This is a genomic window from Paludisphaera borealis (assembly GCF_001956985.1).
Taxonomy (GTDB): Bacteria; Planctomycetota; Planctomycetia; order Isosphaerales; family Isosphaeraceae; genus Paludisphaera; species Paludisphaera borealis.
In genome coordinates this window covers 6853588-6911258 of sequence record NZ_CP019082.1, presented here as the reverse complement: position 1 = coordinate 6911258, position 57671 = coordinate 6853588, and the positions used below count along the sequence as shown (strand labels likewise).

The 57671-nt window shown below is 66.7% G+C and carries 47 protein-coding genes and 1 tRNA gene (2 of these 48 only partly in view); 18 read left to right on the top strand and 30 right to left on the bottom strand.

All coding sequences use genetic code 11. The features are described from left to right. Window positions 1-1295, bottom strand: partial view of a beta strand repeat-containing protein gene (locus tag BSF38_RS26730; RefSeq protein WP_076350093.1) — the start only. The gene continues 2791 nt to the left of window position 1, outside the view; the window shows 1295 of its 4086 coding nt (coding positions 1-1295); its start codon is at window positions 1293-1295; its stop codon lies off the left edge, out of view. A 596-nt stretch (window positions 1296-1891) separates the two neighbouring features. Between BSF38_RS26730 and BSF38_RS26725 the strand changes: the two genes are divergently transcribed. Continuing rightward, entirely contained in the window at window positions 1892-3418 is a 1527-nt protein-coding gene (locus tag BSF38_RS26725) for a N,N-dimethylformamidase beta subunit family domain-containing protein (protein ID WP_076350092.1), read from the top strand. Between the two features lie 30 nt (window positions 3419-3448). On the opposite strand, the gene BSF38_RS26720 is transcribed toward BSF38_RS26725, so the two are convergent. Then, window positions 3449-6757, bottom strand: coding sequence for an Ig-like domain repeat protein (locus BSF38_RS26720; protein WP_083713572.1), 3309 nt, complete (start codon window positions 6755-6757; stop codon window positions 3449-3451). Window positions 6758-7048: 291 nt separating this feature from the next. Further along, entirely contained in the window at window positions 7049-9793 is a 2745-nt protein-coding gene (locus tag BSF38_RS26715; protein WP_076350090.1) for an Ig-like domain repeat protein, read from the bottom strand. Between the two features lie 428 nt (window positions 9794-10221). On the opposite strand from BSF38_RS26715, the gene BSF38_RS26710 reads away from it, so the two are divergent. Continuing rightward, window positions 10222-10309: transfer RNA gene (locus BSF38_RS26710), tRNA-Ser, on the top strand. Between the two features lie 620 nt (window positions 10310-10929). After that, complete coding sequence (locus BSF38_RS26705; RefSeq protein ID WP_076350089.1) at window positions 10930-12450, top strand: hypothetical protein; 1521 nt, start codon at window positions 10930-10932, stop codon at window positions 12448-12450. An 89-nt stretch (window positions 12451-12539) separates the two neighbouring features. Here BSF38_RS26705 and BSF38_RS30980 read toward each other — a convergent pair whose 3' ends face one another. From BSF38_RS30980 to BSF38_RS30975, 4 genes are all read right to left on the bottom strand, one after another. After that, window positions 12540-13592 carry a hypothetical protein gene (locus BSF38_RS30980; protein WP_145952343.1) on the bottom strand — a complete coding sequence of 351 codons (1053 nt, stop codon included), beginning with the start codon at window positions 13590-13592 and terminating at the stop codon, window positions 12540-12542. Between the two features lie 230 nt (window positions 13593-13822). After that, the gene (locus BSF38_RS26695; RefSeq protein ID WP_076350087.1) at window positions 13823-15004 is read right to left on the bottom strand and encodes a M12 family metallopeptidase; all 1182 of its coding nucleotides are present in this window, start codon (window positions 15002-15004) and stop codon (window positions 13823-13825) included. Between the two features lie 180 nt (window positions 15005-15184). Beyond that, window positions 15185-17692: a caspase family protein gene (locus BSF38_RS26690; RefSeq protein ID WP_237170625.1), complete on the bottom strand. Its 2508-nt coding sequence runs from the start codon at window positions 17690-17692 to the stop codon at window positions 15185-15187. 506 nt (window positions 17693-18198) lie between these two features. Beyond that, window positions 18199-18642: a hypothetical protein gene (locus BSF38_RS30975; protein WP_145952342.1), complete on the bottom strand. Its 444-nt coding sequence runs from the start codon at window positions 18640-18642 to the stop codon at window positions 18199-18201. A gap of 306 nt (window positions 18643-18948) precedes the next feature. On the opposite strand from BSF38_RS30975, the gene BSF38_RS26685 reads away from it, so the two are divergent. Beyond that, window positions 18949-20112: a hypothetical protein gene (locus tag BSF38_RS26685; RefSeq protein ID WP_076350085.1), complete on the top strand. Its 1164-nt coding sequence runs from the start codon at window positions 18949-18951 to the stop codon at window positions 20110-20112. A 90-nt stretch (window positions 20113-20202) separates the two neighbouring features. Further along, window positions 20203-21201 carry a hypothetical protein gene (locus BSF38_RS26680; protein ID WP_145952341.1) on the top strand — a complete coding sequence of 333 codons (999 nt, stop codon included), beginning with the start codon at window positions 20203-20205 and terminating at the stop codon, window positions 21199-21201. 96 nt (window positions 21202-21297) lie between these two features. On the opposite strand, the gene yidD is transcribed toward BSF38_RS26680, so the two are convergent. The 6 genes from yidD to BSF38_RS32420 form a co-directional block, all read right to left on the bottom strand. Next, window positions 21298-21552, bottom strand: a complete 255-nt coding sequence (gene yidD / locus BSF38_RS26675; RefSeq protein WP_076350083.1) for a membrane protein insertion efficiency factor YidD — start codon at window positions 21550-21552, stop codon at window positions 21298-21300. Beyond that, window positions 21549-21935 carry a ribonuclease P protein component gene (rnpA, locus tag BSF38_RS26670; RefSeq protein ID WP_076350082.1) on the bottom strand — a complete coding sequence of 129 codons (387 nt, stop codon included), beginning with the start codon at window positions 21933-21935 and terminating at the stop codon, window positions 21549-21551. The genes yidD and rnpA overlap by 4 nt, the downstream gene beginning before the upstream one ends. Before the next feature lie 23 nt (window positions 21936-21958). Continuing rightward, window positions 21959-22285, bottom strand: coding sequence for a hypothetical protein (locus tag BSF38_RS26665; RefSeq protein WP_145952340.1), 327 nt, complete (start codon window positions 22283-22285; stop codon window positions 21959-21961). Window positions 22286-22298: 13 nt separating this feature from the next. Beyond that, window positions 22299-22622 (bottom strand): chaperone modulator CbpM, encoded by a 324-nt coding sequence (locus BSF38_RS26660; RefSeq protein WP_076350080.1) that lies wholly within the window; start codon window positions 22620-22622, stop codon window positions 22299-22301. Between the two features lie 60 nt (window positions 22623-22682). Further along, window positions 22683-23660, bottom strand: a complete 978-nt coding sequence (locus tag BSF38_RS26655; protein ID WP_076350079.1) for a DnaJ C-terminal domain-containing protein — start codon at window positions 23658-23660, stop codon at window positions 22683-22685. A 138-nt stretch (window positions 23661-23798) separates the two neighbouring features. Further along, window positions 23799-23927 carry a hypothetical protein gene (locus tag BSF38_RS32420; protein ID WP_257787837.1) on the bottom strand — a complete coding sequence of 43 codons (129 nt, stop codon included), beginning with the start codon at window positions 23925-23927 and terminating at the stop codon, window positions 23799-23801. Window positions 23928-23989: 62 nt separating this feature from the next. On the opposite strand from BSF38_RS32420, the gene BSF38_RS26650 reads away from it, so the two are divergent. Together BSF38_RS26650 and BSF38_RS26645 are read left to right on the top strand one after the other, a co-directional pair. Further along, window positions 23990-24328: a hypothetical protein gene (locus BSF38_RS26650; RefSeq protein ID WP_076350078.1), complete on the top strand. Its 339-nt coding sequence runs from the start codon at window positions 23990-23992 to the stop codon at window positions 24326-24328. Window positions 24329-24530: 202 nt separating this feature from the next. Then, window positions 24531-25079 carry a hypothetical protein gene (locus BSF38_RS26645; RefSeq protein ID WP_076350077.1) on the top strand — a complete coding sequence of 183 codons (549 nt, stop codon included), beginning with the start codon at window positions 24531-24533 and terminating at the stop codon, window positions 25077-25079. 122 nt (window positions 25080-25201) lie between these two features. On the opposite strand, the gene BSF38_RS26640 is transcribed toward BSF38_RS26645, so the two are convergent. The 7 genes from BSF38_RS26640 to BSF38_RS26610 form a co-directional block, all read right to left on the bottom strand. Further along, on the bottom strand, window positions 25202-26005 hold the full coding sequence (locus BSF38_RS26640) for a hypothetical protein (protein WP_076350076.1): 804 nt from the start codon (window positions 26003-26005) through the stop codon (window positions 25202-25204). Between the two features lie 127 nt (window positions 26006-26132). Then, entirely contained in the window at window positions 26133-27113 is a 981-nt protein-coding gene (locus BSF38_RS26635; RefSeq protein ID WP_076350075.1) for a CHAD domain-containing protein, read from the bottom strand. A 97-nt stretch (window positions 27114-27210) separates the two neighbouring features. Beyond that, window positions 27211-27735: a peptide chain release factor family protein gene (locus BSF38_RS26630; protein ID WP_076350074.1), complete on the bottom strand. Its 525-nt coding sequence runs from the start codon at window positions 27733-27735 to the stop codon at window positions 27211-27213. Continuing rightward, the gene (locus BSF38_RS26625) at window positions 27732-28763 is read right to left on the bottom strand and encodes a bifunctional heptose 7-phosphate kinase/heptose 1-phosphate adenyltransferase (protein ID WP_076350073.1); all 1032 of its coding nucleotides are present in this window, start codon (window positions 28761-28763) and stop codon (window positions 27732-27734) included. The genes BSF38_RS26630 and BSF38_RS26625 overlap by 4 nt, the downstream gene beginning before the upstream one ends. Beyond that, window positions 28760-29866, bottom strand: coding sequence for a GSU2086 family protein (locus BSF38_RS26620; RefSeq protein ID WP_076350072.1), 1107 nt, complete (start codon window positions 29864-29866; stop codon window positions 28760-28762). The genes BSF38_RS26625 and BSF38_RS26620 overlap by 4 nt, the downstream gene beginning before the upstream one ends. Further along, the gene (locus tag BSF38_RS26615) at window positions 29863-30696 is read right to left on the bottom strand and encodes an HAD family hydrolase (RefSeq protein ID WP_076350071.1); all 834 of its coding nucleotides are present in this window, start codon (window positions 30694-30696) and stop codon (window positions 29863-29865) included. The genes BSF38_RS26620 and BSF38_RS26615 overlap by 4 nt, the downstream gene beginning before the upstream one ends. After that, the gene (locus tag BSF38_RS26610; protein WP_076350070.1) at window positions 30693-31256 is read right to left on the bottom strand and encodes a D-sedoheptulose-7-phosphate isomerase; all 564 of its coding nucleotides are present in this window, start codon (window positions 31254-31256) and stop codon (window positions 30693-30695) included. The genes BSF38_RS26615 and BSF38_RS26610 overlap by 4 nt, the downstream gene beginning before the upstream one ends. Before the next feature lie 254 nt (window positions 31257-31510). Between BSF38_RS26610 and BSF38_RS26605 the strand changes: the two genes are divergently transcribed. Genes BSF38_RS26605 through BSF38_RS26590 form a run of 4 tightly spaced genes read left to right on the top strand, consistent with a single transcriptional unit; the run spans window position 31511 to window position 35932 of the window. Then, window positions 31511-32548 (top strand): lysylphosphatidylglycerol synthase transmembrane domain-containing protein, encoded by a 1038-nt coding sequence (locus BSF38_RS26605; RefSeq protein ID WP_168189469.1) that lies wholly within the window; start codon window positions 31511-31513, stop codon window positions 32546-32548. Further along, window positions 32545-33513 carry a glycosyltransferase family 2 protein gene (locus BSF38_RS26600; protein WP_076350068.1) on the top strand — a complete coding sequence of 323 codons (969 nt, stop codon included), beginning with the start codon at window positions 32545-32547 and terminating at the stop codon, window positions 33511-33513. The genes BSF38_RS26605 and BSF38_RS26600 overlap by 4 nt, the downstream gene beginning before the upstream one ends. A 6-nt stretch (window positions 33514-33519) precedes the next feature. Next, window positions 33520-35220 carry a hypothetical protein gene (locus BSF38_RS26595; RefSeq protein ID WP_076350067.1) on the top strand — a complete coding sequence of 567 codons (1701 nt, stop codon included), beginning with the start codon at window positions 33520-33522 and terminating at the stop codon, window positions 35218-35220. 49 nt (window positions 35221-35269) lie between these two features. Next, window positions 35270-35932, top strand: a complete 663-nt coding sequence (locus BSF38_RS26590; protein ID WP_076350066.1) for a phosphoribosyltransferase — start codon at window positions 35270-35272, stop codon at window positions 35930-35932. A gap of 12 nt (window positions 35933-35944) precedes the next feature. On the opposite strand, the gene BSF38_RS26585 is transcribed toward BSF38_RS26590, so the two are convergent. Together BSF38_RS26585 and BSF38_RS26580 are read right to left on the bottom strand one after the other, a co-directional pair. Continuing rightward, the gene (locus BSF38_RS26585) at window positions 35945-37378 is read right to left on the bottom strand and encodes a HAMP domain-containing histidine kinase (RefSeq protein WP_076350065.1); all 1434 of its coding nucleotides are present in this window, start codon (window positions 37376-37378) and stop codon (window positions 35945-35947) included. Continuing rightward, on the bottom strand, window positions 37375-38088 hold the full coding sequence (locus tag BSF38_RS26580; RefSeq protein ID WP_237170624.1) for a response regulator transcription factor: 714 nt from the start codon (window positions 38086-38088) through the stop codon (window positions 37375-37377). Before BSF38_RS26580 ends, BSF38_RS26585 begins: the two co-directional genes overlap by 4 nt. A gap of 235 nt (window positions 38089-38323) precedes the next feature. Here BSF38_RS26580 and BSF38_RS26575 point away from each other — a divergent pair, with 235 nt between their 5' ends. Both BSF38_RS26575 and BSF38_RS26570 read left to right on the top strand, forming a co-directional pair. Next, window positions 38324-39088 carry a creatininase family protein gene (locus BSF38_RS26575; RefSeq protein ID WP_076350063.1) on the top strand — a complete coding sequence of 255 codons (765 nt, stop codon included), beginning with the start codon at window positions 38324-38326 and terminating at the stop codon, window positions 39086-39088. After that, window positions 39085-40413 (top strand): MFS transporter, encoded by a 1329-nt coding sequence (locus tag BSF38_RS26570; protein WP_076350062.1) that lies wholly within the window; start codon window positions 39085-39087, stop codon window positions 40411-40413. Before BSF38_RS26575 ends, BSF38_RS26570 begins: the two co-directional genes overlap by 4 nt. Window positions 40414-40453: 40 nt before the next feature. Here the strand turns inward: BSF38_RS26570 and BSF38_RS26565 are convergent, their stop codons facing one another. After that, complete coding sequence (locus tag BSF38_RS26565; protein WP_076350061.1) at window positions 40454-41140, bottom strand: class I SAM-dependent methyltransferase; 687 nt, start codon at window positions 41138-41140, stop codon at window positions 40454-40456. 642 nt (window positions 41141-41782) lie between these two features. Here BSF38_RS26565 and BSF38_RS26560 point away from each other — a divergent pair. Together BSF38_RS26560 and BSF38_RS26555 are read left to right on the top strand one after the other, a co-directional pair. After that, window positions 41783-41962 (top strand): hypothetical protein, encoded by a 180-nt coding sequence (locus tag BSF38_RS26560; RefSeq protein WP_076350060.1) that lies wholly within the window; start codon window positions 41783-41785, stop codon window positions 41960-41962. Then, window positions 41959-43923, top strand: a complete 1965-nt coding sequence (locus BSF38_RS26555; protein ID WP_145952338.1) for a sulfatase — start codon at window positions 41959-41961, stop codon at window positions 43921-43923. The genes BSF38_RS26560 and BSF38_RS26555 overlap by 4 nt, the downstream gene beginning before the upstream one ends. 18 nt (window positions 43924-43941) lie before the next feature. Here BSF38_RS26555 and BSF38_RS26550 read toward each other — a convergent pair whose 3' ends face one another. The 6 genes from BSF38_RS26550 to BSF38_RS26525 all read right to left on the bottom strand — a co-directional run bounded on the left by BSF38_RS26550 (window position 43942) and on the right by BSF38_RS26525 (window position 52598). Then, window positions 43942-44667 carry an endonuclease/exonuclease/phosphatase family protein gene (locus BSF38_RS26550; RefSeq protein ID WP_076350058.1) on the bottom strand — a complete coding sequence of 242 codons (726 nt, stop codon included), beginning with the start codon at window positions 44665-44667 and terminating at the stop codon, window positions 43942-43944. An 18-nt stretch (window positions 44668-44685) separates the two neighbouring features. Next, window positions 44686-45381, bottom strand: coding sequence for a hypothetical protein (locus tag BSF38_RS26545; protein ID WP_076350057.1), 696 nt, complete (start codon window positions 45379-45381; stop codon window positions 44686-44688). 87 nt (window positions 45382-45468) lie between these two features. Beyond that, entirely contained in the window at window positions 45469-46950 is a 1482-nt protein-coding gene (locus BSF38_RS26540) for a DUF1501 domain-containing protein (protein WP_076350056.1), read from the bottom strand. Between the two features lie 13 nt (window positions 46951-46963). After that, a complete protein-coding gene (locus BSF38_RS26535; RefSeq protein ID WP_237170623.1) occupies window positions 46964-49729 on the bottom strand; it encodes a PSD1 and planctomycete cytochrome C domain-containing protein in 2766 nt (921 codons plus the stop codon). A gap of 1131 nt (window positions 49730-50860) precedes the next feature. Continuing rightward, window positions 50861-51973 (bottom strand): hypothetical protein, encoded by a 1113-nt coding sequence (locus BSF38_RS26530; protein WP_076350055.1) that lies wholly within the window; start codon window positions 51971-51973, stop codon window positions 50861-50863. Window positions 51974-52091: 118 nt separating this feature from the next. Next, window positions 52092-52598, bottom strand: coding sequence for a hypothetical protein (locus BSF38_RS26525; RefSeq protein ID WP_145952337.1), 507 nt, complete (start codon window positions 52596-52598; stop codon window positions 52092-52094). A gap of 872 nt (window positions 52599-53470) precedes the next feature. Between BSF38_RS26525 and BSF38_RS26515 the strand changes: the two genes are divergently transcribed. The 3 genes from BSF38_RS26515 (at window position 53471) to BSF38_RS26505 (ending at window position 56766) form a co-directional block, all read left to right on the top strand. Then, window positions 53471-54526 (top strand): DUF1559 family PulG-like putative transporter, encoded by a 1056-nt coding sequence (locus tag BSF38_RS26515; RefSeq protein WP_076350052.1) that lies wholly within the window; start codon window positions 53471-53473, stop codon window positions 54524-54526. Then, window positions 54526-55023: a hypothetical protein gene (locus tag BSF38_RS26510; protein WP_145952336.1), complete on the top strand. Its 498-nt coding sequence runs from the start codon at window positions 54526-54528 to the stop codon at window positions 55021-55023. Before BSF38_RS26515 ends, BSF38_RS26510 begins: the two co-directional genes overlap by 1 nt. 117 nt (window positions 55024-55140) lie before the next feature. Beyond that, window positions 55141-56766, top strand: coding sequence for a hypothetical protein (locus BSF38_RS26505; protein WP_076350050.1), 1626 nt, complete (start codon window positions 55141-55143; stop codon window positions 56764-56766). Here the strand turns inward: BSF38_RS26505 and BSF38_RS26500 are convergent. Continuing rightward, window positions 56758-57671: the final stretch of a hypothetical protein gene (locus tag BSF38_RS26500; RefSeq protein WP_076350049.1), read on the bottom strand. 979 nt of this gene lie beyond the right edge of the window; 914 of the gene's 1893 nt are visible here — the last part of the coding sequence; the start codon falls outside the window, past its right edge; the stop codon is at window positions 56758-56760. The two genes, BSF38_RS26505 and BSF38_RS26500, sit on opposite strands and share 9 nt — an antisense overlap.

Sequence of the window (57671 nt, the reverse complement as noted above, 5' to 3'; positions counted from 1 at the left end):
TCGCCGACGGTGATCTTCGACGCCTGGGACCAGAGAGCCCCCCCCTTGTCGAAGACGTATCCCGCGCCCTGCTTGGCGTTGCCGCCGACCGTGGCGTTGGGCACGCCGACCACGAACACGGCGCCGTCGCCGCTGGTCGAGACGGCGGAGCCGAAGAACGCCTCGGCGGCGCCGTCGGAGGCGCTCACCTTCTGGGTCTGAGTCCAGGAGGAGCCCGAACGACTGTAGACGTAGACCGCCCCCTGGTGGGTGTTGTTCCCGATCGCCGCGTTCGGAGCCCCCACGACCGCCGTGGCTCCGTCGAGGCTGAGCGCGACGGCAAAGCCCAGCGAGTCGCCCGCGGCCCCGTCGCTGGCCGTCAACCGCGCCGTCTGGCTCCAGGACGTCCCCGTCCTCGTGAAGACGTAAGCCACGCCTTGCCCGTTGTTGAAGCCGATGTTCACCCCTTTGGAGCCGATGATGAGCTCGGTGCCGTCACCGTTCATCCCCACCGCATACCCGAACAGGCTCACGTCCACCTCGTCGCCGGTCAGCTTGGCCTGCTGAACGAACGGGTCGATGGTCAGGGGGTACTGGGCTCCGGCGTCGTCGACCTGGATCGACAGCGACTGGCCGTCGGCCGTCGTGACGACCGACATGTGGGCCGGGATCGCCCGGCCGGTGGCGTCGTAGGCGATCAGGCCGCCGTAACTCAAGGCCGAACTGCCGTCGGCCCGCGCCAGCGTGACGCTGGTGCCGCCGGCGTCGGCCGTCGCGGTCAAGTCGCCGCCCAGAGCCAGGCCGACCGTCAGCGGCGCGCCGCTCGTCCCGCCCGCCGGCCGCTGCGCGAGGGTGAAGCCCTGCTGGAGTCCGAGCGGGCCGTTGACGAACCACTGCGAGACGCCGCCGTAGTCGTACTCGACGCGGTTCGCGGTCGACGTCGAGGTCGCCGTCCCCAGCGTCTGGAGCGAGCCGCCGTAACCGACCCCCTGCACCGTCAGCGACCAGGCGTCGGAACCCGTCGCCACATGAAGCCCGGACGCGTCAAGGAAGGCGGAGTACTGGTTGGTGGCGTTGCTCACGGCGTAGCCGTCGCCCGAGGCGGCCGCCGCGTAGGCCGGATCGTCCTTGCCGAGCGACTCCGACACTGCGTACTGGGCCCCGACAGGGACGCTCGGCGACGGGGTGGGGGCCGTCGTCGTCGAATTCGAGGCGCTCGAGATCAAGGCGGGAACCGCCGCGGCCGCGCCGGCGCTCGACCATCCCCCCACGGCCGGCGCGAGACGATCTTCCAGCCGCTCACGCTCCGGACGCAACCGCCGACTCACCGCCGATCGTCTTCGCGAGCCAGTCCGTCGCGCCGCGTCGTCTCGCTGCATCTTCATGGTGGGGTCGCCAGGCATCACTCGGTTCCCTATCTCTGGAAAGATGTCGATTCGTATGGAGTGCGTTCGCCGCGGCGTGAATCGGCGGGGGAAACCCCGCGCGTCGTTCGCGAGGCTAGGACTCGTCGATCCCCCGGAATCGGCTCCCGGCCGACCACCGAGGGCGGTGAAAACGTGTTCCACCGTCCCTCGCTCCGAAACCCGACTCACCGCGCGCCTCGCCTGCAACGCAATATTTAAAGGTGTTCGCACTCTACAGCACCGTGCAGCCGAGATTCCACCCAAAATCGCGAGCCGAAACGCATTCGGCACCATATCCAGGCCGCAAGGTCGATAAATCGGAACAACGAATGGACGACAGTTCTTATATTGGAACTCAAATTGCTAAACATGGCTTTTGTTCTGAATAAGCCTTTGCGCCGCCGCGTCGGATCGCGAGGCGGTCTCTTGCGATCGTCCCCTGGATCGGTTCAAGTGATCGAAGCGGAGCGAATTCCTTCGCGACATACGACTTTGAGGGTTCCTTGATGGCGCCGCCGATTGACATGAACCGTCGCGATTGGTTGAGAACCGCGACGGCCGCGGGGCTGGTCTCGACGGCGGGGCTGAACTCCGCCGTGATCGCGCGCGGGCCCTCCGCCGCCGATCCCGACCGCATCCGTCGGGAGAACGAGAAGCCCGGCACGCGCGACTGGCTGAACGCCAACGTCCGCGTCGATCCCAAGACCCGGTATCGGAGCCCTGGAATCGAGGGCTACGCCTCGCATACGAGCATCCGCCCGGGCGAGAAGCTGACGATCCACGTCAGCACGAATCCGGCCTTGCGGTTCACGCTCGAAGTCTATCGGATGGGCTATTACCAGGGCCACGGAGCGCGGCGGGTCGAGAAGCTGGGGACGTTTCCCGGCTCGTCCCAGCCCGATCCGCCGATCGGCGAGATGCGGCTCCGCGAGTGCGCGTGGGAGCCGAGCGTCGCCCTGACGATCCCCGACGACTGGACCAGCGGCGTCTACATCGGCAAGCTCAAGACCGAGGGCGAGGGGCTCGAAAGCTACGTCGTCTTCGTCGTCCGCGACGACCGCCAGGCCGATTTCCTGTTTCAGGTCTCCGACAACACCTGGAACGCCTACAACCGCTGGCCGTCGCAGTTCTCGCTCTACGACGACGGCGTCAAAGAGTGGTACTGGGGACCGGACGTCCAGACGAGCTTCGACCGGCCGTACGGCAAATACTGCCAGATCTTCGACGTGCCGCTCTCGGTGGGCTCGGGCGAGTGGCTGCTCTGGGAGTTTCCGCTCGCCTACTGGATGGAGCAGCACGGCTGCGACGTCACGTACATCTCGAACATCGACACCCACCTCGACCCCGCCGGCCTCAAACGGGCCAAGGGGTGGATCTCGATCGGCCACGACGAATACTGGTCGCTCGCGATGTTCGACCACATGAAGCAGGCGGTCGCCGACGGCCTCAACCTGGCCTTCCTCTCGGGCAACAGCATCTGCGGCGTCGTCGACATTCACCCGTCGAGCGACGGCCGACCCGGCCGGATCATCGAGCGCGTGGGACGCTTCGGCTCGCCCCGCAAGGAAGAACTCGAACAGGGCTTCCCCGAGGAGGGTCGGTTCAAGAAGAACGGCCCCAACGAGGCGACGCTGATGGGCGCCCAGAGCACGTTCCCGGTCACCGGCGGCGGCGACTGGACCTGCCGCAAGCCCGACCACTGGCTGTTCGCCGGCACCGGCATGAAGGCCGGCGACGGCGTCGCCGGCCTGGTCGGCTGGGAGTGGCACGGCGAGCCCTGGTCGATCCCCGGGCTGGAAGTCCTGGCCAGCGGACCCACTAAAAGCTCCCGGGGCGAAGGGGTCTACACGGCCACGATCTACCCCGGCCCCAAGGACAACTTCGTCTTCAACGCCGCGACCATCTGGTGGGCCACCGGCCTGGCGAGCCCCCCCGGCTTCATCCTCCCCGACGTTTACACCAAGCCCAAGGGGGTCGACCCGCGCGTCCAGCAGATGACCAAGAATCTGTTGGACAGAATGCGAGGGGCGTAGCAGCCGAGCCGCCACGCCCCTCAAAGCCGCTCACCTCCAGCGGTGGGCCGTGGTCAACCGCTGGGGGATGACGCGCGTCGCCAATCGCTCCGCGCGGGCGGCGACGATGTTCGCGCGCATCGCCTGGAACCGGGACGGCCGGGCCGCCGGGGCCGTCGAAACGGGCTGGACTACGGGGGCTTCTGGACTGGGGAGGGACGATCGCGCCGCAGAAGCAATCGAAGCCGTCGCCGTGGCCTGTGCGCCGACGGTCTGAAACAGGCTGTTCGACACACTCCCCAAAGCGTCCTCCGTCCCCCGATAAACGGCGATCAGCGTGTAGTCACCCGGCACCAGGGCTGTCGTGGCGAGAGTCGCGTTGCCATCGGCGTCGAGCGAACTCGTTGCGACCAGCACCCCGCCGATGTAGAAATCCACTTCCCCCGAGGTCGGACGGCCCGCCCCGCTCGCATCGGCGACCGTCGCTGTGAACGTCACCTCATCTCCCGCTTTCAACGGGTTCTGGCTCGACGTCAACGTGGTCGTCGTCTGGTTGACGGTCTGTGAGAGCGGAAGTGACTGGCTCGACCTGAAGTCTTCCGTCCCCCGATACCTGGCCGTCAGGGTGTACCAGCCCGGGACCAGGGCCGAAGTCGTGAACGCCGCCTGGCCGCTAGGATAGACCGGTGATGTCGCGATCAACTGGTCGCCGACGTAGAAGTCGATGTCCCCCGGCCACAGACGGAACAGCCCTGACACATCGGTGACCGCCGCGAAGAACGTCACGGATTCGCCGACCATCGAAGGGTTCAGAGTCGAGATCAACCTGGTCGTCGTCACCACGGCAGGGCTGACGAACTGGTAAAGCGAGTCCGACTCGCTCGGCTGGATATGGTCCCAGCCGCGATACCTGGCGATCAGCGTGTACACGCCGGGGACCAGCGCCGTCGTGGTGAGCTTCGCCTCGCCGTCGGCGTCGAGCGGCGTCGATGCAACCAGCACCCCGCCGACGTAGAAATCCACGGGGCCGGAAGTCGGATGGCCCGGCCCGCTCGCGTCGACGACCGTCGCGGTGAACGTCACCGCGCCGCCGGTGGTAAATGGACTTCGGCTCGACGCCAGCGTGGTCGTCGTCGCGGTGTAGAGCGGCGCGGAGACGTCTACCCGATAAACGCCGGACGCCGAGGCGAACGTCTCGGAATCGCCCTGGTAGACCATCTGAAAGTAATGCTCGCCGGTGGTCAGCGGGCCGGTGGTGAACACCGTGATGGAAACGCCGGGCATGTCGGAGGGGGAAAGCGCTCCGAACCCGATCGGCTGGCCGTTGTCGGTGAACAGCACGCGCCCGGTCGGCGGATTCACGCCGCCGGTCGCGGTGACGACGCCGGTCAGCGTCACGCTCTGGCCGGCCGTCGCGGTGGTCGCTGAGACCTGGCCCTCGATCGACGATGAGGCCCGCACGATGATTTGCGTCGTCGTCGCGACGGCCGAGCCGAACACGGGGTCCAGCGCGCCGTCGTAGGTCGCGGTGACGGTGTAAACGCCTGGTGCCAGCGTGGTCGGGATGCTGAAAGTCTGCCGACTGTTCTCAAGCGTCGCCGAGACGTGGAACGATCCGATGGTCAGGCTGACGACCCCGCCGTTGGGCGTCCTCGCGGCGGGAATGTTGGACCCGACGTCGATCTGGAACGAGAGCCCATCGCCGATCTTGCGCGGGTTGACGCTGGGCGTGATCGTGATCACCGGGGTCGCCTTCACGACCGTGAGCGTCGCAGGGTTGGTCGTCACCGTCTCGTTCGCCTCATTGGTGAACACGGCGCGGTACTGGTTGCCCGAGTTGATCAGGGCGGGGGCGAAGGCGTACCACTGGCTCGTCGCGCCGACGATGTTCGACCAGTTCGAGCCGCCGTCGGTGCTGACCTGCCACTGCGTCGAGAGGGTCGCAGCCCCCGTCGCGGCGGCCGTGAACGTGGTGGTCGTCGTTGGATACCCGGTCTGGCTGACCGGATCGACGGTCACGGCGAAACCCTGGGGTTCGTCGAAGACGTAGACGGCGCCCTGCCCGCGGTGCGATCCGATCGTGGCCCGAGGCGCCGCGACGACGATAGTCCGTCCGCGGATTGCGATTTGAGTGCCAAAATTATCGCTGGCCGCGCCGTCGAAGGCCGTCAATCTGGCGACCTGAGTCCACGTCGAGTCTTCCAGAGTGAATAGGTACGCGGCACCTTGGTCGTCGGCACCGGAGATTCTGGCGAAAGGTGACCCAACTAACGCCGTGGCCCCGTCGGAGCTTAGCGCGACCCACTCGCCGTACGAGTAACTCGCGGGCACATCGAAGCCGGTCAGCTTGCTGCTCTGGGTCCAGGAGGAGTCCGATTTGATGTAGACACGGATGACAGACGCAATGCCAGCCTCGGCTTCCGGCGACGACCCTCCGGCCAGAAGCACGGAACCGTCGCCATTGAGCGCGACCTTCCCGCTGAGGCTCGACGCCCGTGGGACGCTCAGCCTGGTCACAAAAGTCCAGTCCAGCCCTGATTTCTCGTAGATGTAAACAGCGCCCGAGCCGGCGTAGTCATGATTTGATTCTAACGAGCCGGCCGCCAGCGTGCGGCCATCGCCGCTCAGCGCAATCGAAGTGCCGAAGAAGTCGTTCGCCTCGCCGTTGGGGGCGACGACCGGGGGCTCCTGGATGTAGACGCCGTCCGTTCGCGAGAAGACGTAAGCCGCCCCTCGCACCGAGTCGGCGTACGCAGCCCCGCCCGCGATAACGCCGCCGTCGTCGCTGATGGACAACCACGCGCCGAACCCATTGCTGTCGGCGAGGGTCACCGTCTGGGTCAAATCCCATTCCGAACCCGATCGCGCGTACACGTACAGCGCGGCAGGGCCGTGCTCGAACAGGCCCGATTTCGAGCCAACCGCCAAAGTAGTCCCATCGGCGCTGATGGCGACCCCAATGCCGAAGTCGTCGCTACTAGCGGCTCCGGCGGGAGAAGTCAGTCTGGCGACCTCAGTCCAGACCCGATCGCTGCGAGTATAGACGACGACCGACCCGGGCACGGAGTCTGGGCCCCCGCCAGGTGTGCCGACCACCAGCGTTTCGCCATCCGCCGTCAACGAGATCCCCCAGCCGAAGTTGAGCTCTCCGCCCGGGGTCGACGACGTCAGCTTGGCCTGCTGGATGTAGGAGTTGGTCGACAGGGACTGGGTGCCCGCCCCCAGGGCCGAGAAGCCCCCCGTCGCCGGTGCCAGGCGATCTTCCAGCAGCTCGGCCGTCGGTCGCAACCGCCGTCGCTTCGTCGCCCCGTGCCCCTGGAAAAGCCCCGTTCGACCAAACGATGCGCGCAGAGTCTTCATGGTGTCGTTCTCAATCGAACTCGAATGTGCGCCCGACTTCGGGTTGGATCGTCGGGAACGAGGGGCTCGGACGACCGGAGCAATGCACGTTTCGGTTGAGCCGTCGCGCCCGGGCCGTTATTCAGGGAAGAGTACACCACTCGCCCTTGTTTGTGCATGATCGCAATCGAACATGTGCGGTTTTTAATAATCCGTCGCCTCTTCGCCACGCCATCGGCGATGGCTCTGGCCGCCAGGAGGAGGGACGCCGCGGCCTTCGCCGCCGTCGCGTCCCTCCCGTCGTCTCAAGGCTCAGCGTCCGCGGTGAGCCGTGGCCAACCGCTGGGGGATGGCGCGGGTCGCCAGTCGCTCGGCGCGGGCGGCGACGATCTGCGCCCGCATCGCTTGAAGCTTCCATTGCCGGGACGCCAGGGGCGTCGGGCCGGCTTGCGCCACAAGGGCCGTCGAACTCGGTTGCGCCATCAGGGCCGCCGAGGCGGTCGCCGCGGACGGAGCGGGCGTTGCGTTGACGATCTGGAGATAAGGGGCCGACGGGCTCGCCTGGAAGAAATCCGCCCCCAGATACTTGGCGGTCAGGGTGTAGTAGCCCGGCACCAGGGACTGCGTGGTGAAGGACGCGGTCCCCGTGCCGTCGAGCCCCATCGATAAGACCAGGACCCCGCCGATGTACCAATCCACGCCTCCCGTGGTCACGGGGGTTGCGCCGCTCGCGTCGGTGACCTTCGCGGTGAACGTCACGGAGCCATGGGACGCTGACGGGTTCGGGTTCGACGTCAACGTGGTCATCGTCGGCGCCTTGACATGCATGACGATTTGGTAGAACGGCTCGAACGTCTGGCTCGGCTGGAAGTCGTGCGCCCCCAGATACTTGGCGGTCAGGGTGTAAGTCCCCGGGACCAGGGCCGACGTGGTGAGTTTCGCCTTGCCGTCGGCGTCGACCGGCCGCGTCGCGACCCACTGGTCGCCGACGTAGAAGTCGACGCTCCCCGCCCACGGATAGGTCGGCCCACTCAGGTTGGCCATCGTCACGGTGAACGTCACCGAGTCGCCGACCGTCGAGGGGGTCAGGCTCGACGTCAACGTGGACCTCGTCACCGCCACGCCCGGCTGGACGACCTGGAAGAGCGCCGTCGACTCGCTCGCCTGGAGCTGGTCCCACCCTCGATATTTGGCGAGCAGCGTGTAAGTCCCCGGATACAGCACCGTGGTCGTGAGCCACACCTGGCCGTAGAGGTCGACCGACGTCGCCAGGCACCACACCCCGCCGATGTAGAGATCCACCACGCCGTTGGGCGGATGGGTGATCCCGGTCTCGTCGGTGACGGTGATGGTGAACGTCACCGCATCGCCCCCCCTCGACGGGTTCAGGTTCGATGTCAGCGTGGTGGTCGTTCCCGTGCCGACGACGGTGAGCGTCGCGGGGTGGGTGAGGATCGTGTCGCTGGCGGCGTCGGTGAACCGGGCGCGATACTGGTTGCCCGAGTCGGTCAGGGCGGGAACGAGCGAGTACCACCCGTTCGACGCCCCCGCGATGTCCGTCCAGGTTGCGCCGGCGTCGGTGCTGACCTGCCATTGGACCGTGACGCCCGTGCCATCCGCCACGGTTGACGAGAACGTCGTCGTCATCCCCACGTACCCCGTCTGGCTGATCGGATCGAGCGCGACCTCGAACCCCTGGGGACTGTAGAAGACGTAAGCGGAGCCCTGCAATGCGCGAAAACCGATCGCGGCCGAGGGGGCGGCGACGACGATGGTCCGACCGCGAATCGCCGTCACCGTGCCGAAGTGGTCGAAGGCCGTTCCAGCCGTATTCGCGGACAGCTTGTCGGTCTGGGTCCAGGTCGATCCCGAGAGACTGAAAACGTACGCGGCCCCCGGATACTGAGTCTGGGAAGAGGTGGAATAGCTCGCCCCGACGACCGCCGTGACTCCGTCGGCGCTGACCGCGACCGACGAGCCGAACGACTTGCTCACGCTTGGATCGGAGGCGGTCAGGTCGGCGGACGGGGTCCAGTCCGCGCCCGACTTGGTGAAGACGCGAGCGGAATTCACGGGGCCGCCGTTGATGAACGTCGTCGCCCCCGCGATCACGAGCGTGGAGCCGTCGCCGTCGATCGCGACCGGCCCACCGAGGGTCGACGACGGCGCAGGCTCCAGCCTGGTCGCGAACGTCCAATCCGCGCCCGAGTGGTCGTAAACGTAAACGGCGCCCACGCTGGGACCGACGACCTGCGCGGCCGGCGCGCTGACCGCCAGCGTGCTCCCGTCGCCGCTCAGCGCGATCGACTTGCCGAAGAGGTCGTTCGTCGCGCCGTCGGCGGCGACGATCGCCGGCCCCTGGGTGTAAACGCCGTCGGCCCGCGTGAAGACGTAGACCGTCCCTTGCGCCGAATGGGCGCCGACGTTGGTGTACGCGGCGCCGGCCACGATGACGGACCCGTCGTCGCTGATCGCCAGACTGGCGCCGAACCCGCCGCCGTCGGCCATGTTCACATACTGGCTCAAGGTCCAGGCCGTTCCCGATCGCGTGTAGATGTAAAGCGAAGCCGCGCCGTGCTGGACGTCCCCCGCCTGCGCGCCGACCGCCAGTGTGTCGCCGTCGGCGCTCAAGGCGACCGCGTCGCCGAAGCTGTGGTCGCCCGCGGGGGATGAGAACGTGGCGATCGAGGTCCAGACCCGGTCGGTCCGCGTGAAAAGGGTGACCGTTCCGGGCTCGACGCCGGGCTGCCCGCTGCTCAGATGAGGGGCCCCGATCGCAACCGTGCCGCCGTCGGCCGTCATCGAGACCGACGAGCCGAACATGGCGCCGGCCGCCGGGCCCGGCGTCATCAGCGTGGTCTGCCGGAAGTACGAATCGGTGGTCGACTGGCCGTTCAGCAGGCCCGGCGCGGCCGCTCCCAGGGCCGACCAAGCTCCCGTCGCCGGCGCCAGGCGGTCCTCCAGCAGCTCGGCCGTCGGCCGCCACCGCCGTCGCCTCGCCGCCGCGGTGCTTTGGAAGAGTCGCGTTCGACCAACCGCTGCGCGCGGTGTTCTCATGTTGGTGCCCTCGTCAAGGTTGAGGGACGCCCGACCTTGGGCCGGATCGTCGAGAGAGGAAGCACGGACGACCGGCTCGGCCCACGTCGCCGTTGAACCGTCGCGGGCGAGTCGTCGAAATGGCGAGTATCGCTCTCCTAATTGCTTCACTCAAGCTCGCACCGAAACATGTGCGATTTTAAAGAAGGCGTCGCCTCGTCGTCCCAGGCTCCGATAGGCTTATTCTTCGGCGAGGCGACGCTGGCGGCGGCGCATGCAAATGATGATCGCGGTGGCCGTTTCTTGCCAGAACGTCGCCCCTCGGTACGATCTAACCCGGACAGGCGAGGAGGATTTCAACCGGCGATCCCGCCGAGGCCGACGCTGTCGAGAATCGGCCAAGGAGCCGTTGACACAAACCAAGAATCGGCTTAGAGTTCAGTAGATTCGGAGAGGTGACCGAGAGGCCGAAGGTGCGGCACTGGAAATGCCGTGTACGCTAACCCCGTACCGAGGGTTCGAATCCCTCCCTCTCCGCTGAAAGGCGGGCGACGCCGAGCTGCGGCGACTTGGGTTCCGTTTTGTAGAGTGGGCGCAGCCCATCAGGAGACGATGGCCAAGCTCGCCATGAGCGTCAGGCGTCGACTCGAAGTTGGTTCGAGCGATGGCGGGCGCTGTTGCCTTTCCCGTCCAGCCGGCGGCTGTCGGCGTTCTCGTACGACTCCCACCCCCGCATCCTGGCTCGACTCACCCGAGCCGCGGCCCCGCCGCCAAGAGGTCGCCGACCACCCGGCGGCCAGGCGGTCGCAGCGCGACCTTCGCTACGTCCGCGCCTTCGACCGACTGGGGCTCCACCACCGCCATGATGCGGCGATGGTTCGACGAACATCCGCCCTGAATTCCCTGGATTGCTTCGGTCCAGGTTCACGAGTCGGGCGATCGTCTCAATCTTGATCAATTCCACTGATGAGACTTCGTCGCCGTGATCCGATTCCTCCGAATGGGACGGTGGTGGGGGATCTAGGTGGGAAGTTCCGGCGAGTGGTCGATTCGATCTGCCGGCGCGACTCTTCGGTTGTCGAAACCTTTGCGTAGTTCCCGGCCCAGGCCTGGACGAGAACAGGATTGTTATGCCTGTCGGCGCGCAAGGAGGGCGGATGCGTCGAGCGATCGCGATTTGGGTGGTGCTGGCCGCCGCGAGCACGCCGGCGGGCGCGTCGGCGGATGATCCGACGCGCATGCGGCCGCTGCCGCTCGGCGGGACGTGGTCCGTCGAGGGGCGGGATCGGCATTTCGGTGTTTATATTCCGACGCAGTTCGGTGGCGTTCTGACCGTGGAGACGACCTCCGGGACGGTCGGCCCGATCGAGGGGCCCGATGGACGGCAGCGGCCCAACGGGCAGGATCTTGCGCCTGGCGTTCCGGGCTGGTACACGTTCGCGATCGAGGGGGCGACTTCGCCCTTCTCCGTCGCCACCTCGTTCGTCCAAGTCGGACGGAGCGCGCGCAAGCCCTGGAACTACTACTACTGGCCGACCAAGTCCGATGCGATCCATGAACCCTGGGCGGACGGCAACGGCCGCGTGGACACGGTGCAGGTCTTCGGCGACGACGTCCTGGTCGCCACGCCCGGAGCCCCGATCGCGCCAGGGCAGGACATCGTCCGCGCCGGGCCGAACGGGCTGCTGGAGACGCCGGTGGCCGCCGGCGACGACTCGACCTGGTTCCCGAACCTTTACGACGACGTCACGTTCCAGGCCGCCGACGGGACGGTGCACGAGACCCCGTGCCCGCTGCTCAAGTACGACCTGCTCTACCGCTCCTCCGCCCGGTCGTGGGAGGCGGGGAACAGCCAGAACCACAACGTATCGCGCTGGCCCGGCCACTGCTTGGGCGGGGCCGTGGCGTCGATCCTGCTGAACGAGCCGGTCCCCTCCCCCGGCTCCGGTCTGACGCGGGACGAACTGAAGGCTCTCTGGGCGGAACTGGGCGAGAACCACCTGAACCACCGGATCGGCGATCACGTGGTCGACATCGCCGCCGGTCCGCCGGTCCCCGGTCCCGACCCTTGCGACCGATCCGTCGTCGCGTTCCATCGACTGCTGGAAGAACAGTTGCTAGGTCGGGGCGTCGCCCTGCTGGGGAACCTTCGCGGCTTCCCGCCGCGGGGGACGACCGACGAGGTCTGGAACCACGGTGTCGGCGGGTACACGGCCCATTATCGGGCGGTCCAAGAGCGAGACGTGCTCACGGTCCGCGTGGACGTCGAGATTGAGGCCAACTCGGGATCGAGCCTCAATAACCAGGATGAACACTCCCGGTTGATTCGCTACGCCTACACCCTGGCCTACGGCCGGGACGGGCGAGTCGACTCGTCGCGGACGGACGCCTGCGACTGGATCTCGGTGGACGGCGACGCCCTGTTCGCCCCCCTGAACCTGATGGTGGTCGAGAGCACGCGCTGGGTGGGGCACAACCCCTACGTGACGGAGGCCAACGTCCGGGCGCTCGACCTCGCCAACGGTGGCGACCCGTCCCATTACGCCGCCGCGCCGCCGCAACTCCTCCCGGTCGCCTCGACCGAGACCACCTCGCGACGGCTGGCCCTTGGCCGAGCCGCCGCGACGGCCGGACCGCCCCGACGAGGCGGCTTCACGCGTCTGTTCAATCGTCAGTGATTGGACAGGCCTTCCGGAGCTAGGGGCGAGCACGATCGAGGCCGAAGCGATTTCGCCGCCTCGATCGCGCAACTCCAACCCTCGGGGGTTTATTCCGCCTTGGGAGCAAGGGCGGGGATGCTCGGTGAGGAGGGCTTCGGCGACTGAGGCTCGGCCGCCGGGGCCATCGAGGGGATCTTTGGCATCGGGCCGGCCTGTTCGTCCGCGCCCGCTTCCTTCCCAGGTTGAGCCTGCTTTTGGGTCTTGACGTCCACAACCTCTGCGCCTGGAGGCACCTCGACCGTCACAATAATCCGGATGATTCTTGTGTTGCCGTTTGCTCCATTACCGCCGTTCGCTCCATTACCGCCGTTCCCGACCTGCCCTCCAGGCTCGGCCCCCCCCTGATCGCCTCCCTGGAGGAATCGCGCGACGATGTTTTCCAGGATCTGACGCTCGTGCGTCGTCGGCATGACTCCGCTCACGTCGAAAAAGCCTCTGACCGCCAGATCGAGCAGGCCCGACTGACTGAGACCCTTTCCGAACCGGCCGAGAACCTGGAAGATGTGCGAGCCGACCAGTTGTCCGTTCGCGAGGGGCGTCCACGCCGGGACCGGCATTATGGGAGCAGCAGCACTGTACCCCTCAAGGAGGGACGAGCCAGCAGCCCTCGGGGCGGCGGCGCCGTAGGGGTAGGAGTAAGGCGCCGCCGGAGCGGCTCCGTAAGGGTAGGAATAAGGCGCCGCAGGAGCGGCGGCTCCGTAGGCATACGAGTAAGGTGCCGCCGGAGCAGCACCGTAGGCATAAGGCGCGGCCGGAGCGGCGGCACCGTAGGCGTAGGAGTAAGGCGCGGCCGGAGCGGCACCGTAGGCGTAGGGGGCGCGAGCATAAGCGGCTGCGCCTGAAGCCGGCTGGTCCAGGGCTGCGCCCGGATAGGGCAGGCTCGGGGCCGCTTCCGGGATAGGGGGCGCGCCGCCGCCCGGATTGGTCGGGCCAGGCTGGGGCGCAGGTGCCGGGGGTCTGGTGACGCTATAGCCGTAACTTCCACCGCACGCCCCGCATCGCAGCAGGCCATGCAGGCAATTCGCCCTCACGTCGCCAGAGCCGGCGAGGACGAACCCGAGTGCGGCCGGAATCAGTAGCGAGAACGAAACGCGTCTCACGTTGGACCTCCAGGGTGTGATCTCAACCACTTACAGTTTTCGTGATGCCCGAAATCCTGAAGCCGTCGTCGGCAACCGGAAAATACGCCTTGGATTGACTGGGTTCTCCAATTATCCCATATTGTAAGTCGATCCAAGGAAAATCCTTCATGAATCTCGGAAAAAGCTCTCGCCTCAGCCGTGGCGAGCGCAGGCGAGACGCCGATTCCGCCGAACCGGCGAAGCTCGCTTCAGGAAACCTGTGTCACGGCGATCTGGAAATCGCCAGTGCCCTTTGTCGGCCGCGCATGACGGACCTGAACGAAATAGTCCTGGCCCACGTTCTTGGGCCGGAACGTGAGTTTCGCGTTCGCTCCCTCAGCGGCCAGCATCCGACCTGCCGGATCGTCTCGTTTGCCTAATAAGGCGACGAGTGCGGGCATTCCCGTGGTCGCGATCGTATAGACCCCCTCGGTCTGAGGTTGGAACTTGTAGCGGCCCACGCGGCCGGCGACATCGATCTTGCCGGGTCGCGCAGCCTCGCCGGGGACGAGCGTCTGCTCGTTCGAGGCGGGGGCTCCTTCGACGGGATAGGCCATGGCCACGACGACCTTGTCGAGCGGCGTGAGGATGACGTTGTTGGGTGAGACGAAAGGGGTGCCGTCCTTATAAGCCGCCAGTCCCTGCGGATATTGGTACATCATGATCGAGTTGATGTCGAACGCCCCCCCCATCAGCGTGCCGCCTTGCACGGCGTTGATGATCTGCTCCTGAACCATTTGCTGAGACCAATTGTTAGGGGGCGCGCCGTAGTACGAGAAGACGTCAGGGGTCCAATCGATCGGCCTGTCAGGTCGTTGATGCTCGTGAATGAGTCCCAGCGCGTGACCGAATTCGTGCAGAATCACGCGGCTGAACTCGGCATCCATCAAGTTGGGATCGTTTTGGAGGTTGGGCGGGAACACCAGATTCATCGACGGCAGGGAGGGGAATTGCTTGCGCATGTTCAAGCAATCGGTTCCCATGAAGCAGTTATAGCTCCCCCAGTTGACCGACCATCCGAGCTGGGGGATGCTCCCAGGGACGAGGTTCACCGTGATGTGCGCCGCCGGCTGGTCGAAATCGAAGGTGATGTTCGCATAGTCGCTCCATTGGACCGCGATTCTCCTGACCGCTTGACGGATCGCCTGGCCCCAGGCGTCGTCCCCGGTCAAAAAAACGACCTGGAGCCGGGTGCCGTTTTTCCATCGGCGGTCCATGTCGATGACCGCCCTCGTCGACGTGGCGGCGGTCTCAGGCTTGCTGGGGACGTAGGGGCCGCCGTTCGGCTGGTTCCCGCACAGCCCGGGCGTCGGGACGTCGTCCGGCGACGGCGAGTCGGCCGCCCGCTGGAATTTCGAGGCGTCGATGGGCAAGGGATCTTGGTCGGCCATGGTGCGGATCTCCTCGAGTTGTTGATGACGCGGAGGGATGGTTTACAGCCGCTCAGTGAGCGGAAGGAATCCGAAGTGTCGTGATCTCATTCAACGATATCATGAACAAGCGGAAAAGGCCGTGCACTTCCGAGGGACGGCGGATTGTCGTCGAGGACCGTTGCAACCTGTCTCAGAGGCTCAGGTCGCCCTCTTGGGCCAATCCGGATCCGCCATCCAGGCGGTCCAGAGCAACCCGGGATGGAGCCTCCCGACCACGCGGTTCAACAGTTCGGCCCGAGGATGCTCGATGCGCATTTGAGCGACTCCGAAACCGAGGCGCATCGTATTTTCCGCGACCACCGGGAACCCGAGATCCATCGCCTTGCGATACGCCTCCGCGCTCTCGCGCTCCCGGCCCTTCGTCGACAGATCCAGTGCGCTAAGAACGTACCCGTCGGGAAGCGTGGGATGGAGTTGGACGAGGCGCTCGCCGATCGCCCCGGCGCGATCGATCCGCCCTTGCTTCACCAGCACGTGACCCCCGAGGCTCCCGGCGATCGGGTTCAGCTCATCCGCGTCGTCGAGCAGTGGTTCGAGCGTGGACGATCCCTGACCCAGGTCCCCCCTCATCAGGAACCGTTGGGCCATGTCAAGTCGGCGCGTCTTCAGTGGATTGGCGTCTTGACCGGGTCGGTCGGCCTCCATGAACTGGGAGACGAAGATCCGGCCGCTCTCCACCTGGTGGAAAATGAGGTTCAGGTCGTAGCCCGGCAGGATGGTCAGCGCGAAGCAGACGTTGCGACGGCGATCCTTCGAGTCGACCCTGAACCAGTACGACCCGGGCGTCGTCGGCGTCGCCGCGATCGCCACGCCGGGGGTGGCCGACGGCTCCAGGGGCCGACTTTCCTTCGGCGCCGCATCCATCGGCCAGTACTGCCATCGTAACAGCCGGAGGTAGGAGTCGACCTCGTCCTGCGTTACGAGGAGGACTTGTCCCAGCGCCCGAAGCTTCTCCAGCGTTTCCTCCAGAGGGCGCGGCATGACCTCGGCGGCGATCATGACTTGGAAATCCTCGCCCGACCTCGCCTCATGCCCGTGGGTCGTTGTGTCTCGCTGGGATGAGGGGTTCAGGACGTCGCGGAGCCTGTTCCCGGCATCTCGCCATTTCTGGTTGTACTTCGTCGCGCACCGGGACAATTCCAGCACCGTGGAGATCGCCGGGGCCGCCACCGATTTGACCCGAGCGGAGAGGTCCACGACTCCATCTTTGTTGACGTCGAAGCCGACGCGATCGATCACGCGCCGGATCAATCCGCCGACCGCGGTCTCGGGCGGCTGGATCGTGATCGTGGTCGACTTTCCTTTCTCCACGCGGACGAGACGCTTCGCGACCGGCCCTTCCGGGGTCTTCATGGTCGCTAGGTAAACCCCGACGGGGAGGTTGGGGACTTTCAGGCTCCCATTTCCGCGGCATGGGCGGTCGCCGTACATCACCGGCGTGCCGTCCTCCTCGAAGAGCGCCAGGGCGGCCAACGGGTCCTCGGCCATGATGGCCAGTTCACCCGTCGAGGCTTCCGTCGGCGTCGGGGTGGGCGTCGCCGGCGCTGCCGCGGCATGTGTCGGCATCGCCGCGGCGTGCGTCGTAATCGCTTCGGCAGGCGTCGGCGTCGGGATGGGCGGCGGTGGCGCCGGCGCGGGGTCGGCAGGAGTAGGCGTCGGAATGGGCGGCGGTGGCGCCGGGGATTGGGGCGTCGCCGCCAACGTCATTGAGACCGGAAACGCCATGTCCTCGTAGACCTCTAACTCCCAGGTCCCGTCGCCCGGGTCCCACTGCGGGGTGGACTCCACCGTCAGCGTGTAGATCCGAGGCTTCAGCGGGATGGGGAGTAGAGCTTGCGTCCCCGGAACCCGCTTGTTGACCCGGTCGCCCATGAGCAGCAGGTCGATGGCGGAGTTTGCCTGCTGCGGGCTCAGGTTGATGTTAAGGCTCACGGGAGAAACGGCTGATTCGGGCAGGGTCGCCAACGTCCGATCTTGGGAGTGCTCGCCCCCAAGCCGCGGAATTTGATTCTGAGCGCCCCCCGCCGCGCCGGGCACGACCGGTTGCAGCGCTTGGAACCGCGACGTGATGTAGTCGAACAGCCGGGCCGTCGACACCTCGTACCGCTTCTGCTGGCGCGACCAAGACTTGGCCCGTCCCGCGCCCTTGAGCCCGTCCAAAAGGTTGTCGGTCAACATCCCCCGAGCGTCGAGGGCCACTAGCCCGGGCCCCGTGGCGTAGAATACGAATTGATCCGGGGCCGGCCTCGTCGGGTCGGGCATCCTCGGTGGCGCCCGGTCCAGATCCATCTCGGAGATCGACATGTTCCTGCAGCAGTCCAAGACGCAAAACTGCTCGGGGAACGGGATCGCCTGAAAGAAACGCAGGATCGAACTGATGCTGATCGCCTTCCGCACGCCGTCCAGGAAGTCGGACGGCACGATCGCGTCCTCGCTGGTGAACGAGATTCGGCTCATGAGGCCGTGCCCCATGTAAAAGAAGAACAACCGCTCTCCGCCCGCCAACGCCCCTTCGGCCAAATTAATGAAGGTCGTTAGGATCTGATCGCGAGTGGCGGGCTTCAGGTTGCCCCGGGCTTTCAGGGCGGCCAGATTCGCATCGAGTGACGCCGGGATGGGGTTCAGGAGCAATTGGAGATTGTCCACCGAGACGCCGCCCCCGTCCGGAGCGAGTAGCCAGTTCGTTATCCGCAATGCGTCGTCTACCGGCGTCTGAAGGCTTCGAATAGAGTCATAGTCTTTGATTCCAATGACGACCGCATAGTTTGCCATTTGTCTCCCCCCGTTTCCGACCCTAAAGGACAGATGTTAATCTCCCATCAGGCCACGGCAGACGCTTGCTATATCTAAATTAAACACGAGCAGAGATGATCGATCAACGGAAAAAAAGACGCGCTTTGAGACGAAGCGAACGTGTCGAAAACGACGGCGTGGAAAGGTGCGGTGGCTGCGGGATCTTCGAGAGGAGTGGAAATCCAGGCGAGCGGGCCGGTCGAGGATCAGTCGACTGGACCCGACGCTTGAGATGCTGGACCAAGTGAACGCGGCGTGTGACCGCGCGGGCGAGTTCATCGGAGTCGAAAAAAAAGCGCGTCGTGGGAATCCTCCCTCGACGCGCCTTCGTGGTTCTTCCTGCAAAAAACGAGCTGCCCTCAGCGCTGGCCGGATGCCTGGGCTGACGGAGCGGCAGGAGCCGGCGGAGCATAGTTGGGTGCAAGCGGCGGAGCATAGTTGGGTGCAGGCGGCGGGGCATAGCTGGGCGCGAGCGGCGGAGCGAAGCTGGGGGCGGCTGGCGGGGCGTAGTACATGGGAGCCGCGGGGGCGTAATACACTGGGGCCGCCGGGGCGAAGTACATGGGAGCTGCGGGGGCGTAATACACCGGGGCCGCCGGAGCCGAGGCCGGAGCAAAGGCCGGAGCATGATCCGGAGCTGGGGCGGCGGGTGGGTGCCCGTGGACGACGGTTTTAGTGGTCGTCTTGCTGTAGTACGTGTGGAAGAAGCCCAGGGCGAAGCACGGGGCAGGCGCGAGCGCGACTTCCATGAACGCCAGTCCGAAAAGGGCGGCGACCACCCTGGGGCGAAGAATCCCTCTCATCGCGGCTAACCTCCGTCTGGAGAGCGAAAAGCGACGGTCCCCTCCCCTCCCTGGGGAGGCCCGGCGCACGGCGGGACCACGGAGGGAAATCTACCCGACGTCGGGGCGTCACGCCGGGCCTGCAAGGGAATTTCCCTCGTCAAGGCGCTGATTGTTCGGGGTCGGGCGGAAATGCGTTTTCTGATGATCGGGTGGATCGTCGCAAGTTTGCGGGTCGTTCGGTCGATTTTCAGTCCTACCAAGATGCTGGGCCGCACAAGGCCCAGGCGTCGGCCGATTGATATTGTTCTTGACGAGGAAATCGCCATGACCTTGTTGGGCCGCACTCCGGGCCGATCGGCCCGACGCTTCCGAGCGCTGCATGTACTCCCTCTTCTGGTCGGCATGGGGATGGAACAGGATTCCCGGGGAGACGAGGGAACCCCTCCCTCGGCACCCGAACTCACGGCCGTCGCTCGTCCTGAGATCGACGCCGCAACGGCGACGCCCGGCGTTCTCCGCTATGTCGGCACCCCCGCCCCGGGCGCCCGGCTCGCCATCGGGCTTGAAGGGTCGGCGGACCCGGACGCGGCGTATGAGTGGACCCAGTTCGACGGTCCCACCGTGCCGCTCGATGACCAGGCCGGTCCGAAAATCCACGTGACCGTGCCGCCGGACGCCCGGAACCTCGGTTTCCTTCTGACGATCCGGGACACCCAGGGCGAACGGTCCGCCCGGGTCGTGATCCCGATCGAGGCGCGGGTCGCGCGGGCCGCGACGCCGCCGCCGAGCTTATCGAACGCAGCTCCCCGGGCCGATGCGGGCGATGATCAGATCGGCCTTGTCGGTCGTCGGATCACCTTGAACGCGGCGCGGAGCGCGCCTCGCAACGTCGCGTACCGCTGGCTCGAACTCTCCGGCCCCAAGGTCGAGCAAGAGAGCCAGGACGGGTCCTATTTCTCCTTCGTTCCGACGGCCGCCGGGACGTATCGTTTCGGGCTCGTCGTCGCTTCCGCCCGTGCGAGCGCGGCGAGCATCTCGGAGATGGACGAGGTCGTCGTCACCGTGGGCGAGGTTCCGTCGGCGATGGTGGGTGGTGCGGCCTCGGGCATCTCGACGGCCGCCATCGACCAGATGCTGCAGGGCCCCGGGGCCGCGGCTGGGCGGACGACTCTGGAGCAGGCCGCCGGCGCATTCGACACCGTGGCGGCCCGCGCGTCGCTCTATTCAAACTTCGCCGACCTCAGTTCCGAACTGATGCGCCGGCTCGACGCTATCATCCCCACGGACCCCAACTGGCGTCGCTTCTGGTCGGAAGGCGTCTTCGACCCGCTCACCCAGCATATCATCGGCGAGATGCGCCAGACCGGCCTGGACATCCGCACGCCTCAAGGCCAGAACCAGCCGTTGGGGCAGGCCCAGCAGGAACGGCTCCAGAAGCTCTTCACGTCCTACGCACGCGAATTCCGGGCGCGAGCCCAGGCCCGTTGATCGCAAGCCCGGGCCGATCGCCCCGCCCGGGTTGCTCGCGGACGCTTCACATAACGGCTTCGAATCTAGAGAATGAAGGAGTCCCTTCCCATGGATGGACGGAAGCGAACGATCCTCGAACAGTCCTTGGCCCTGGGTGTTACGGTCGCGGCGCAGTGGGCTGTGATCGCCCCCTGTCACGGACAGGCGACGCCGTCGAGTCCCGGCCGGACGTCGGGTTCGGCGACCATCCCCCCGCCCGTCGTCAGGCCTGATCGGGTCGATCCGGAAGTCCGGCGTTCGAGCCTCCACGGCGGCTATCCGTCGTCGCAGCAGTCACACTCGGTTCCGGCGAAGCCCCTGCCGTCGTACGCCCCCCCGGCTGCGGCCCCGCCGCCCGCCGCACCGCCGACCGCTCCGGCACCTCCCCCCACCTACGCCCCGGCTTATGCTCCGCCTTACGCGCCGGCCTATGCGCCGGGCTATTCGGCCCCGTACGCGCCGGCCTATGGTCCGCAGTATGGGATGATGGTGCCGATGATGCCGCAATATCAGCAGGCTCCTCCCCAGGCCCCGCAGGGTAATTTCTTCCTGCCGAATTCCGCACCGGCCGCTCCTCCGGCGGCGCCGATGGCTCCGGCTTACGCGGCGTCGATGGCTCCGGCCTACGCGATGCCGATGGCCCCGGCCTATGCGATGCCGATGGCGGCTCCGCCGCAGCCGGCGGCGATCGGGACGGGCGTGGGCCTGGCGGGATCGTCGGTCTCGGTTCCGACGTCGGGCTCTATGACCAGCGTCGAAGTCCGCGGCCCGGGGATGCTCGGCGCCGGCCTCGCGCGGTTCGGGGAGCGGCTGGTCCAGCTTGGCAGGACCCGGGTGCGGACGGTCCAGGAGACCGTGCTCCAGACGCCCCAGTCTCAACCGTTGGGGGGCACGGCCACCATCGCCACGACCGGCACGACGCCGATCCAGCCTCCATTCGCGCCGGCCGCCCCTCCCGCCCCGCCCGCCCGCGAGGAGGCCCCGCCGGAAGCTCCGACCCCTTCGCCCCAGGGGGGCCATAGCCATCAGGAGCACTCGCTGATCAAGCACTTGCTGGGGCACAAGTAAGCCCGCTCGCGCTGCGGCCGACGCGCCTTCGATAACGAACCGTCTCGGTCTTTCCCGCCGCTCTGGCGGGCGACGCCCGGCCGCGGCGTCTCGGGTTCAGGGCGGATCGTAGCCGCCCGGGTTCCACGGGTGGCAGCGCGAAATCCGCCGCAGGCCTTTGGCCAGGCCGACGACGAAGCCGTATTTTCGAAGGGCCTCGACCATATACCGGCTGCAACTCGGGTGGAACCGACAGACATTGCCGAGCAACGGGCTGAGGGTCGCCTGATAGACCCGAATGCAGCCGATCAACAGGGCGACGGTGAGCCGCCCAGGCCAGGAAAGCACGCGGCCGAGCGCGCCGGGGCTCATGGCTTCGGCGGAGGCGGTGCCGGCCGCGAGCCTCGTAGTCGACGGACGGCGTCGCGCGCCAGGGTCGGCAATGAGCCGCTCACGGCGTCGAACGTCAGCCGGGGTCCGCGCGGCAGCACGACGAGGTCAATCCCCGGCGGCAGGTCGGCCTTGGAAAGGCGAAACACCTCTCGGATCAGCCGCTTGACCTGGTTGCGATCATTGGCTTTTCGAACCCGCTTGCGCGAAACCGAGACGCCCAGCCGGGAATGGTCCAGGCCGTTCTCCGCGCTGTAGACGATCAACATGGCGTCCGAGACCGACCGCTTGCGGTCGAACGCGCGGCGGAAGTCGGCGGGGTCCTTGATGCGTTCATGCGGTCGAAATCGCGCGTCCGAGGCCATTGAAAAGCGTCTTCCTCTCCCGATCAACGGGAGCCGAGGGAGGGAGAATCCGATCCGTCCGAGTCGGCGTCGGCGTCGAGTTCGGGAAGTTCCAGTTCCGCGAGCGAGACGTTGCAACCGGATGCGAGTTGTTCGCGGATCAGCCCGGCGCGTCGTCGCAGGTGCCAGATGAGCAGGATCCCGATCGCGGCGATCGTGACGAGCGTGACCGCCAGCAGGCCGCCGACGGCCCTGGCGATCCGGGGACGCTCCTCGGGCCGCTCGGCGAGGATGCGTCCCAACCGGGTCTTCGTCGGCTCGGCTTCAGGACGGTCCGGAGGGCCTGGGCCGAGGGGGGGAGGTTGAACCATGGGAACCGATCGCTCAGCGGGGTTGGTCGGGGTCGGGAGGCTGGGGGGGGGCGACGAGGTCTTCTAGCTGCTCGGCGAGGTCCTTCAGGTGGTGATGAAGGTGCGACATCCGGTCGCGGAGCCGGAGGATGACCTCCACGCCCGCCAGATTGATTCCGAGGTCGCGCTGGTAGCTTGTGATCGACCAGATTCGCCGCACCTGGGAAGGCTCGTACCCCTGGGCCTCGCCTTCGCCGACGGACTGGACCAGGCCCATCCGCTCGTACCGGATGAGTACGTTCGGCGAGATTGCAAGTTGCCGGGCGACGACGTCGCGCGCGATGATCCGTTGGTTCATGGCCGGCTGGTGTCCGTTGCCGCGAGAGCCGCGAGAGACCGTCGCCGAAGGCGACCTACCTCACCACAACCCGGCGCGCGGGGTCTGCTTGACGAGGTCGGCGAACTCCTGGATCAGGCGCTTGCCGGCCTCGTCGACGTTTTTGGGGACGACGACTTTGAGCACGACGAACAGGTCCCCCTCGGGCTTCCCTCCCGAGGCTGGAACCCCCTGCCCTTTCAACCTTAACTTCTGGCCGCTCGAACTGCCCGGCGGGATGGTCATCGACTTCAACCCGTCGAGCGAGGGGACCTCGATCCTCGCGCCCAGGACGGCCTCGCCGATGGACACGGGGACTTCGACCTGGAGGTTGCGGCCGTCGCGTTTGAAGTACGGGTGTGGCTCGACGGCGATCTCGATGGTCATGTCGCCGGCCGGGGTCCCCTTGGGTCCGGGTTCGCCCTGCCCTTTGAGCCGCAGCTTGGCGCCGGTGTCGACGCCGGGCGGAATCTTGACGACGAGGCTCTCACGCTTGCCGTCGCCGCGTTGGACGTCGATCGACGTCTCGCCGCCGCGGACTGCGGTGAGGAACGGGATCGCCAGGCGGGCCTCGACGCCTCGACCGCCGCGCGGCTTGGCGGCGGCCCGACCGCCTCGCATCCGGCCCAGCAGATCCTCGAAGATCCCCGCGCCTCCCTCGGCGTCACCGCCGCCATGTCCACCCTGGCCGAATGAGCCGAAGAATTCGCTGAAGTCGACCGCCTCGCCCCCCGGCTCGCCGAACCGGGCCGTCCACTCCGAGGCGCTGGTCCTCGGCCCCGCGGCGGCCATGCCCTCGAAGCCGGCGGCGCCGTAGCGGTCGTACATCGACCGCTTCTCCTGGTCGGCGAGGACGTCGTACGCCTGCTGAACTTCCTTGAACTGCTTCTCGGCCGCCTTGTCGCCGGGATTGACGTCGGGGTGATGCTTCCGCGCCAGTGAGCGGTACGCCTTCTTGATCGCCTCGGGCGTTGCGTCGCGCGCGACCCCAAGGACCTCGTAATAATCACGCTCAGGCATAACGCTGTCCGACCTCGTGATCCCTTGCTCCAAGCCCCGGCGCGTCGGCCCCAGGCCGACGACGAAGATCGTCGCGCGAGAATTGCACTTTCGCTTCGATTCTAGCTCATAACCGCCCGCCTGTTCAAGCGGCCCGGATCAGCCGGACGACGAGTCGGGGCCGTCTGCGTCGGTGGTATAGATAGAGTGAAACAGGTCGCTCAGCTTGCCGGCGCGGGGGCAACTGGTGCCAGTCAGGTCGCCGCGAGCCCGGAGAATCACTGGCACGGGCCGGGCTTCGTCCCATTCGGGCCTGCCCACGGTGACTCAACTCTCTTGTGAGGTGGCGTATGGCGATACTCGAAAAACATGTCAGCCCCGATGGCCGATTGCGGTTTCTCGTGAGCGTCGATCCCGATGGCGACTTGTCCTTGGGGTTCGACGGTTTTCCTTGGCATACGCACGCCGACATTCTGGCCTCGCTGTCGGGGCTTCCACAGCCCGAGGCGGTCCGCCGGTTCGTCGACGACCTCCTCAACGATAGGTCGCTCGTCGCCCTCTGGGGCGTCCCCGGTGAGGTCCGGGACGTGTGGGTGACGGAGGAGCCGGCCCGCGATGCGGTCTATCCGATCGAGGGAGAGACGATCGAGCTGCGATACTGGAGCAGCCGGCCGTGGATCGTTTCTTGACCTCTTCATGATCTGCTCGCCGCGTGCCAGCAGAATCACTGGCACGGGACCGGCGGCTGGTGCGAGTATGGCATCGGGGGCTGGCGTCTGTCGGGCTGTCTGGTTCCACGCCCTCTTCGTCTTGCCGCTCCCGCTTATCGTTTAACAGCCGAACCACCGGATGTAACTGCGCCTTGGCTTTCTGGAAGGTGGTTTTCAGACGATGTGGCGATATGTTCGGTTCCGCCATCCGCTGCTGACGGTATTGGCCTCGATTCTCGCTCTTGGCCTAACGATCGTCTGGCATCTGAATTCTCGGACGTCGGCATCGGCGGATTTGCCCGACGCCGCCGAGGTCGAGGTCATGGAAGTCTCGCTCCGAGTCCACGAGTTCGGCCTGGCCGATGTCACGAATTGCCGGATCGATGAGAAGCACTTCGCGACCGTCCTGGATTGTCTCAAGCCTTCGGAGTCCTCCGCCTTTGCTCGGGAGATGACGGTCTTCCCCAACATGGGCGAGATTCGCATCCGAATGAAAAATGGGCGGATCAGGCGTGTCGACTTCGTGGACGCGGGGAAGAACCCGCTTTGCTTCATGGTCGATGGCGCCGCGTTCCTCCGAGGCGGGCATGACTACCCGAACTATCGCGAAGACCACCTCCGGCTCTATAAACTGCCGAGTGAGGCGATCGACGAGGCGCTCAGCTTCGCGTACAAGCTGCACGAAATCTGTACCGGACGTGATCCGATGAGAGAGCCGCCCACACCGTAGCTGCGGCAGACGCGGCCACAGGTCACGTTTGCCCGTCTTCCGTAGCTCTGTGGCCTGCATCCGGGCCCTTTGGGCTTGGCTACGGCGTCGTCTGGAACATGAAGACGGGCCCGGAACCCTGCTTATTGCGGCTCGAGCGAGTATTCCATGTCGTAGAACGGGTCGGTCGTGTCTTTGGACATCTTCCGCCAGGGGAGTGTCCAGACCTCATTCCCCTTCCAGAACGCCTTGACCTCGAACGAGGTCATCGGGGCCAGGCCGTAATGCCATTTGAGGGTGCCGGCCGGGTCGGGGCGAGACTCGATCATGAGGACCACCTCGGGATCAGTGCCGATCGCGAAGGCGAACAGGGCGCCGTCCTCGACCCCCGAACCGGCCTTGCCATAGCGGAGCCAGGGTTTCGGCAAGAGCCGGAGCTGGCTCCATCCCGCGTTCAGGAAGTCGTCCGTGGCCGTGAACTCCTCGGCCAGGGCGCGGAGTTGCCGGAGCCGGGCCGAGGGGGTCGCCGCCGGGGCGGGGGCGTCTGGCACGAGATGGAATTCGACGCCGGGCTTGGGCCGCCACTTCTCTCGGCCCCTGACCTCGGCCACGATCGGGCTGGTCGACAGCGACGTCCAGTCGTGGTTCCAGAATCCCGTGGGGGCTCGGTACATCTGGATCGTGGCCTCGGGGCGACCGGTTTCGGCGTCGGTCCAGAGGAAGATCGCGCTGTCCTTGACTCCCGACACCGGGTTGTCGAGCCGGAAGACCGGCTCGGCCCGGAGTCGGAACGCCGGCGATTCGCCGGTCGTCCGGTGGATGTGGTAAGGCGCCACCGAGCCCTTCATGTAGGCCAGCCGCACGGCCGGATCGTCCGGGAACGGCGGCGCCGGCAGCACCTGGCCAGGCAGGGAAAGCATCAAGGTCAAAGCGAATGTGGTCGCCATCCCGGGGTACTCCTCGATAGAAACCGCTCGACCACGCGAGCGGGCCGGCCAGCCTTCGATATCTGGGGGCCAGGCTACTACTTTCGCGAGTGTACCCGAGTCTTGGGACGGATGGGAGCGGTCGGGATCAGTCGCGGCGCTTGAGCCAGCGACGGGTTTTCTTCTTGGCGAGCTTGGGCCAGAGGTCGAAGAAGGCGGACCGCGAGTCGTCGGCAGTCTTGCGGAGCCGGGCCAGGAGGATTTTTGCGGCTTCCTGGAATTCGGGGTCGTCGAGATGCCGGGGGAGGAGGTTTTCGACCTCGGTGATCGCGACGGTCATGTCCTGGTGCTCGCCGAGGACGTCCTGGACGGCGGTCGTCAGGCGGATGAAGCGTTTGGCTTTGTTCGACACGCGACGGCCCAGGGTCGGGGCGATCAGCTCGGCCGTGTAGCGGGTGCGCTTGGCCCGCTTGCGGACCTCGTGGAAGGCGGAATCGGGGCTGTCGGAATCGAGGTCCTCGGCATCCTTCTTGAACCGCTTCCAGGACTTTTGGACCAGCGGCGGGAGGACCGACCGGCACGGCTTGTCGGCGTCGTCGCGGAGCGGCGGGTGTTCGGCGGATTGCTGGAGCGACTCGAACAGGCGGCGGCAACGGTCGCTCTGGAGGGCCTCTCGCATCGCCTGCGACGCCGCTTCGTGACGCGCGTCGAGCGCGTCGAACAACGGACGAAGCGGGATTGATTCATCGCAACATTTGCTGTTGTCAGGTGTTGCGTCGTCGCCCCGGGCGGCGGTCTCGAAGTGGGCGCGGAGGATGTCGAGGTCGCGGAGGTTGCCGAGGGCCCCGCCGAGCCATTGGAGTTCGCGTTCGAGGGCCGCGCGCCAGCTTGGCTCGACCAGGTCGCTGAAGGCTCGCAGCTCGCTTCGCAGGCGGCGGGCCGAGGTGCGGAGCCGGTGGACCCCTTCGGCCTCGCCGTTTTGGGCCGCGGGATCGGCCGCTCGCAGGCGAGCAACGGCCGTGCGGAGGGCCGAGGCGATCGCCGCCGCCGCCGGGTCGCCGGGCTTCACCCGCCGGGGGCCGTCCGTTCCGGGATCGCTGGGAGAGGCTTGCTGGTTGTTCAACGTCATAAAAAGAGCGGACGCGACGGGTTGGAGCGTGGTGGATGAATCAATCTCCCGTCACCGTACGCTTTTCGGCCGTCCGGCTCAAGAGCGAGGGGGGGCCTCAGCGGAGAGGATGGAGACCCGCCAGCCCGCGCTGGGCGTTGAGCCAGATGAGCGCCCGGGGCTCGGCGGCGAGCAGCTTGACGAGCTGGGTCGACGAGCAGCCGAGGGCGTCGGCGGCCGATTTGACTTCGAGCTTGTGGGCGATCAGGACGTCGAGGGCCTCGGCCAGAAGCGCCGGGAAGTCGTCGTGCTCGGGGCTGACGACGACCTTGCCCCCGCGCAGCCGCGACCCCCACAAGGGGCTAGGCGCGTAGGATTCGGGCTCGATCGGCGAGCGGATTTCGAGGGCCAATTTGAGGCGAAGCCGGAACAGGGCTTCGCGGCGGTTTTCGATCTGGCTCCGGCGCTCGGAGGCTTCGGCGACGAGGCCGGTCGGGCGGTGGGTGAGGACCACGGCGGTCTCGACCTTATTGCGGTTCTGGCCGCCAGGCCCCGATCGTCGGGTTGTTTTCAGGTCGCACTCGGCGGCGATCTGGTCGAGGGGCAGACGCGCGGGGTGGGGACGGCCGAGTTGGGAGGTCATGGGGCGTTGAGATGGTCGAAGAGCGTGGACAGGTCGTTCACGGAGGCGACGCCCGTGGTGCCGAGCTGGTGAACGACGATCGACGACGCGATCACGGCCAGCTCGACGGCCTCGCGGATCGACGCGCCGGCGGCGAGCGCGGCGGCCAGGTTGGCGGTGACCGAATCGCCCGCGCCCACGACGTCGATCGGCCCGCGGACCGGCAATGCCGGTGCGTGCTCGGCCGGCTCGCCGGGAGTCGCCGCGACGATGCCCCGCTCGGCCAGGGTGATGAAGACCGGCCGGCCGTTGCGGTCGGCCAGGTCGACGGCCGCCCGCTTGATGTCCTCGATCGCCGAGACTTCGTCGCGACCGAGGAGGGCTGAAAGCTCGGCGGCGTTCATCTTGAAGTCGACGCTTGGCCACGCGCCCAGGCCGCGCCGGGAATCGGCGAGGATCGGCAGCTTGGGGTTCGCCTCGGCGACCGCTCGGAGCGCTTCGAGGAAACCACGCGTGACCACGCCGGTCTCGGCCGCGTCGACCTGTTCAAGGACGATCACGGCGTCGACGCGGGGGGCGACCGTCCGGAGGCTCTCGGCCAGGCGGGATTCGATCGCGGCGGGCGTCGGGGTCCAGTTCTTCGAGTCCAGCCGATTCAGCTCGACGGGGGTCCTGCCGGGCTCGACGACCAGGGGCTTGCAGTAGGTGAAAGTGCGGCGGAGGGGGGTGGTCAGGAAGTGCTCGGTCGAGACCCCTGGCGACGCTTCGAGCCCACGCTGAAGCTCGTAGCCCTCGCCGTCGTCGCCCCGGAAGCCGACGACCTCGATTGTGCCGATCCCGAGCGCGACGAGGTTGTTCAGGACCGTCCCCGCCCCTCCGGGCTGGGCGCGGACGCGGACGACGTTGTGGACCGGCAGGCCGGTTTCGATCGACGTCTCGGACCGGGCGGGGTCGATTTCGAGGTATCGATCCAGGCAGAAGTCGCCGACGACCGCGATTCGGAGCCCCGGATACTGCGAGGTGACGGCCTGGAACCGCGCGGGAGTCATGAGGAGGCGACCTGCTGGTAAAGGTTGTGGATGAACGCGGCGTTGTCGTACTGGAGGTACTGCATCTCGCCCCCCATGCGGGCGTAGCTCTTGCAGAACCGGAGGTAGTAGGCCGGGTTGGTCTTCGGCGGTTCGCCCTGCGACCAGTCCCAGCCGCCGCCGTCCTGAAGGTCGACCACGTAGAACGAGTGGTCCGACACGATCGGGCGGCCGTCCTGGAGTCGGAGGTTGTTGACGCAGCTCAGGCTTTTCTCGAACACCTGCGGGCCCATGATCGCCGAGCCGACCGACAGGACGACGCCGTGATCGAGAGTCTCGACCGAGCCGCCGAACAGACTGAAATCGATCCCCGCCGCCCGGCCGATCGCCGCGCCGTTGAAGATCGGATGGTTGGCGATGATGTCGTAGCCGACGCCCGGGTGGACGGTCATCGGGATTCTATGCTGAAACGCTTGCGCGAGGATCGAGGCGTGCTTCCAGCGGTGCTGGACGGCGATCCGGCCGGACGGCAGGCCGTGGGCGCGGATCGCCAGCAGGGCGTCGGCCCGCGCGGGGGTCAGCGGGTGCGAGGGTTCGGCGCGGATGGCGGCTTCGAGGTCGTCGGCCGAGGGGAGGTCGACGCCGTCCTCGGCGATGAACCGTCCGAGGCCGACGCCGTAGCCGTCACCCCGAAGCGCGGCGGCGAGGATCGCCAGGTGGATGTTCCGCCCGGTCTCGTCCCACGAGCCGAACGAGCCGGTGGGGACGTTCGCCCGCACGCTCTCGGTCGACCGGCCCAGCCAGGCGTATTCCCAGTCGTGGATCGTCCCCGCGCCGTTGGTGGCGAGGTGGGTGATCCATTCGTTCTTCATCATCCGTCCCAGGATCGCCGCCGTGCCGTTCCGCAGCAGGTGAGCGCCGTAGATCAGTATCACGCCGGCCCCCTGCTCGCGGGCTCGCTTGATCCGCCGGGCGCACTCGGCGATGCGGTCGGCGACGGCCGGCGCGCATGGCGCGGGGGGGGCGTCGGGGTCGAGGAGGATGTCGTCGGCCCTGGTCAGGCTCTGGCGCTCTTCGAGCGGGAAGACCTTCAGCCGGGTGAGGTCGAGGGGCTTGGTGTTCATGAGCCGAGGATCAGCTCCAGGAGGGCGACGCCGTCGCGGAAGTCGGGAATGACGACGTCGGCGCCGACGCTGGAGAGCCGTTCGAGCTTCCAGGGGTCCATCCGGCCCGAGCCGTTGTTTGCCTCGTCGCTGGCGACCGCCACGGCCAGGCCGCCGACTTCCTTGGTGTTCTGGATCTCGACGTACCCGTCGCCGAACGACAGGAGCTGTTCGCCCTGGATGTCGTTCTCGCGGATGATCCGGTCGATGACCATCTTCTTGGAGAACGTCTTGAAGTCGTCCTGGGCGCCGTAGATGTGCGGGCCGAAGTAATGGGTGAGTCCCAGCAACTCGGCCTCGCGCTTCACGAACGGCTCGTCGGTGCCGCTGGCCAGGTACATCGGCAGGCCGCGGCGGACGAGATCGTCGAGCAGCAAGCGAGCCTCGTGCACGAGGTGGGCCTCGGGCTTGACGGTGCCGTTGCGCAGGCCCTCGGTCCGGTCGTTGATCCGGAGGTCGAGACGGCGGAGGTATTCGTGCTTGTACCAGAGCGGCTCGCGCGGCTCGCCGCCGCGCTCGCGAATCCGGTCGGCGAGCTGGATCATCTGGTAGATGGTCTGCTTGCCGTTGAGCCGCATGATGTCCTCGAACGCCAACCGGCGGCGGTCGTCGTCGGTCTCGCCGTCGACTGCCGGCAGCATCTCGGTGAACATCGGCACCATCACTTCGGGCCAGCCCTGGCGGATCAGCGACAGGGTGCCGTCGAAATCGAACAGAACGTGGCTGATGGTGGGACGAGGCTGAAACGACGGACTGAGGATCACGTCGGAGGTGAACGGTGAGGGCTTCATGCCGGCTTCTTCTCCATGAAGGCGTAGCAGATCAGGTGGTAGATCGTCATCTGAACGTCCTCGACCCGGCCGTAATGCGTGTCGTCGACGACGATCGTCTGCTCGGCCAGTTCCGCCAGCCTGCCGCGCTTGGCGCCGACCAGGGCGACGGTGCGGAGGTCCTTCGCGCGGGCCCACTCGACGGCCTTGACGAGGTTGGGCGAGTTGCCGCTGACGCTGCTGGCGATCAGCAGGTCGCCGGGGCGGGCGTAGTTTTCGAGCGGGCGGACGAAGACGTCGTCGTAGCTGTAGTCGTTGCCGATGGCCGTCAGCCAGGCGACGTTGTCGGCCAGGGTGATGATCCGGAACCTGCGGCCGGCGACGTCGCTCGCCCCCTTGCCCAGGTCGGTGGCGAAGTGCGACCCGCTGGCCGCGTTGCCGCCGTTGCCGATCACGAAGATCTGCCGGTCCTCGTTCCACGCCTGGCGGACCGTCTCGATGAGCCGCTCGACGGCGTCGAGCGGAACGGAATCGAGGGCCTTATGCTGGGCCTCGATGTATTGGGATAACCAAGTTCGCATGAGAGTAAGCTCGGCTGGATGTCGGTTGGGGGAGTCGCGGCGGGGTCGACGTCGAACCTCCATCGATCATAGTCCGAGGGCGCGTCGGGAGGCGATGGGTGTCTTACGGAAACAGGCGCGAAGCGATGCACCTGGCCGCCGATCCGACCCGGGACTTGCCGGGTTTTCCACGGGCCGGTACTTTGGATCACGTCGATCGCGTCCCGCCGAGCTGGTTTCCCCGGGTTTCGAGTGTTCGTCGCAAAGTCTTCCTCATGAACCGAGTTCGATGGCGAAAGCGGTTGATCCTCGCGGTCAAGGTCGTGGTGGCGGCGGCCGTGGTGTGGGGAGTGGGCCGGCACGTCTTGCGGACGTGGAGCGACCTGAAGCGGCATGAGCTGGTGCTTCAGGTCTCGCCCGCTTACCTGGCGGTTTCGGGGCTGCTCTACCTGGTCGGGCTCACGCTCTGCGCGCTGTTTTACGACGACGTTTTGAAGGCGAGTTCGACGCCGATCCCGCGTTTGGCGGCGGTCCGCGCGTACCTGATCAGCCACCTGGGCAAGTACGTGCCGGGCAAGGCGATGGTGGTGGTGATGCGGGCGGGGATGTCGGCGCAGCACGGCGCCCGAGGGGCGACGGCGGCGATCGCGACCTTCTACGAGACGCTCGTGATGATGGCGTCGGGCGGCCTGATCGCGGCGGCGGGCTTCGCGATGGGGGGGCCGTCGCCGCTGGCGACGGTCAACCTGCCGGTGCTGGGGGCGACCTCGATTCCGGTCTTCCAGCTCGCCAGCCTGGGGAGCCTGGGGTTGGGCCTGGGGTTTCTGGTGGTGGTCTGGCCGTCGGTCTTCCGGCGGATCGCGCTCGTGGCGAGCCTGCCGATCCCCGGCGCGGGGCCGGACGCCCTGCCCCGCTTCACGAAGCGCTTGATGGCGCTGGGATTGGCCCGCGCGAGCCTTTCATGGCTGGCGCTGGGGCTGAGCCAGCTCGCGGTGGTCCGGGGGTTGACCCCGTGGGGGTACCGCGAGCTGCTCGCCACGTATCCGCTGGTGGTCGCGAGCGTGGCGCTGGCGACGGTCGCGGGGTTCGTAATCGCGGTGTTTCCCGGCGGCCTGGGCGTGCGGGAAGGCGTCTTGATGTATGCTTTGGGGCCGGCGCTGGGCGTCGACCTCGCGGTGGTCGCGGCCCTGGTGTTGCGGCTCGTCTGGGTGGCCGCCGAGTTCGTGGCGGCCCTGGCGGTCGGGCCGCTGGCCTCGCGCGGCGACATTCCGCCGAACCCTCTTCCGCAGCCTTCCACATCGGGATCGTCATGATCAGCGTCGTCATTCCCGTTTACAACGAAGAAGGCAGCCTCGTGGCGCTCCACCGCGAGCTTTCGGCGGTGTTCTCGGCAGGAGCGCTGGGGCCGGTCGAGTTCCTGTTCGTCGACGATGGCAGCCGCGACGGCTCGTGGGAGGTCATAACCAGCCTCGCGAGCCGCGATCCCCGGGTCGCGGCCATCCGGCTCCGCCGCAACTTCGGCAAGGCGTCGGCCCTGACGGCCGGCTTCCAGGCCGCGCGCGGCGAGCGGGTCTTCACGCTCGACGCCGACCTTCAGGACGACCCGGCCGAGATCCCGAGATTCCTCGAACGGCTCGATGAGGGGCTCGACGTCGTCAGCGGTTGGAAGAAGACGCGGCACGACCCCTGGCACAAGGTCTATCCGAGCCGGGTCTTCAACCAGATGGTCAGCCGCCTGACGGGCTGCGTCTTGCACGACCACAACTGTGGGTTCAAGGTGTACCGGTCCGAGGTGCTCGCCGAGGTCGGCATCTACGGCGAGCTGCACCGGTTCGTGCCCGCCCTGGCCCACGCCCGAGGCTTTCGGGTCGGCGAGATGGAAGTCAACCACCGGCCGAGGCGGCACGGCCACTCCAAATACGGCGTCGCCCGCTTCTTCAAGGGGTTCCTCGACCTCCTGACCGTCACCTTCCTGACCCGGTTCCGCCATCGCCCGCTGCACATATTCGGCGGCACGGGCTTGGTTTTGCTCGGTCTGGGGCTGCTCGGCATGACCTACCTCGCGGGCGTCTGGCTCGCCGGAAGCTGGCTGCCCGAGTACCGGCCGATCGGCAACCGGCCGATGCTCTTGTATTCGATCGCCCTCCTGGTGGTGGGCGTGCAGCTTTTCAGCCTGGGCGTCCTCGCCGAACTTCTGACCGCGTCCTCGATCCGCTCGGCCGACATGTACAGCATCGCCGAGACCATCGATCCGGACGCCCCCACCCCCGAGACCTGACCCGCCATGAGCAACGCCGATCTTGACCTCGTCGTCGAACCGCGAGGACCCCGCCCCGAGCCCCGGCGCATCGCCGGTTCGATCCTGATCGTCGCGGCCGTGGGCCTGGCCCTCGGCATCCTGCTGCGGCAGCCGACCATGATGGGCGCCAACGACATCTCGCGCTGGTGCACCGTCTGGAGCCTGGTCGAACGCGGGACCTACGTCATCGACGACTGCCCCTGGCAGTCCGAGACCCAGGACAAGATCCAGAAGGCGATCGGCGCCGACGGGCAAGGCGAGAAGCACTACTTTTCGAGCAAGCCCGCCCTGCTGTCGACCGTCATCGCCGCCATGGTCTACCCGGCGCGGGTGATCGCCGGCGTGCCGCTCGAAAAGGTCGTGCTCCAGGAGCGCGAGCCACGATGGGGGCAGGTCCCCGACGAGACCAAGCCCGGCAAGGTCAAGGGGGTGTTGACGACCCCCGATCAACCGGTCAAGTGGCCGGTCTTCATCTTCTATTTCAAGCCGGTGCTGATCGCCCTGAACATCCTGCCGTTCTGGGGGTTCCTCGTCCTGTTCGGCCGGCTGCTCGACCGCTACGCCAAGACCGACTGGGCCTGGTTCTTCAGCCTGACCGCCGCGGCCTTCGGGACCTACCTGCTGCCGTTCACGCAGACGCTCAACAACCACACGCTGGCCGCCTTCAGCGCGTTCTTCGCCCTCTACCAGTTCCTCCGGATCTGGGACGAGCACGAGGTTTCGGCCTGGCGGTTCGCGACGGTCGGTTTCCTGGCGGGCTTCGCGGCGACCAACGAGCTGCCGGCGGCGGCGTTCGTGGCGTTGCTCGGCGGGCTCCTCGTGTTTCGGTTCCCCGCGAAGACCCTCGCCTGGTTCCTCCCCTTCGCCGCCATCCCGATCCTCGCCCTGATGACCTCGCAGTACGCGGCCTTCGGCAAGTTCGCGCTGGCCTACGAGGAATTCGGCACCGAGGCGTATCTGTTCGAGGGAAGCCTCTGGAAGACGCCGCTGGAACTCGACGCGCTCAACGTCCCCTGGCTCGATCCCGAGGAAGCGGCCCGGCGCGGTATCGTCGGCGAGTCGTACGGGCTGTACCTGTTCCACATGACGTTCGGGCATCACGGATTCTGGTCTCTCACGCCGATCTTCCTGTTCGCGGCGGCCGGGTTGGTCGGTCTCCTGCGAGGTTCGGGCAAGGGGGCCGCGGCGCTCGCCGTGGGGCTGGTGGTCGCGGGGCTGGGCGTATGGGGCGTCGATCTGTTTCGGCCCGATCTCTTGTCGTCGGGGGGGGCGCTGCATCCGTACCTCTGGGTCGGCTGGGTGATCGCCGGTCTGACCGCGCTCCTCGGATTGGTGATCTGGCTGAACTCGATCCGCGACGGCGGGAAGCCGATGGCGGCCGTCGCCTGGATGACGCTGGCTCTCACCTTGATCCTGTTCGCCTTCTATACCTGGAACCCGAAAGCCCGCAACTATGGGGGAGCGACCCAGGGCCTGCGGTGGCTGTTCTGGCTGATTCCGTTCTGGCTGCTGATGCTCCCCTCGGCCCTCGACGCGATCGCCGATCGGCCTTGGCTGAGGAAGCTGGCGATGCTGGCCTTGTTCGTGTCGGTCCTTTCGGTCGGCTATTCGACGCGCGGCCCCTGGAGCAATCCGTGGATTCAGGACATGATCGAGCATATGGGCCTGTATTCGCTTCGTAGGTGATCGCCCGGAACCGCGCGAGTCGGGTTCGAGGGCGTTGGGAGGCTCTCCGATGAGCAAGCCGTTCGCCGATCGTTACGAGGCCGGCCGGGTGCTGGCCGAGAAGCTTTCGAATTATGCGGGGCGGTCCGACGTGGTCGTGCTGGGGCTCCCTCGGGGGGGCGTGCCGGTCGCCTTCGAGATCGCGCGGGCGCTCGACGCGCCCCTCGACGTGTTCCTGGTTCGCAAGCTCGGGGTGCCCGGCCACCAAGAGCTGGCGATGGGGGCGATCGCCTCGGGGGGGGCCGTGGTCCTCAACGACGAGGCGATCGAGGCTCTCGGGATCACCCTCGAGGAGATCGACGAGGCGATCGAGCGGGAGCGCCGGGAGCTGGAACGCCGCGAGCGGATTTACCGCCGCGACCGCGCGGCCGTCGACGTGGCCGGCAAGATCGTGATCGTGGCGGACGACGGCCTGGCGACCGGCTCGACGATGCGGGCGGCGGTCGCGGCCTTGAGAACCCAGAAGCCGGCCGCGATCGTGGTCGCCGCGCCGACGGCCGCGCTGGAGACCTGCGAGGCGATGGGTGCGGTCGCCGACGAATGCGTCTGCGCGATCACCCCCACCCCGTTCCGCGCCGTCGGGCTCTGGTACGAGAACTTCGAGCAGACGACCGACGACGAGGCTTGCGCCCTGCTGAAGCGAGCGGCGGAGGCGGCGGAAGGGCCCGCCTGAGGCGGGCGCGGGTCACACGTTCAGGCCGGTTGAAGCCGTCGTCGTCACGCGGCGGTCGGATTCAGCGAGCGTCGCGGGGACGACCATCGTGATCCTCGTGCCGCGTCCCGGCTGGCTCTCGATTTCGAGATCGCCCTCGTGGGCCACGGCGATGGATTGGCAGATCGCCAGGCCCAGCCCCGTGGCGCTTGAGTGTCGCGGCCGCGCGCTGTCGACGCGGTAGAACCGGTCGAAGATGTTCGGAAAGTGCTCCGAGGCGATGCCGATTCCGGTGTCCTCGACGTACAGCCGGGCCTGGCCATGGCGGAAGTCCAGCCCGACGCGGATGCGACCTTCGGCGGGCGTGTACTTGACGGAGTTGTCGATCAGGTTGAACAGCAGGCGGCGGAGTCGGTCGTGGTCGCCGTGCACGATGCAAGGGGCCAGAGGCTCAACCAGGTCGAGCTCCAGTTGATCGGCGTTTGCGACGATCCGCATGTGCTCGGTCACGCCGCGGGCCAGGTCGTCGAGACGGAGATCGGCGAACGACGGTTTGTCCGCGGCGTCCTCGCGACAGAGGAACAGCAGGTTCTCGGTCATCCGGGTCAGGTGGTCGATCTCCTCCAGCATGTTCTCAAGCGTGTGTCGATAGAACTGGGGCTCGCGGCCTTGCCGCAGCGTCACCTCGGCCTCGTTGCGGAGGGCGGCCAGCGGCGTTCGCAGCTCGTGCGCGGCATCGGCGGTGAACCGCTGAATCTCGCCGAACGATCGTTCGAGGCGGGCGATCATGCCGTTGAGCGTCCGCGTCAGACGCCCCAGCTCGTCGTCGGGGTTCAAGGAGTCGAGCCGCAGGTCGAGCCGGGTCGCGGTGATCTTGTCGGCCTCGGCGGCCAGGCGGTCGACCGGCGCGAGCGCTTTGCGAGCTAGAAGGTAGCCGCAGCCCAGGGCGCACACCAGGAGCGCCGGGCCGGTGAAGAGGAGGATCTCGCGCAGTTCCCCGAGATGCTTGTCGTTCTGGGTGGAGCCGTGTGCAATCTGGACCAGAAGCGATGCGTACGGCGTCGCAATCTCCTTGCTGAGCATCCGATGGCGGCCCTCCAGCGGGAGATCGACGTCCTCAAAGACGCCCTCCTTCAGATTGCCAGGCGCGATCGACTTCGGCAGGCCGATATCGACGATCCGTTCACTCCGCAGCCACGTGTTGTCGCCGTTCTCGGTGACCTGCATCTCGTAGACCGGGTGTTGGTCGAACTGCCATGTCAGGTGGTCCCTCAGCATCCTCTCGTTGTCGGCTCGGCTGATCTGTCCCTCCATGACGACCATCTGGTGGTCGAGGGCCTGGTCGGTCCTCGATTCCAGTAGGCGGTCCATCAAGAGGTAGACCGAGACGCTGAACACCGCGAGGACGGTGGCCAGCACGGCGCCGTACCACAGCGTCAACCGCAATCGGATGCTGAGTCGGCTCATACGACGTCCTTCAAGACGTAGCCCACCCCGCGCACCGTGTGGATCAGCGTCGGCCGGTCGGGCCGCTCGACCTTCTTGCGCAACAGGGTGATGTAGACGTCGATCGTATTGGTCAGCGTGCCGCTCGTCTCCTTCCAGACCTCGCGGGCGATCATCTCGCGGGTGACCGGCGTGTTCTTGTTGCGGAGCAGGAATTCAAGCAGCTCGAACTCGCGACGGGTCAGGTCGATCTCGACCCCCCCACGCACCACCGACCGCGCGACGAGATTCAGTTCGAGGTCGTCGGCCGAAAAGCAAAGCTCTCGGCTCAGCGTGTCTCGCCTAAGCAACGCCCGCACCCGGGCCAGCAGCTCGGTGAAGGCGAACGGCTTGACCAGGTAGTCGTCGGCCCCCGAATCGAGCCCCTCGACCCGCGCGTCGATCCCGTCGCGCGCGGTCAGGATCAAGACCGGCTTGGAGAACCCGTCGTCCCGCAACCCCCGAAGCACGTCCAGGCCGTCGCGTTCCGGCAACATCAGGTCCAGGATCACGGCGTCGACGGGGATCGTGCTCGCTTGCTCGAACGCATCGCGACCGTCCGACGCGGTTAACACATCGTAGCCTTCTTCACGAAGTCCGCGCTCCAGGCTCTGAAGCAGCTTCGGCTGGTCTTCCACTACTAGCAGGCGCGGCATGTCGTGCCCCCGACGATTTTCTGTGCTCTCGCTCATACTTCGGCCTTCCGCAACTTTGCAGCCTATCTCACTAGGAGATAATGGTCATCGTTATTGCGTGATTAATTTTACTTCATATTAAGGTGGCGGCATGAAGTTGCCCATAGGTTTGCAAAGACTTTGAGTCCGCCTCGGGCTCGACTACACTGGATGCGGTCGACGACGCTCGTTCGTCGCAACGTCCCGAGATCGATCGACGAATCGATCGATCCATCCCGCGAGAGGAAGCCACGTGCGACTCGAAGAGATGAGCTGGCCGACGGTGTCGTCGGTCTCCCGGGACGCGGCCGTCGTGGTCCCGATCGCCGCCGTCGAGCAGCATGGCGCGCATCTGCCGGTCTTCACCGACAGCATGCTGCTGGGCGAGGTCGTGCGCCGGTCGGCGGAAGTTCTGGGCGACGAGGTCGTCTGGGCGCCCTTGCTCTGGCTGGGCAATTCGCACCATCACATGGATTTTCCCGGGACGCTTTCCGCCGCCCCGAGGACTTACCTCGACGTTTTGGGCGACCTGATCGAGAACATGCTGACGCATGGATTCCGTCGGATCGTCCTCTTAAACGGCCACGGCGGCAATATCGTCCCCGCGAGCCAGGCCGTCTTCGAGGCGCGCCAGCGCCATCGCCAGCGGACCGACCTCCTCCTGCTCTCGGCGACCTACTGGCTGCTCGGCTCCCAGCCGACGGACCTCGGACCAGGGTTCGTTCAGAACAGCATGGGCCATGCGTGCGAGTGGGAGACCTCGATGATCCTCAAGCTCGCGCCGCGCCTGGTCGGCGAGATCGACGCGATCGAGCCCGTGTCGATGGGCGACCCCTTCGAGCCGGCCTCGCGCGGCTGGATCACCAAGGATCGAAGCGCCCCGGGCCACATCGGCGACCCGCGCCAGGCCAGCGCCGAGAAGGGTGAAATCCTCTTCAGCCGATTTTCCGAAGACGTCGCGGCCTTTTTGAAGCGGGTGGCCTCCTGGGACGGCCGGTCGTGGGGATCTGAAAAATGAGCCTGGACCCTTCGCTCGTCGAGCCGGCCTCGACCCGACCACCGACCTCTCTGCGCACCTGGGCCGTCTGCGGCCTCATGCTGCTGGCGACCATGCTTAATTACATGGACCGCCAGGCGCTCTCCCAGCAGGCGACCGACGTCCGGAGCGAGTTGAAGCTCACCAACGAGGACTACGGAAACCTTGAGACCGGCTTTGGGATCGCGTTCGCCGTCGGCGGCGTGGCGACCGGGTTCCTGGTCGACCAATTCAGCCTCCGCTGGATGTATCCGGCGGTCCTGCTATTGTGGTCGGCCGTCGGATTCGCCACCGGCTGGGTGACCAGTTATCGCGAGTTGATGATCTGCCGCGTCTTGCTCGGGTTCGCCGAGGCCGGCCAGTGGCCCTGCGCGCTGGCGGCGTCGCAACGGCTGCTGTCGCGGAGCAACCGGGCGCTGGGCAACAGCATCCTCCAGAGCGGCGCGTCGCTGGGGGCGATCATCACCCCCTTGGTCATCCTCGGGCTGAATCAACCGGGGGTGATCGGCAACTGGCGGCTGCCGTTCCGCGTGATCGGCGCCCTGGGCGTGGTTTGGGTCGCCGCCTGGCTGATCTTGATCCGGCCCCGCGATCTCGAACTGAAGGATCAGGGCGCCGCGCCGACGAGCCAGGACGACCGCGAGGCCGCCGACGTCGACCGCGCCACCCGGGTGCGACGGTTCGCCGCGCTCATCGTGGTGGTGATCGCCATCAACATCTGCTGGCAGTATTTCCGCGCCTGGATGCCGATGATGCTCAAAAAAGAGCACGGCTATGGCGAGACGACGATCCAGTGGTTCTCGTCCGCCTATTACATCGCCGCGGGCGTCGGCTGCCTGGTCGTGGGGGGCCTCGCCAAGTTCCTTACGTCGCGGGGATGGTCGGTGCATGGGGCGCGAATGGCGATGTTCGTCGGCTGCGTGGCCCTGACCGCGCTGGGATGCGTGGCGGCCTACTTGCCGGCGTCGCCACTGCTGCTGATCCTCCTGCTGGCGGTCGGGTTCGGCTCGCTCGGCCAATTCCCCACCTATTACGCCTTCACCCAGGAGATCTCGACCCGAGGGATGGGGAAGGTGACAGGCGCGTTCAGCTTCGTGGCCTGGATCTCCGTCGCCGCCGTGCAGGGGCCCATCGGTCGATGGATCGACCAGACGGGTTCCTACGCGGCCGTGACCCTGATCGCCGGCCTGGCCCCGATCGCCGCGGCGCTCGCGCTCTTGATCCTCTGGAGGCCGGCGAAACCCGTCCGCTCGACTTCGGCCGCGAGCGCGGCCGCAACACCGGACCTGGAGGCGACTCCGTCGTGACGCGGAGTCGCCTCGTCGAGCGCGCGGCGAGGCCGATCGATCACGACTGCTTCCGACATCGGCACTGAATCTGGTACGACAAGATGTCGTGGAACAGCCGGAAGGTGATCGTGTCGAACCCCTTGATCCATCGACCGCGCCAGGAGTGGCTCTCGTACTTGTCGAACCACTTTTCGAACGATAGATCGGCGTTCTTGCACCACCGTTCGAGGCGGCGTCGGCTCATGTTCTGGATGTGGGTGGCGTCGAAGGTCCCCATCGATTTCTCAGGCCAGTCGCCCAGGATGATGAACTGGGCGATCACGTTGAGGTTTCGCATGTTCGGGACGCTGATGACGACCCAACCTCCGGGCCGGACCGCCCGGACGTAAGACGCCAGCGCGTCCCACGCGGCGGGGATGTGCTCGATCACGTCGGCCAGGATCAAGCCGTCGAGGCTGTCGTCCTCGAACGGACGGCGATCGTCGGGAGCGATGACGCGTGCCGAGGTCAGACGCCGCTTGGCGACCTCGATCGCCTCTTCGCTGACATCCACCCCGTGGACCTCACGTCCCTTTTCCACCAGGAGGGCCTCGGTGACCCCGCGGCCGCAACCGACCGAACCGATCTTCACGCCGTCGTCGGGGATCATCCTGAGGATGTCCTGACGCACGTAATCGAAGTACGGGTACGATTCCGTCGGGGTGGTAGGCGTGTCCGGCGAGGCTTGCGTTTCCAGGTGCGACATGACGTCTATTCGATCTCCAGTACGGTGGTTGTAACCCATCGATGGGCTTTGCCGCGTCCCGTGGTTCTCGACCCGACGCGCCGGCCTCATCTCCATTCCATCCCATGATTAACACCACGTCGACTCGGCCAAGGACGCGGCCGCTTTCGAAGTGTAACCCCCCGCCTCCGCGGCCGACAAGACTCGACGACGAAGAATCACCTCGGGGCCCCGGCCGGGGGCGGACCACAACACAGCTCCTTCAAGTCGCCCCGCGCGCAAGGCGCGATGAAAAAAAATTACGGTGCCGGAAGACCGGGCCAGGTCGGTCCGATCTGACGCTCAATTCCCTAGGACCTCATGCCACGGGTCCGCGCCTTGCTTCGAGTGGCGATTTGGGGACGTCGCGCCGAGTGACCTACCGGTGACTCTCGCCACCGTTTTTCAGACCGATCCTGCACGGTCTCACGTTCGATCTCGGGGGAGCATCCACTCTCTGCCGACTTTCTGAATTCGAATCGCTTCGCCGAACGTCCGGCACCCGCGGTGTTGCGTCTTGCTTGAATTTGCATATGCGTCTCGATCCCACGAGGCGAATCGTCCAGTCATGATGGCATTGTTATCGTCATGACTGTGGTTCGTCGTCTCTATTGAGATCTTGTTATGAATCATGTTTCGACGGTTCTGGCGTATTTCGGCCCCGAAGTTCAGCTTCCGGTGATCTCGCTGGTCGGCTCGATTGTGGGCTTGGTGATGATGGCGGGCGCATTTCCGTTCCGTCTGGCCAAGGAGCGAATCCGTCGCTGGAAGGCCGTTGCGTCGAGCCGAGGTTCGAGGACGTGACCAGGTTGCAGGGCGACGAGCTGGGCGCTCCGGCCGAGAGAAGCATCAAGGAACCTGCGGATGAGACCGGGACGAGGGACGTTGGCGCGTTCGGTGGCGTGAGGCTGCGGGACGTCCTGGCGACGTCCGCGTGGTTCGGCCTGGCGGCGGGGTTCCTTGAATTGCTCCTGTTGGTGGTTCGGGTCCAACTTCAGGAGAAAGGGTTTTTCCTGAGGAGCCGCCATTTCGTCTGGATGGTTCCCGCGTCCGACCTGCTCCTGTTCCTGGGGTTGGGCGTTCTGTGCTCGTTCGCCCTCTCGAAGTTCGCCGGTCGATCGGCCAACCGCGTGGTCCTGGCGATCTTCTTGTTCGCGGCCGTCCTCTGTCAGCTCATGCTGGTGCGCGGCTTGCATTCAGCCACCTGCGTCTTGCTCGCCGGCGGCCTCGCCGTCCGCGGCTCGCCCTGGCTCGAACGCCGTGCCGACGGCCTGCGGCGGGTGGTCCGTCACAGCCTGCCGATCCTGTTCGCCGCGCTGGCCGCGCTGGGGTCGATCGTGTTCCTGCACGACGCTCGGGCGCGGGTCTGGCGGCGGGGCGACCGAGCGGCCCTGGCGGGACGCGATCTCAACGTCCTCCTGATTGTGCTCGACACCGTCCGCGCCGATCGACTGAGCCTCTATGGATACGACCGCGACACGACCCCCAATTTGAAGCGGCTGGCCGAGCGCGGCGTCCGCTTCGACCACGCCCGCGCCGCCGCGTCGTGGACGTTGCCTTCGCATTCGAACATGTTTACGGCGAGGTGGCCGAGCGAGCTGGGCGTCGAGCGCAGGGGGTGGCTCGACGGCGGCTATCCGACGCTCGCCGAGCACCTGCGCGATTCGGGCTATGCGACGGGGGGCTTCGTCGCCAACCCGTTCTTCTGCGGCCACGAGTCGGGCCTGTCGCGCGGGTTCCAGGTCTACGCCGACTACCCGATCACGCTCGGCGAGGTCGTCCGATCGTCGTCGTTGGGCTGGTTCCTCACCCGCGCCGCGATGCGCGCCCAGTCGCTGACGGGTGCCTGGCGGCCGGCCGGCTCGGTCCGCGACGTCGACCTCGACTTCTCGCGCAAGGACGCCTCGACGGTCAACCGCGAGTTCCTCGACTGGCTTGCGAAGACCGGTCCGAAGCCGTTCTTCGCCTTCCTCAACTTCTTCGACGCGCACGACCCCTACCTCCTGCCGCGCGGGGAGACCCCTCGGTTCACGCCGGAAGGCCTGTCGAGCCGGGCGTCGGCGATGCTTCGCGATTGGCAGAAGATCGACAAGAAGGCCCTCGGCCCCGACGAAGTCCGGATCGCCCGCGACGCCTACGACGACTGCCTTGCAGCCCTCGATCAGCGGATCGGGGCGCTCGTCGACGTCCTTCGCGAGCGGGGCGAACTCGATCACACCCTGTTGATTCTGACCTCCGACCACGGCGAGCAGTTCGGCGAGCACGGCGACTTTGGCCACGGCCTGAGCCTCCACGGCGAGGAGGTCCACGTCCCCCTGCTGATCAGCCTGCCCGGCCGGCTCCCCGAGGGCCGCGTCGTCTCCGAGGCGGTGAGCCTGCGCGACCTGCCCGCCACGGTCCTCGACGTGCTCGGACTCGCGAAGAACTCGCCGTTCCCTGGAGCCTCGCTGGCGACCACCTGGGGCGCGTCGCCGGCCGAGCCGTCCCAGGCGATCTCGACCCCTTTCTCCGAGCTTCGAGGGCCGGTCGACGAGCGCGACGTCCAGGAGCATACGGACGCCCGCAAGAGCCTGAAGGCCGTGGTCGCCGAGAACCATGCGTACATCCGCCGCGGCGACGGCTGCGAGCAGCTCTACAACCTCGAAACCGATCCCGGCGAGACGTCGGACGAGTCGGCGAACGGGGCGCTCTCCCAGGTGCTCGACGCCTGCCGAACCGCCCTGGACGAGGTCCTCTCCACGATCGAGCCGTCCGCGACCCGCTAGCGCGGACGGCCGCTCGGATCAGGCCTGAGGCGGATCGATGTGGAAATCGATCACCAGCGGGAGATGGTCGGAGGCGTCGCGGGCGAGCCGCGAATGGGCGATCCGCGCCTGCCGGACGATCAGTCCGCCGCGCGTGAACGCCTTGTCGATCGCCGTGACCGGGAAGTACGCCGGGAACGACCGGAACCGCGACCGCGGCGAGGTCAACTGGCGGAAGCCCCCCCGGCCGAGCACCCCCGGTCCGAGCGTGTTCCGCCAGTCGTTGAAGTCGCCCACGATCAGGGTCGGCAAGTGAGAGCCCTCGCGGAAGAGGGCGTGCTGCAACAGGTGCTCGGCCTGCCAGTGGCGCTCCTTCTCGGCGAGGCCGAGATGCCAGTGGACGAGGTGTAACGGGCCTTCGGGCGTTGCGACGACGAACATCTGGGCACCCCTGGGCTTCCGTCGCTTGAGCCGCAGCGAGACCTGGTGGTGCGCCTGAAACGGCCACCGGGAGAGAACGAGGTTGCCGTACCCCCCTTCCTTCAGCTTGACGTTGAGCTGGTAGAGGTGGTCGGCCGGATGGAACGCCTCGACGAACCGTCGCGGTTGATCGTCGTGCCGCGTCCGCGCCACCTGGCGATCGACCTCCTGAAGGCAGATCAAATCCGGGTTCTCTTGCTCGACGACCTGGATCACGCGGTCGAGCCGATACCGGCGGTCACGCCCGCCGATGCCTTTATGGATGTTGTAGCTGAGTAGTCGCATGTTGATGTATAATAGGGATTAACCGCCCGGTCGTCCGGCGTCGGAATTCGGATTCTCGGGATGGGTTGCGGAATCCTTGGGTCTCGACCAGTGGAGATAATCGCCGAGTTTGGCCCCGGCGGCCAGGGCTTCGTGGCTCGGGCCACGGTTCTCGTCGTGTGAGATCGGCGCGTCGAGCGATCCTTCGGCCCGCCAGCGAGTGGGGACGGTCCCCCGGCGGACGCGACGGACGCCTCGCACGGCGAGGAAGTGGTAGATCGCCCGATAGAAGAACCAGAAGCCGATCACGTTGGGGCCGGGCAAGATCGCGAGCAGGGTCCCGAACGGAAGCGCGACGGCGTTGACGCCCATCCAGAAGGCGTGCGACCGCGATCGACGCTTAAGGAAGCGTTTCCAGTCTTTCTGGACGCGGTCGATCGACAGCGTCGCCGGGTAGTGAAGGACGACCTCGTTCGCGGAGCCGAACTGGACGAGCATCGTCTCGTCAGGGTGACTGAACGAATGGAGCCAGTTCCAGACCCGGCCGATCCGGCGCGTCACGCCTCCGTTCGGGTCGTCCATCCCCTTCTGGATCGTGTTCCATTTCCCCTCCGCCCACCCCCATAAGCCGGCCGATTTCGACGCGCCCGCGCCGGTCTTGTCCGCCGCGGTTTCGGAGGCGTCGTAGTAGAAGAACCGCTGGCCGTCCTGGGTCGACAGATAGTAGACGTTCACGATCGGGGAACTCTCCGTCCAGGCGAAAGCCGTTCAACGGGGTGGACGTCCATGAGACTCGGAGTTTCGTCGAGTCGTCAAGCGGCGTCAGGCGAGGATCGCCGAGATCGGCTTGCCGTAGTCGATTTCCAGGCGTTTATGGCCGGGGACTTCGAGGCGGTGAGGATCGAGGCCGAGCTGCTGGAAGACGGTGGCGTGGACGTCGGTGACGTAGTGGCGGTCCTCGACGGCGTGGAAGCCCAGCTCGTCGGTGGCGCCGTGGACCGTCCCCCCCTTGACGCCGCCGCCGGCCATCCAGATGGAGAAGCCGAACGGGTGGTGGTCGCGGCCGTCGCCTCCCTGGGCTCCAGGGGTCCGGCCGAACTCGGTGGCCCAGACGACCAGGGTCTCGTCGAGCAGACCCCGGCGCTTGAGGTCCTTGAGCAGGCCGGCGATCGGCTGGTCGACCTGGGCGCACATCGAGGCGTGGTTCTGGCGGAGGCCGCCGTGGGCGTCCCACGAGCCCGCGCCGCCGTTGCTGCCGTGGAAGATCTGGACGAACCGGACCCCGCGTTCGACCAACCGGCGGGCCGTCAGGCACATCTCGCCGAACGGCCGCGAGGCGTCGCGGTCAAGGCCGTAGAGGCCCGCCGTCGGCCTCGGTTCCTGGCCGAACTGCATGACCTCCGGGACCGCCGTCTGCATCCGGAACGCCAGCTCGTACGACTTGATCCGCGCCTGCAAGGCCTGGTCCTCGGGATGCTCGACCGCCGACAGCCGGTTCAACCGACCCAGGAGCGCCGATTCGCCGTCTTGCTCCTCGCGGTAGACGTCGCCGCCGGGCGACGCGAACGGCAGCGGGTTCTTGAGGTCGACGGCGAGCTGGACGCCGTCGTGCTCGGGGCCGAGGTAGTTGGCCCCGTGGCCCCCGAGCCCGCCGCAGCAATCGGCGATCGGAGTACCGAGCACCACGAACGCCGGGAGGTCGTCGTTGAGCGAGCCCAGGCCGTAATGGACCCACGAGCCGATCGTCGGGAACGGCCCTTCCAGCATGTGCCGGCCCGTGTGGAACTGAAGCTGCGCGCCGTGGTCGTTGTCGGTGGTCCACATCGATCGGACCACGGCCAGGTCGTCGACGCAGCCGCTGAGGTGCGGCCACCAATCGCTGATCTCGATCCCCGCCTCCCCGCGCTTGCGATAGCCGACCTGAAGCGGATAGAGGATCTGGCGGATGTGGCCGTTGGCCTGGTCGGCGACCAGGACCCGGACGTTCTTGCTCAGCGGGTTGGTGACGGCCCCGGCGTACGGAGTTTCGGCGATCGTCTTGCCGGCGTACTTGACGAGCGCCGGCTTGGGATCGAAGCTCTCCACGTGGCTCGTGCCGCCGACCATGAACACCCAGATGACGTTCTTGATCCGGGGCGGAAAGTGGGGCTTGCCATCGGGAAGCCGCCAGTCCAGATCGGCGTCGGCCCTCACGACCTGGTCGCGCTGGAGCATCGCCGAAAGGGCCACGCCGCCGAGGCCGAAGCCGAGGCCCGTCTGGGTGAGGAACGTGCGGCGGGAGTGACGACTGGCTTGATCGTTCATAAGGCGGCTCCGATCAATAAATCATCACGAAGTCGTTATGGTTGAACAGCACGTGGACGAGGTCCTCGCGAGCCCGCCGGGCCTTGTCGGCCGCCGGGGCCACCGCCGCGGCGGGGCTCGGCGGAAAGGCCGACAGCTTCGCCGGCTCGCCCAGTCGCTCGGCCTGGCTTCTCAGGAAGGCCGTACAGGCTTCCTGCTCTTGAGGACGAGGCTTGCGGCCGAGGACTCGCTCGAAGGACGTCGCGATGAACGCGGCGTCGTTGACCGGCGTCGTCTCCAGGGTCGCGGCCAACCGCCGGGCCTGCGCCAGGCTGAGTGGGCTGTTGGCCAGCGCGAGCGCCTGCTGGGGGACGACGCTCTCGGTCCGGCGGTAGCACGAAGTCACGTTCGAGGAGTCGAACATCCGCAGGAACGGCACCCGCTTCTCCTTGGAATGGCGGAAATAGAGGCTCCGGCGAGGGACGGTCATGGCCGTCTCGGGGTCGAGGTCCGGGCCGCCGAGGGCCAGGTCGAGGCCGCCGGTTAGCCACAGGAGGTTGTCGCGGACCGTCTCGGCCTCCATCCGCCGGGCGTTCATCCGCCAGTACTGCCGGTTGCCCGGGTCGGCGGCCAGGTTGGGATCGCCGGGGCCCCCGGTCGACGACCGCATCCGGTAGGCGCTGCTGGTGACCATCAGCCGGTGGATCGGCTTCATGCTCCACCCCGAATCGACCAGCTCGCGGGCCAGCCAGTCGAGCAAGGCCGGGTGCGACGGCGCTGAGCCGTTGACGCCGAAGTCGAAGACCGAGGCGACCAGCGGCGTTCCGAAGTGACGCATCCATATGTGGTTGATTGAAACACGTGCGGTGAGCGGGTTGTCGCGATGGGTCAGCCAGCGGGCGAGGGCCAGCCGCTTTCCGGAGGTCGTTCGAGGGTACTGGGGGGCGAGCGGGGAGTAGGCTTTCGCCTCCTGGCGGACGGCCTGCTCCTTGGTCTTGAGATCGAGCCGGGCCTTGTCGCGCTGGGCCTTGGTCGCGGCGGCGGCCTTCTTCCGCTCGTCGAGGCCAGGCGTCTTGGCGTCGACGACGGCGGTGTCGGCGTCGGCCAGGGCGAGGTCGGCTTTCGCCAGGTTCCATTCGGCCGTGTGGAGGTCGGCCCGGCGCTCGGTCTTGGCGGCCGACTGGGCCCTGGCCGTCGCGTCGGGCGCGGGCGGTTCGGAAAAGGCTGCGTCGTCGGCGTTGATCCGTTCGGTCAGACTGGCCAGGTTCGCTTTGGCGGCTTCGATTCCCTTGCGGGCGGCCTCGACGCCGGCCTTGGCGCGGGCGGCGGCGGTCGGGTTGGTCGCGGCGGCAAGGGTCTGGTCGGCCTTCTTCGCCTCGTCATGTCGGGCTTCCAACTCGGCCTGTGCGGCGTCGACCTTCGTCTTGCGGACGGCCGGATCGAGCCCCCGGTAGAACTCGAACCGGGGCACGGCGATCGGCTGAGGCGCGGCGAGGGCGACTTGCGTCTGGAGCACCTTCGGGAGTTTGGGATCGATCGGGTGGTCCTTGACGGGCTTCGCGGAATCGCCTCGCGTGTACAGGAACGTCGGGGTCGCGAGGTCGGCGTCGTAGACGCGGACCAGGCCGGACTTGGTCGCGTCGGGCTCGCCGGGCGCGGCGTCGGTGCGGACCTTGTGGGGCTCGAAGAAGGCCCGGAACCCGTAGTAATCGGTCTGGGCGATCGGGTCGTACTTGTGGTCGTGGCACTTCGCACAGTTGAGGGTGATCCCCAGGAAGGCCTTCGACGTGTGCTCCACTGTCGCGTCGAGCCAGGTGTCGCGATTGAACAGGTACCAGTTCCGGACGAGATATCCGGTGGCCCGGACCGCGTCGGCGTCGCCCGGCGCGTCCTCATCGGCGGCGAGCATGGCGACGATCATCTTGTCGTAGCCCCGGTCGGCGTTGAGCGACTCGACGATCCAGTCGCGCCATCGCCAGATATGGGGCTGGCTCTCGCGGACCTCGGCGCCGAAGCCGTCCCAATCGCTGTACCGCCAGACGTCCATCCAGTGCCTTCCCCACCGCTCGCCGTATTGGGGGCTGGCCAGCAGCCGGTCGACGATCGCCTCGTACGCCTGGTCGGAGGGGTCGCTCTCGAACTTCCGGACCTCCTCGGGCCTGGGCAGAAGACCGATCAGGTCGAGATAGAGCCGGCGGATCAAGACGGCCGGCTCGGCCCTGGGGCTTGGGGTCAGTCCGTGCCTCTGGTGCTCGACCGCGAGGAAGGCGTCGATCGGGTTGCGAACCCAGCCGGCCCGGTCGGCGGAGACGGCGGGGGCCGCCGGCCGCTCGGGCGCTCGAAACGACCAGTGCTTACGCGGGTCGGTTTGGGGCTTCTCGTCGGCCGGCGCCTTCGCCCCCTGGTCGATCCACGCCCGGAGCATGGCGACCTCGTCCTTGGACAGCGCCGACGCCTCCCCTTCGGGGGGCATCCGCGACTCGTCCCGCGTCACGGCCTCGACGATCAGGCTCTCGCCGCTCTTGCCCGGCTCCACGACCGGACCGCCGTCGCCCCCTTCGAGCATCGCCTTCGCCGTGTCGAGCCGCAGCCCCGACTTCTGCTTGAGGGCTCCGTGGCAGACGAAACAGCGCTTGTCCAGCAGCGGCTTGACGTCGCGCAAGTAGTCAACCGGCTTCGCGTCGCCGGCCCCGGCCGTCGGACCGGAAACAGCGAGCGCCGCCCCCAGCCCGAGGCATGCCAGAACCCGGCGCGAGGTCGTTCCGAATCTCACCGACATGGAACGTGCGGGCGACGTCATGGTGTGGATCTCGACCGCGAGTGTTTAACAAGGATTCAATCCCCCAGGCTACCCCAAGACGCCGCTCGCGACAAGGCGTCGCGGGCGACCTGCCGCTCTTTGGAAACAGCCCAAGTCCAGGCTCGGAGGCGTCGGCCGGCGCATCCGGAAATCCCCTGCGAATCCGCTCCACCCGCCTGTTGGGCACAACCACTTCCTACGGGTGTTCGCCTCACCCCTCGCGGAATTGGGTTCGATCGTCTCCAAAACACGCCCTTCGACGGCTCTCTGACCGGGCGGTTGCGACCCTGAACGGCCCACGCTCCGACCTTCTTCGACCGCGGTTCGACACTCGGCGGATTGTGTTCGTTCGACCCGCGAAATCGGCGTGTGTGATGCGTCCAAGTCCTTATGTTGATGGGGTTTGGCGGTGGTCCTGGGTTTGGCTTCGTTCGCCCCGAAAACCGCCGCTTTCTGGGCCTGCGATTGGGTTCGTTCGTCGAGATTTCGGGGCTCGGCCGACCGAGCCGAAGCCGGCCGATCGCCTTGGGGCGTTGGGTTCGTTCGCGCGTTTTTCCCCTACGAGAGGACGCGTCACTTACCCACCAACAGCCGGATTGTCAAAGACCTCGGGCGATTTCGAGAATTACCTACCATGAGTTTACGACGGTTCCCCCGTGTTGATCGGGAATCGGAATCCGGGCGCTACGGATTACCGCGCGGGACGATTGAAAGGATTTTCGCGATTTCATGCGATCTGGCGATTTTGATCGCGGTGTCGAGGGCGAGGCCGCGAGGTGGTTTGCGTTCGAGTTGCACACAACAATCAAAGCAGGCTGTCGCGAGCATGCCTTCTCCCCGCCTGCGGGGAGCGCGTCGTAGGCTCTGGTCGAGGGTCGAGGCGGTCGAACACCCCTCATCCGCCCCTGCGGGGCACCTTCTCCCGCAAGGGCAGAAGAGATTTCGGCCTCGGCCTGTGTGCGATCCAATGGTAGACCGCGTTATGGGAATGCACTCGCTGGCGCTTCGGGCTGGTATTCGGACCAGGACCCGGACCCGACCGACCGCGATTCACTCGCATTCTCATGAGGCCGGGTGTCCCGACGGCGTCATGATGGTTTGTATTCTGATCCATGAGCCCAATGGTTGGGTTCAGGCTTTCCTCGCGACGACCCGACGAGATCCCACGCCCAGCGCCGCCAGCACGCCCCAGATCAGGACCGTCGACGGCTCGGGGACCTGGGCGTCCTCGGGCGTCATGAGGAAGGCGTGGAGCTTGCCGTCGATCATCCCCTGGCCGACGATCCAGCCCGAATCGTTGATGTCCGTCGGGTGCAGGCCGCTCCAGCCGCTGGTCGGTGGGAGCAACTCGGTCAGCTTCCGGATCGTCGATCCGTCGTACAGGAAGTCGTTGCCGACGACCTGTCCCAGGTTGTTCAACGCGACCCCCTGGCCCCCCTCGTAGCCTGGCACCTTGGAGAGGTTCTTCCATTCGCCGGTTGTGGGGTTGAAGATGACGGTCGTCGGGGGCACCCCGGGGATCGCCGGGGTATTCACACTCCAGACGACCGCGAGGATGTCGTTCTTGTTGTTGATCCCGATCGCGACTCCGTGAGGGAGGAGCGGCGGGCCCGTCCACGACAGACCAGGATACCGGAGAGTCGCATTCATCAGGTCGATCGTTTGGCCGTCCCGAAACATCGCAGGGTGCATCTCGCGGCCGAGCGAACCGGTCATCATCGCTCCCACCACGACCCCGGAGTCGTTGATCGCATACGGGGCGACTGTCATGACAACGTTTTGCCTAACTCCGTTGTCGTAGATTTCGGCGGGGCCGGAATTGGAACTGCCGACACCAACCCCCGGTGAGGCGACGTATTGCCCCACGTTGTTGATGGATACGAACTCCCCACCCACGACCTGCCCGTGGTCGTTGATAGAGAGGGCGGGCCCCCCGGTGGGGTCGATCCGGGTGGTCTTGCCGTTGTCGTAGAGGAACGACTGGGTGCCCGTCCCGGACTGGGAGTAGCCAGGGCCTTGGCTGGGGACGTAAAACTTGCCGTCCGCGTCGTTGTAGGAGATGCCAACGACCTGGCCCTGGTTGTTGATCGAGGTGGCGACGCTGTTGGATTTGTCGGGGAGCGTCCCGAGGTCACGGATCGTGTACATCGGGACGGCGCGGGCTTCGGAGGCCGCGAGCGTCAGAAGGGCTGCGAACGCCAACGGCGCGATCACACGGCGCATCTGGTGCTGGGCGAAGAACATCACGACCCTCCTGGCCGTCCGGTCAACGACTCCAATGAGCAATCCCGGAGGAAAGGCTCCATGCTTGGAGACAATGGAGGTAGGTGATAGAGGAATCATCAGTCGTCGTCAAGGGCGACTATGGTTGAGCGTCGTCGATGGACGGCTTCCCGGCTCCAGGCGCGGCGGGGGCTGGAGGGGGGGCCGGCATCATGGTTTTATCCATGTGCATGATCATGTCGAAGTCTTCCGCGCGATAGACCCAGATCGGGCCTTGACCGAAGACGTAGTACGCGACGGTGGTCGACTCGTCGGGGTCTTCGAGGTCGAGCTTCGCCAGGAGGCGACGATAACCTTCGTACCCGGCGGTCTCGCCCAGGATTTCGAACGTCCGCAGCCGCTGACCCGCCGGTTGCTGTTGCTCCACGAACATGATCGGGCGGATCGTGGTCACCGTCCGCTCGATGCCCGGAGACGCGCGCCACGCTTGCAGGGATTTCTCGAGCGCTTCGCGGGCGAGCTTCGGGTCGGGCAGGTAGCGATCCGGATCGGGAGGCGGATTCGGGCCGCAAGACAGGCTCAATCCGACCGCGAGACCGCCGACGAGCCATCGTGCGAGCGGAAGGCTCGACAAACGTCTGTTCACGGATCGCCCCCTTCTCGATTCCGGTCGTCCCCCGGTGCCGCCGCCGTCCGTCGCAAAAGGGAACACCTGCGATCGAGCCCTTGTCAGAATGCCTTGCCGTATATTATATAGGAGCGTGGTGTCGTGCGTTGCAAGCTGTCAGAGCCGGCGAGGTCCACGAAGTTGGTCCAGATGAAGTCGCTCGTCCCACAACGACGGCGCACTCATGGTTGGCTTGTAGCAGGTCTCCTGCTCGCGAGCTGCGGATGGCTTGCGCCGTCCCGCTCTTGGGCCGGGTGTTCCCAGCACGTCACGACGAAGTGGGACGCCGCGCTGTCCAGGACCCGCTATCTCGACCGGCTGGATTGGTCCGGTGCTCAGTCGCCCGATTGGCGGCGGAGCGTCCCGATCGACCCATCTCCCGGACCGTCCTGCTCCGGCCCCCGATGCTCGCGCAACTCTTCGCAGCCCGTGACGGTTCCGCGCGCCCTGTCGCGAATCAACGCCTGGTGTTGCCTCGACCTCCGCGTGTTCGTCCCGCGAGCCGATTCCACCCCCTTCCCGTTCGACGACGACACGCCTTGCCCCTCGGATCGAGTCGACCCGATCGCCCGCCCGCCGTGGTGCTGATCCGGCGCTCCTCGCATTCGAAGCCGCCTGCTCCGTGACTGTTCCACGGACGCACGGTGAATGGAACCGCGCCTTTCCATGGATTTTGATTCGCCGCGATCTCACGCGCATTGAGTTCGTGCGTCCACCGGCGCTTTCGCTAGATGGGATTGGGGGTGTGAACCCGCCCCCCGGTTCGTTGTTTGAAGGCTCGATCCTCGGGTTCGCTTCATCATCATTTCCTTCATTCCCCGCGTCCCCTCCTCGATTGGGAAGGCCCCGTTATGCGGACTCGACGAACTGGATTCACGTTGATTGAATTGCTGGTGGTGATCGCCATCATCGCCGTACTCATCGCCCTGTTGCTCCCGGCCGTGCAGTCGGCCCGCGAGGCGGCCCGGCGCGCCCAGTGCGTGAACAATCTCAAGCAGATCGGCATCGCTTGCCACAACTACATTTCCAGCTTCCAGGTTCTGCCGTTCGGCAAGGGGCCGACCTACGGCCAGTTCGTCCCCGGCACGGCCGCCTACGCGCGATGGTCCGCGCACAGTCAGCTTTTGATCTACATCGAGCAAGGGAGCCTTTTCAACAGCATCAACTTCAACCTGGCCCCGGAGACGCCGGGGATGGCGGGCGACGTTCCGTTCATGCCGCCGTACCAGAACACAAACCGGGCGAACGCGACCGCTTCGAGGATTCAGGTGTCGGCGTTCCTCTGCCCCTCGGACGCCAACATGCCGAGCACCGACTGGGCCGGCGTCAACAGCTACCTCGGCAATATGCAGACGTGGGCCTGCGATCTGGGCGACAGCAACCCCTCCAGCGTCTCCCCGAGCGATGCGCCTCAGGGGGTCTTCTACTATTTAAGCTCGGTCAAACTCGCAAGTATCACGGACGGGACGAGCAACACCTGCTTCTTCAGCGAGAAGATCCGCGGCAACGGCCAGCGCGACAAGGACGCCCGCTCCGACTCAATGGTCACGGCGGCCCCGACAAGCCTGAACGACACTTACACGACCTGTAAGACCATGAACCCCGCGACGACCACGCGACTGACTCACGCCCAGGGCGCGAGCTGGGTGATGGGCGAAATGTGCTGCACCCAGTACAACCATGTTTCGACGCCCAACACCGCGACTTGCGCCGGGCTGGGCTTCGCCAACAACAGCATGGCCAACATGCCGATGGTGGTTCCGCCCTCAAGCCAGCATCCGGGGGGCGTGACCTCGCTCTTCGGCGACGGCAGCGTGAAATTCATCAAGGACGGCGTCGCGCTCATGACCTGGCGGGCCCTCGGCACGCGGAACGGCGGCGAGGTGATCTCGTCCGACGCCTACTGATGAGGTACATCACAATGCTCCGGACCTGCAACCTGGCCCGACCGGCGATCTTCACTACCACGGCCCTCCTCCTACTTCTCGCGGGCGGAGGGTGTGGGAACGGCGTCAGCGCGTCGCCGTCCGACGAGGCGGCTCGCGCCGCGCTCGAATCAGCTCTCAAAACCTGGCGAGACGGCGGCAAGCCCGGGAAGCTCGCGGGAACCGACCCCCCGGTCGAGGTTCACGACACGCCGTGGAGTCAGGGCGAGCTTCTGGGGGCGTACGAGATCCTCAAGAAAGAGGAAGCCGGCGCCACGGAGAAGAAATTCTCCGTCCGGCTCACTCTCGCGAAGCCCGAACGAACCGAGGACGTTCAATATCACGTGCTCGGCCTGAGTCCGGTGATGGTCTTTCGCGATCAGGACTACCAGCGCAACATCAACATGGAGGACGGCCCCAAGACGTCCAAGTCAGGCGGCGCGTCGCAACGTCGGAAAAGCACGGCGTCGCAGCGGTGAGGGTGGAATTGCAAGGAGAATAAGGATCGTCGGGGCGATTTCTCAACCGGGACGCCCCGAGCGGTCGATCTTACTTTAGCTCAGGAGGACGACTCGGAGGGCGGAGGAGTTTTGCTCATGGATGGGGACGATCGAAGGCGGCGAGGGCTGCGGGCGCCTTCGGTCGAGGCTCTGGAGGGGCGGACGCTGCTTTCCGGGTATTCGGGCCTGAGCCGGATGCGGAACGTGGCGACGAACACGGGGGTCTACCAGCTCCAGCTCAGCGGGCCGGGATTCCTCAAGGTCCAACAGCTCCCCAAGGGAGTCATCGACCTCAATCTGCTGGGGACCACGTCCGGAACGACGTTGACGGTCGCCCTGCTCCGTGCCCGGCCGCACAAGATCGCCTCGCTTCTGCCGATCCAGGACCTGAACGTCGTCTCGCGCCAGCTTGGGGCGATCAACGCGAGTTCGGCGCTGCTGTCGGGGGCGATGTCGCCATTGGCGAACTCGGTCAGCCAGTTGTCGTTCGGCGCGCTCGGGCCGGCGGCCCAGATCGACGTGAACGGCGGGGTCGCGTTGATGACCGTGCCGGAGATCGACCTCGGTCCGACGGGCCACGTCGTGATCAGCGGCGACCTGAACAGCGGCTCGACGACCCCGATGCAGATCGACGACATGACCATCGACGGCGGCCGATTCGTCATCGGCCGCGATTCGGTGACGCCGATCACGATCAGCGGCGACCTGACGCTCGGTCAGAACGGCCTGCTGTCGATCGGCCGCGACCAGCTCGCGCCGATTACGGTGGGCGGGACGGTCCGGCTGGAGGCGGGGGGGGAGATCCTGGTCGGCCGGAACCTGTTCGGGCTGAACGTCGGGGGCGACGTCCTCGTCAATCCAGGGGCGAGCGGCATCCTCGTTCGAGGCACGCTCAACGGTCTGGCCGTCGACGGCGTTTTCCAGGGCCAGGGATCGGCGACGGCCGTCGACCTGGGGGTCGGCCTCGACCTGAACGGGTTCGTCGTCAACGGTGGGACGGAGAACCTCGGCGGCTTGCAATCGGCGAACGTCAACGTCGGCAAGAACATCATAAACGTTGACGTCGCGCACGGGATCTTCCGGAGCTGGATCACTGCGGGAGCGAACATCTATGGTATCACGATCGGCCCCGACGTCCCCACCGCGATCTACAACTCCGAGATCGACGCCGTGATGACCATCAACAACGTCACCGCCCAGGGCGACGTGAAATCCGACTTCCCCACCAACGCGCAGGCGACCGGCTACCCGACGCGGATCATCGCCGGCAAGTCGCGCGACGGCATGTTCCAGGCGAACGGGCAGCTCAACAATGTCCAGATCAACGGCAGCCTGATCGACTCCGTCCTGGCGGCGAGCGTCGCGCCCTTCGGCGGCGACGGCACTCTGCCCCCGCCGGTCCCCTACGGCGGCGTCCCACGGACGGCCGGACCGCCGCCGGCTGGCTTCAGCAATTACAATGCACCGGGAGGGATCACCGAGGGGGCCAATGGGAAGATCAAGAACTACTCGATCCGATCGTTCGGCGCGGGCCAGCCGCAAGGGGTGGCCGTCTACGACACGGCGACCGATCCCAACATCCACGTGACCGTTCTCGACGGCGGCGTCATCACCGCCTCCGTGTCGGGTTCGGTGATCTCGAGCCCGCACGACGATCGCTTTGACTATACCGGCGTTTTCGCCTTGAACACGGCCGGGGTCGACGGCGGGCTTTCACCGTAATGCGGCGGTCGGTCTGGGGAGCAGGCCGATCGTGTGTTCGAGGGTCGCGTTCTTGACGTCGACGCGGGCGGCGAGGAAGGCGGCGTCGAAGAGCTGGACGAGGCCGAGGACCTGGTCGAGGTCATGCCCGACGTCGGCGGCCGGTCGTTTCTGTTTCTTGGCCGCGGCGTCGATCAGACGGTCGCGATGTTGCACGGCGAGCCCGTGGATCGCGGCGAGGTCGAGGCAGACGTAGGACGCGCAGTCGGGGAAGGCGGCGGCCTGGATCGCTCGGAACCGCGTTCCGGCCTTGGGGTCGGCCCCGGCGTCGAGGTAGCGGGTCACGGCGTCGGCCGAGGTGCCGAGCACCACCCGGCGGCCCGGCCGGTCGACTGCGTAGGCGAACGGGTAAGGCGTGCTCAGCGACTTCACGCCGGCGCCGCTGACGTCGCGGATCTCGATGTGGGCTGAGGCGGGCACGCGCTTCTCGTCGAGCGAGAGCGCCGCGAGCAGGGTGTTCAGGGCGTTGTCGAGGGCGTCGGCCACGGTCGCCGAGCCCCCTTCGCGCGTGGCGTTCCGGCCGGCCTCCTCGTCGATCTCGGCCGCGACGACCACGGGGAACGGAAACCCGCGCGGCAGGGCGTCGTTCTTCGGGGGCGAGAAGTCGGGCGGTTCGAGGTAGGCGACGACCCGGGGGCCGAGCGCCGGCAGCACCCGGCGGCGGACGCCGAGCCCGAGGAAGAGTCCGTCGGCGAGGGTTTCGAGCTTCGCGATCTTGGGCTGGTCGGCCTCGGGGACGAAGCCGAGAAGAAGGCGATACAGCGACGGGAAATCGACGTTGAGCGAGGCCAGGGCCGCCGTCGAGGTGGGGACGGCGAAGAGCCTCGACCCGGACCGCTCGGCCGTCAGGCTCGTGATCCACGAGC

Excerpts from the sequence above, each read along its gene's own strand:
- BSF38_RS26725 (WP_076350092.1), top strand. The coding sequence starts at position 1,892 with ATGGCGCCGCCGATTGACATGAACCGTCGCGATTGGTTGAGAACCGCG.
- BSF38_RS26720 (WP_083713572.1), bottom strand. The coding sequence starts at position 6,757 with ATGAAGACTCTGCGCGCATCGTTTGGTCGAACGGGGCTTTTCCAGGGG.
- BSF38_RS26715 (WP_076350090.1), bottom strand. The coding sequence starts at position 9,793 with ATGAGAACACCGCGCGCAGCGGTTGGTCGAACGCGACTCTTCCAAAGC.
- BSF38_RS26705 (WP_076350089.1), top strand. The coding sequence starts at position 10,930 with ATGCGTCGAGCGATCGCGATTTGGGTGGTGCTGGCCGCCGCGAGCACG.
- BSF38_RS26695 (WP_076350087.1), bottom strand. The coding sequence starts at position 15,004 with ATGGCCGACCAAGATCCCTTGCCCATCGACGCCTCGAAATTCCAGCGG.
- BSF38_RS30975 (WP_145952342.1), bottom strand. The coding sequence starts at position 18,642 with ATGAGAGGGATTCTTCGCCCCAGGGTGGTCGCCGCCCTTTTCGGACTG.
- BSF38_RS26685 (WP_076350085.1), top strand. The coding sequence starts at position 18,949 with ATGACCTTGTTGGGCCGCACTCCGGGCCGATCGGCCCGACGCTTCCGA.
- BSF38_RS26680 (WP_145952341.1), top strand. The coding sequence starts at position 20,203 with ATGGATGGACGGAAGCGAACGATCCTCGAACAGTCCTTGGCCCTGGGT.
- yidD (WP_076350083.1), bottom strand. The coding sequence starts at position 21,552 with ATGAGCCCCGGCGCGCTCGGCCGCGTGCTTTCCTGGCCTGGGCGGCTC.
- rnpA (WP_076350082.1), bottom strand. The coding sequence starts at position 21,935 with ATGGCCTCGGACGCGCGATTTCGACCGCATGAACGCATCAAGGACCCC.
- BSF38_RS26665 (WP_145952340.1), bottom strand. The coding sequence starts at position 22,285 with ATGGTTCAACCTCCCCCCCTCGGCCCAGGCCCTCCGGACCGTCCTGAA.
- BSF38_RS26660 (WP_076350080.1), bottom strand. The coding sequence starts at position 22,622 with ATGAACCAACGGATCATCGCGCGCGACGTCGTCGCCCGGCAACTTGCA.
- BSF38_RS26655 (WP_076350079.1), bottom strand. The coding sequence starts at position 23,660 with ATGCCTGAGCGTGATTATTACGAGGTCCTTGGGGTCGCGCGCGACGCA.
- BSF38_RS26650 (WP_076350078.1), top strand. The coding sequence starts at position 23,990 with ATGGCGATACTCGAAAAACATGTCAGCCCCGATGGCCGATTGCGGTTT.
- BSF38_RS26645 (WP_076350077.1), top strand. The coding sequence starts at position 24,531 with ATGTGGCGATATGTTCGGTTCCGCCATCCGCTGCTGACGGTATTGGCC.
- BSF38_RS26640 (WP_076350076.1), bottom strand. The coding sequence starts at position 26,005 with ATGGCGACCACATTCGCTTTGACCTTGATGCTTTCCCTGCCTGGCCAG.
- BSF38_RS26635 (WP_076350075.1), bottom strand. The coding sequence starts at position 27,113 with ATGACGTTGAACAACCAGCAAGCCTCTCCCAGCGATCCCGGAACGGAC.
- BSF38_RS26630 (WP_076350074.1), bottom strand. The coding sequence starts at position 27,735 with ATGACCTCCCAACTCGGCCGTCCCCACCCCGCGCGTCTGCCCCTCGAC.
- BSF38_RS26625 (WP_076350073.1), bottom strand. The coding sequence starts at position 28,763 with ATGACTCCCGCGCGGTTCCAGGCCGTCACCTCGCAGTATCCGGGGCTC.
- BSF38_RS26620 (WP_076350072.1), bottom strand. The coding sequence starts at position 29,866 with ATGAACACCAAGCCCCTCGACCTCACCCGGCTGAAGGTCTTCCCGCTC.
- BSF38_RS26615 (WP_076350071.1), bottom strand. The coding sequence starts at position 30,696 with ATGAAGCCCTCACCGTTCACCTCCGACGTGATCCTCAGTCCGTCGTTT.
- BSF38_RS26610 (WP_076350070.1), bottom strand. The coding sequence starts at position 31,256 with ATGCGAACTTGGTTATCCCAATACATCGAGGCCCAGCATAAGGCCCTC.
- BSF38_RS26605 (WP_168189469.1), top strand. The coding sequence starts at position 31,511 with ATGAACCGAGTTCGATGGCGAAAGCGGTTGATCCTCGCGGTCAAGGTC.
- BSF38_RS26600 (WP_076350068.1), top strand. The coding sequence starts at position 32,545 with ATGATCAGCGTCGTCATTCCCGTTTACAACGAAGAAGGCAGCCTCGTG.
- BSF38_RS26595 (WP_076350067.1), top strand. The coding sequence starts at position 33,520 with ATGAGCAACGCCGATCTTGACCTCGTCGTCGAACCGCGAGGACCCCGC.
- BSF38_RS26590 (WP_076350066.1), top strand. The coding sequence starts at position 35,270 with ATGAGCAAGCCGTTCGCCGATCGTTACGAGGCCGGCCGGGTGCTGGCC.
- BSF38_RS26585 (WP_076350065.1), bottom strand. The coding sequence starts at position 37,378 with ATGAGCCGACTCAGCATCCGATTGCGGTTGACGCTGTGGTACGGCGCC.
- BSF38_RS26580 (WP_237170624.1), bottom strand. The coding sequence starts at position 38,088 with ATGAGCGAGAGCACAGAAAATCGTCGGGGGCACGACATGCCGCGCCTG.
- BSF38_RS26570 (WP_076350062.1), top strand. The coding sequence starts at position 39,085 with ATGAGCCTGGACCCTTCGCTCGTCGAGCCGGCCTCGACCCGACCACCG.
- BSF38_RS26565 (WP_076350061.1), bottom strand. The coding sequence starts at position 41,140 with ATGTCGCACCTGGAAACGCAAGCCTCGCCGGACACGCCTACCACCCCG.
- BSF38_RS26560 (WP_076350060.1), top strand. The coding sequence starts at position 41,783 with ATGAATCATGTTTCGACGGTTCTGGCGTATTTCGGCCCCGAAGTTCAG.
- BSF38_RS26550 (WP_076350058.1), bottom strand. The coding sequence starts at position 44,667 with ATGCGACTACTCAGCTACAACATCCATAAAGGCATCGGCGGGCGTGAC.
- BSF38_RS26540 (WP_076350056.1), bottom strand. The coding sequence starts at position 46,950 with ATGAACGATCAAGCCAGTCGTCACTCCCGCCGCACGTTCCTCACCCAG.
- BSF38_RS26535 (WP_237170623.1), bottom strand. The coding sequence starts at position 49,729 with ATGACGTCGCCCGCACGTTCCATGTCGGTGAGATTCGGAACGACCTCG.
- BSF38_RS26530 (WP_076350055.1), bottom strand. The coding sequence starts at position 51,973 with ATGTTCTTCGCCCAGCACCAGATGCGCCGTGTGATCGCGCCGTTGGCG.
- BSF38_RS26515 (WP_076350052.1), top strand. The coding sequence starts at position 53,471 with ATGCGGACTCGACGAACTGGATTCACGTTGATTGAATTGCTGGTGGTG.
- BSF38_RS26510 (WP_145952336.1), top strand. The coding sequence starts at position 54,526 with ATGAGGTACATCACAATGCTCCGGACCTGCAACCTGGCCCGACCGGCG.
- BSF38_RS26505 (WP_076350050.1), top strand. The coding sequence starts at position 55,141 with ATGGATGGGGACGATCGAAGGCGGCGAGGGCTGCGGGCGCCTTCGGTC.